This window comes from Pseudomonas sp. G5(2012) (assembly GCF_000408945.1).
In the GTDB taxonomy this organism is placed as follows: domain Bacteria; phylum Pseudomonadota; class Gammaproteobacteria; order Pseudomonadales; family Pseudomonadaceae; genus Aquipseudomonas; species Aquipseudomonas umsongensis.
Genome location: NZ_APIO01000075.1, coordinates 1 through 56457, shown reverse-complemented (window position 1 = coordinate 56457; position 56457 = coordinate 1). Strand labels below are relative to the sequence as shown.

Below are 56457 nucleotides of genomic sequence, written 5' to 3'. Positions count from 1 at the left end.
GATAATCGGCGTATGTCGTGAAGCCAAGGGCTTCAATCGTTTTACTAACGGCTCCGGCTTTCTTGCTTTGCAAGACGGTTTCAACGCCATTGATCATGACCTTGAACTTTGGAGCTTTCGCCCTTGTGGTCTTCACGCTCACGCTTTTAGGTGTTTTGGCGGGCTTATGGTCGCCGTGAAGGGAATGCACCACGCCGACAAAATCGGGCACCGTATAGCCGTATTTATTGCGAAGGGCTTCAAGCTCTTCGACAAATTTCATTACTTTTGCTTCTTGTTCATTCGATTGAAGGCTTTTGATCTGCTCTTCAAGCTGCTTTTGTTGTGCCAGTAGATCAAGCAATTTAGACATTTTCAACGATCCTTGATAGTGGTTTTCGGGATCATAATTTCCTTAATTAAAAATGTCAAAATAAAGGGCCTAAGCTCTAACCAGAAAGGTTTTTGATTTTAGATCCACCAGATGGTTTTGACGTTCTGCTCTCATATTTTATATATACATTTACGTAGTAAATATCTTTTACCTTCCTGAAAACATCAAAAAAGCCCGCAAGAATCAAGGAAATCAAAAATGGCCGGTTATAGTTAACTGTAACCGACACATCAAAAATTGTGGTTGTGGTTATAGTTAACTGTAAGATCGCAAACAAATCTACCGCATTTATTCATTAAACAAAGGGTAAAGCGGACAGCATTAAAATATGGTTTGATATTTATGTAAATTTTTTCTCGTCAGCTATTGATAAAGGCAAAAATTATGGTTTGATATATATATGAATTAAGGATTTTATAACCATGGAATACATTATCACGACAAAAAAAAGAAAAGTTGCAACACTAGAAAGCTATATTTCAGTGCCGAAACTGTTCCTTGCTTTGCCATTTTTTACGCCTAAAAACTCGACTTCAACTGAAAGCATTATCACAGTTGAAAAGTTCGGGGAGTTGAAAGATATAAAAATGAGATCTGTCAACCTCTCAGTTATTAGAGACTTTGAAGTTTTTCTTTTCTTGATGAAAAAAGCATATTTGAAGAAATCTAATACCTTTAAGTTCGATAATACTGAAATATACAAGCTTTTAAATATCGAGCCGAATCATCGCGACAGCTTCATTAAAGACGTGTTTATTAACATGATTGAAGAGAAATTAAGCTCAATTGACATTTCATATACAAAAAATGAAGACGGTATAAAAACAAGATCCGGATTTAAATTTATTGAATATCGACAAGTAGACAAAAAGACAACCTCAATAAGACTAAGTAAAGAATTTATTGAGTTCTTCAACGAGCTTGAATACCTATACGATATACCGCTAGAAATTTTAGCGTTATTAAAAAATGAATATCAACGAATTTTGTATATTCTCTATGTTTGTAATAGAAAGAACGCGACTAATTTTTTCACCGTTGAAGATTTAAGAAAGCGTTTTAATGTGTCAAATAAAATGCTAGATAAAACGTTCGTGATGAACATCAGAAAAGCAAATGACTCATTATCAGCTCTTGGATTAATAACGAAATACGAAGAAGACAAGGAAGGCGGAAAGAAGAACGGCAAAACAACGACATTTAAAGTCGATTACACATACAAGACCTTATACACGAATTTAAGCAATAAAAAGGCGGTTGCCGCTAAGAATTTAGATGCGTTCAAAAAACCAATAAAGGTCAAACAATCTAGGACTTTAGAAGAAACGGAACAACCAAAATTAACAGATGATGGAGATCAAGAATGGGTATAAAAAAAGAAGATCAAAAGCCGCTATCGCGTGGCTTCATAGTTGAATCACTCACGATGAGAATTGAAGCACTTGTTCACTTGATAAAAAGCGACGTGATAAGAGCGGCTATCTCATCAAAGTTGGGCGAAATAAAGGACATTAAAGCACTGTATCAATTGTTATCGCTAGCACAAGCATCTATTGAAAACAGTGAACTCATTGAAAATAAAATCAAAGGCGGTTTGACTTTTCACCCGATCACGGGTGAGTTATTAAGTGAACTTGATTACACAGAGATAGTAGATTATTTCATCGAAATGGGAAAAAACGAAATGAATACCGTTAAACCAAAAAACAACAATAAACCGAAAGCGGTTTAAGTTAACAATAGGGGAATTATGAAAAAAACGATGTTGCTTTTAACGCTTTTATACTCAGTGCATGATTTTGCTGCTAATGACTTTTGTGAAAACGGTTGCACACTTCAAGAGATCGAGGCGAAAAACAAAGCGAATTACAAAACCCATGAAGAATGGGTAATTCATAATGAAGCACTTGAAGCTGAGGAATATCGCCAGTGGGTTCAAGAGCATCGTGAAGCACAAGCCAGAGCAGATGCTTTGCCTAAGTCGGTTTACGTCCCCGGTACGCAATACAGGACGTGTGTGCAAGACGTTTATGAGCAAGCCGCTAGCTTCCTAGGTGAAGATGCAAATACTCAAATTTCAGTCAGTCAAGACATTGACGAAAAATGCACTTTCGACGTTACTCGATTTGATGATCTAAGTCATGCTTGCGAAAACCTTTCAGCGTTATCCGCAATTGCAAGAATGAAGAGTCATCAAGAAGAAACATGCAGATATGAGAAGGAAAAATGGAGGTTATACGAACAGTATAGAGATGTAGTTTATACGCCAGCATGGACGCATAGCGTTGAGCTTGAATATTTAAACAAATTGAAACCTATTGAACAAAAGCACTTTGATAACGTTATCAAGAGTAATGAGCAAGAAAAACAAACAAACAACAATAACGAGGTATCACAATGATCAAGCTTTCACTTTTAACAATCGCATTATTCGCTTCAATGTCAGCGAATGCGGCTTATGTCATAAAAATCCCGATGGAGCAAAATCTAGGCGGGCATATGCAAGACAATAGCATTGCTTTCGTTGGTAAAAACGGTGGGGGTTCTAATCCACCAGTAACGCCAGATCCAAAACCAGAAGAACCAGCACAGCCGGAAGAACCTACCAGAGAAAGCGTTTGTGCTTCTGCGAAGCAAAATGTTATCAGTATCGCAGCATCACAAAATCTAGGCGTAAACGTTAAATACATCTATCCACTTCCGGCTGATAAATGCGTTTTGATGGTTATGTCGATTGGAAAATTTACAGATAAAGCGTCGTTAATAAATTTTGGCAACTCAGTTGCAAGATTGAATATTGAAAATTATTCAATCGGAATTGAAAGATATAGCAGCACCACAGTTGATATGTTCATAAGCTCTGCAACGACTGACGTGGACGCACAAGCTGATAAAATTTGGTCACGATATCAAACAGACAAGAAATAAAAAGAACGCCTAAAAGGCGTTTTTTAATTGGGTCTTAACTGGTTTCGTCTTCTTCTTTCGTTTCGATGATGTACATCTTCCGCTTCATTTTTTTGAGTTTTGATTTCTGCATCAAGAGCACGCATTTCCGAAAGCTTTTCTTCCATGGTACCCGCTGAAAAACTGTTTGTCATATCACTCATTTTATCTACGGCACCGTCAAGCAAACTAGCAGCGATCTCTACGGCTTTACTACTGACAGCTTTTGCAGCACCCCCAATGTTTTCGATTTCTGGATCTTTTGTTTTTACAGCGGGTTTTTCGGTTGGTAAAGACTTAATATCATTTTGCTCAGATGGCTTCTTAAATGCTGGGTTTTCGAGCTTCATTTTTTCAAGTTGTGCTTTGTCTAACTGGGTCGGTTCATAGCCTTTAAGCGAATAACCTTTTTTATCAAGATTCATCATGTGAAATTGAAGCCATACGACACGCTTGAATGCTTCATCACCCCTAATGTGCAAAGCGTCTGTTTTGCCGCTTTCTGTGAGCTTTTGAAGTCCGGCTTTGATCACCATCGGGCTGATGCTATTGAACCTAGCAGTACCATTGGAATAGCTGAAGGCTTTTTTGGTCGAATCTTTGAAAAAGAAATCGTGACCGTCCGGTGTATCGAAGCGAGTATCTACAACGCGATTCTTGATCCTACGTTCAGTAATAGCTGATTGCTGATCGTGGAAATCACCGCTAATGCTTCCAAAATCACGCACAGGGGCCGTTTTCACTCCAAGACGTGCGAGAGTATCGGAGAACTCGGGATCGTCTCCTAAAGCGGCTTTTAAGGTCTTATAGGACACGGCAAGGTCGGAAGCCTTGAAGGTCTGACCGTCCTTCGTCATTGAATACGCATCTTTGCCGCTGTGGTGAATGTCGAAGCCCGCACCATTGGCAAGCATCAAGAATTCGGAAGCTGTCAAAGCATTATCCAGAATGGTTTTAAGCTCTTTCTTGAAAGTCTTCTTGTACTCATTTTCGTCTTTTGGTTTGCGATGTTCGTTGTACAAGCCATATTTCAATTCAAGCTTTTTAATGATTGGATTGTAATCAATCATCTTGTTATTGACCTTTTTCGTTTCGAGGTCTGTAAGGTGGATCATGGCGTGAACGTGGTGATGCTCGGTGTTTCTTTCGACAACAAACAAATAATGGCGATTTTCATTCAGGCTGTTTTTAACCCCATTCTTTAAATAGACTTCTTTCGCCATTTGGATCATTTGTGCATCTGTGAATTTGTGTCCCTCGCTCGGGTGAAGTGAAAGAGCATTGAATTGATATAAGTTTTTTTGATTGTGAACGCGGTCGCCTTCAAAAACCTTTTTTATTCTTGTGGCGTATTCCATATTTGATTCACCTTCCAAACGGGGGATGGTGCAATCTATTGCGTCACCTTCTGGGTTAAGTTTTAAAAGGTAGTTGGCTGATGATCTGGTTCTATTACCTCCACCTTTTCGCATTTTCATTTTATTGATCATGACTCAGGCCCCCTTTTTTTCTTGGCCTTAATTACTTCTTTTAGGGTTAAGCCCGTTATTCTTTTTACATTTTCTTCGTAGATGCAATATCCTTTAATTGCACGATCTAGATTTGCAGAAAACGAAACTATGGCGTTAAGATTTTTCCCATCATCTTTTTCTAGGTAATTGATAAAGTCTTTTGCTCTGTTTGGCTGGGTTTGAACAAGGTCTATGCCTTTCTTGATGTTGTTTCCAAGATCTTTGGCTTTTGATAAAACGGTACTGTATTTCTCGACCTCGCTCACTAAGACGATGCCGGAATTATTTATTGAATTAAGTACGAGTTCGGCAACTGATTTTGAGTTGGTCGCAGCCATTGCGGCTAGTAGAAAATCTTTTTCTTCTTGCGTAACGCGGAGGGTAAAACGTTTGTCTCTGTTTCTTACTCTTGGTTTTTTGTCATTGCTCATGTTTCTCCTGATCGATATTTTTTAATTTGCTGAACAAAGGCCGGGGCCTGTTGTTCGTTGGTTCAATCGTAGCGTCCGCATTTTTTGAAATGGTGGTAAAGTCTTTCTACTTCATCCGCTGTCGCCCATTTCAAAGGTGTAAATTTGTGATCCTCTCTTTCTAATCTGCATTTATGTAGTCTAGTATTTGATAAATCTCTAAAAAGGGTCGCGGTTTCCTTCTCGATCACGTATTTAACCATTTCAACGCTTTTGAGTTCAAAGGGGTTGAAAACGTATTTTTCAAGCCAATCTTTCAACACGCCTTGAAAGTCGCCGCAGTAGAAATCGTGCCCGTAGTAGCGTAAATCCATAAAAACAGCGGAAATCGAGCTTAATACACGTTCATCTAATTGCGGGTAATCTTTGTGGAAATCGGCATTAACGTAAAACCAATTTATTTCTTCAAACTGCCCATAATATCTAAGCCTTAAAGTTTTACCTCCCATGTTGTGGTCAATTTCTATATAAGTATCTTCTGCACTTACGCTCAATATCTCAGCGTCATTACCAAAATCAAAGTCACCAGAAAATAAATCATCTAGGTTATCGAAATCGTTATTGTCTTTTTTCTCTGTCATAATTCTCCTCATGTTTAAGGTTTGTTTTTTCAACAATGAGCATCAGCTAATTGTTCGGGTCTTGCTTTTGATTTTCTGTAATGGCCGCAGACATTGCAGCTACCGGCTTTTGATCTTGCTTTTGCTTTTGCTGTTGCTCTTGATTTTAGTTTTCAAACGAAGTGCGAAAACCAAGCGGCCCGTCCCGAAGGGTGGACAGACACGACGAAGTCCGTGGCAGTCCAAGGGCCTTGCTTGCAAAGTCTTGAAACCTTACTAATACAATTACCATATTATAATGTGCTGTCAAATTAGTGGACTGCCAACTGTATTAAACACTGGACTGCCAATTTTAGGACTGCCAAAAAAAATGGCCATCCAATTTGGACAGCCATCTTATAGGCAGAAATTTTAAAGCGATCAGTTTTTTTAAAAAACTGTTCCGTCATCTAGTGCGGATTTCAGCTCGCTTTTGTAATTGCTTTTATTGAACTGTTCAACATTTTTGTAGGTCATTAGTTTTTCAGGTGATTGATATTGGGTGTCACTTGAAAATGATTGAAATGTATCATCATCAATCATTCTTATGTGCATTTGAAGCTCTCTTGAATCGTAGCCATAAAACTCAACAAATCCGGGAATTTGACTTTGACGTGCTACCATCAAAGCTTCTTTGACTGGCTCGTCATAAAGATAGAATGTAGCCATAACCATAATGGCCCCGCCCGATTCAGTATCATTCTTGCCAAACTGTGTATTCACATATGGTTTGAATACTACACCACCATTCATATCTTTAGTTTGCCCCAACCACTTTCGCTCTTTAACAGCACTGATTGTCTTGTTGATAGGGCCTGAATATTCAACGCTTCTTCTATCTTTATCAAGCTCGACGTGTTTAAAGGTTTCTGCATGTGCAAATACGGATGAAGCCGACAACATGACGGCCAACAACAATCCGAGAGATTTTTTCATTTTTCTTCCCTGTCCTTGTAAGAAAATAAGTAAGCCAAATGGATTTTAACACAGAGTAATATTAAAATGCCATCCTTGGGTCGATCCGAATGGGTAGCTTTACCGTCTTTCTTGCCTCTTTAATGGTTAGGCTTTACTACTGTGTTCATATGTACGTTCAGATTATTAATGCCAAATTCTTTCAATGGATTGTGAAGCGAAAATTTTTTGCCAACCCGATAAATCTCAGAGTCTGCTTTATCCAAAACAGCCATGAATAGTGTTCGTGTTTTGGCTTCATAGTTAAAAACGAATTTGAAGCCGTTCGATTTAAAGAAGTGATTGAGCTTCAAACGGCCTTCGTCGGTACTATAAAGCTCAATAATGTCTTTATAAGAATAGATTTCAAGACTGCTTTCAGCGTTGTCTATCTGAGCACTTAACGCATCTATATCCGCCTTTGCATTCTCATATGCTAGTTCTGCATCTGCCATCTGTTGAATGAAGAATGAAGGGATGCGACCATCTTTATACTGTGAAAATGAGGCGGTCATGTTCTCATAAAGCGATTTAGCTTTCGCAAGCTCATTTTCTGCTTCGTAAAATTCTGCTTTTATCGCTTCTGTTGCTGTCGATTTGCTAAATAACGATAAAAATTGATTTCCGAAGTCTTCCATTTCAATTTCATCATTTGTCACGGTGCTGTTGTAATCGGCTGGCATTTCCCTTGCCCACGAATGAATATCATCAAATTCTAATTCATCGCCGGTCAGTTGTTTCACCATCTGCAACAAGGCACCAAATGCAAAGTCAAAACGAAAACGGGGAACGTCGCAATGGCTCAATGTTTCTTTTCGTGTATAGCAATGAAAATAGCCGTATTTGATGCCCTTCTGATTGATTGACTTTTCAAACATAAGACTTTGACCGCACACGGCACATTTCACGCAGTGCTTGAAAATGTTCAAATAACCTTCTGTATTTCGCCCATAGTCTTTGACCTTTCCGCGTAGCTTCATTGCTTGCAAAGCGTCTTGAAATTCTTTGTGCGTTAAGATTGCCGGATAATAGTTTTCAATATAACGCTCAAAAACCTTCTTTTTTCCGTCTCTTTTTTGTGACATTAGGGTGCCGATGGGATAACGGCTAGTAAGCATTAAATGTACGGTTTTACGTGACCATTTACGTTTTGATGTGAGATTTACTTTTTTAAGCGTGTTTGAAACACCTTCATATTTCAAGCCCTCGAAGATTTCCTTAATTTCAATGGCTTCATCTTCTACAATTTCAAAGCAATTTTCTTCGGGGTCATACCGTAAGCCATACGGAGGATTATGAGCATTGAAAGGCACACCATCTGTTGCCTTGGTCTTGGCTTTATTCCAAGCGGAACGCCGACGCTTTGACTTGATTTCGCTTTCTTCGTTGGCACGCTTCGCAATGAGACTGATCATTAAAAGATTTTCAAAATCTTTGTCAGGATCTTCATAGGAATAGATTTTGTTGTCTGTCGTGGTGTAGAGCTTCACACCTTTTTTCAAGATTCCGTCTTGGATCAGTGCAACACCATCAAGCACCCGCATGCGGGTAATCCGGTCGATGCTCTCAACGACCAGAAAATCACCTTTCCTGATTTCCCCGGATTCGATCCGATCAAGAATGCTTTTGAGCTTCCCTACCTTTGAGTTTTCTCCTGTGAACGCTGATCGACCGGGATCGATGATGGTTTCAACGACGGGGACACCTGTTGACGATGTGAAGAACTCTAAGGGGCTTGTCTGCCGGTCATAACTGTCTTTGTCGTCACCACCCTGCACGGTGCTAGACCAACGAACGTAGGCGATTGCCAAGGGCTTGGATCGGTCGATTTTCAGGGTTTCCATGTGTCCTAGTCCTGAAGGGGAGAAGTGCATAATACGTCCATCCGCTCTCCAATGGTTCTCTTAAAACTTCCAGCACCCGGCGTTCAAACTCTGGAAGTTCGTCCAGAAACAGGACGCCATGGTGGGCGAGGGTGATCTCGCCCGGCTGCGGTTTCGAGCCGCCACCCACTAGTGCGGGGCCTGAGGCAGAATGGTGGGGTTGGCGAAACGGCCGATGCGGCCAATGGCTCAGCGGTACGCAACTGGTAACGGATTGGATCGCCGCCACCTCCAGGGCTTCGCTTTCGGATAGCGGCGGCAGTAGCCCGGGCAGGCGACTCGCCAACAGCGTTTTTCCGGTTCCAGGCGGCCCGCTGAACAGCAGGTTGTGCTACATTACACCTACGTCAAATTTCGAGACTGCCATGTCGACCCCGCGCACAAAGGCATACAGCTACATCCGCTTTTCAACACCAGAGCAAGCAAAGGGTGATAGCTATCGCCGTCAGCGGGCCGCAGCTGAAACGTACTGCATGCAAAACGACCTTGAGCTAGTCAAAGACGAAGGCTATCTGTTTTTTGATCGGGGCAGGTCAGCATATAAAGGCAAGCATCTGGACGATACGAGCCAACTTGCGCGGTTCCTGAACTATGTCCAAGATGGCGTTATTGAGTCAGGGTCGATCTTGATTATCGAAAGTCTCGACAGGCTGAGTCGCGAGCATGTAAGAGCCGCACTGCCTAGGTTTTTGGATATTCTGGGTAGTGGTGTCCAGATATACTCGGTGTCTGATAATAAGTTGTATAGCAAAGACTGGGATGAACGGGATCTACTCATTGGTATTTTCCAGATGAGTCGTGCTCACAGCGAATCAAGTCTAAAAGGCGAGCGTGTAAGTAAGGCCTGGAAGCAAAAGCAGAAGGATGCACGTGAGACTAAAAAGCCTTTAGGGCAAGCATGTCCTTATTGGTTGAAGCTTGAAGGTGGCAAGTATGTCGAAATTTCGGAGCGGGTTGAGGTAATTAGGGAAATCTTCAAACTTGCGGTGTCCGGTCACGGTCATCGTGCAATCGCAAAGATACTCAACGCTGACAATGTGCCTATATTCGGGTCATCAAGCCGAAATGCATCAGGCGCCTGGGGTAGTAGCTCGACTGGTAAAATACTTTCCAATCGGGCCGTCTTGGGTGAGTACCAACCGACCGGCCTGATTGACGGTAAGCGCGGGGCGCTGGGTGAGCCCGTACTGGGTTTTTTTCCAGCAGTCATTAGCGAGGATTTATTTTTCGAGGCTCAATCTGCTCGTACAACGCGGAATGTCTCAAAGGCCACGAAGTCAGCCGCAAACTTCAATTTGTGGCAAGGACTCGCCAAGTGTTCGCTTTGCGGTGAATCCATGCATCTGGTAAACAAAGGTTCACCGCCTAAAGGGGGTAAATACTTGAGATGTTACGGAAGCGCTAAGGGCCGGTGCACAAACAAGATTGTGCAGCTTGTTGGTGCTGAACGTGCATACATGGAGATCTTAGCCAAGGTTGATAGCTTGAGTCTTGTTCAGGATTCACAAAATAAAATTCGAAAAGAAATTGCAAAGATTGATCTCCAGCTAGATTTGGTTAAAAAACGCCAAGCTGAGATCGAAAGCCAGATACAAGATGTAAGCGGAGAGCTTCCTGGTTTTGTAATTCAAGCGGCCTTGCGCGTTGACCAAGAGTTAAAAGAACTAAAGAATAAAAGAAATGAGCTAAAGCGTGATTCTCAGCGAGAAAAAATTATAAATAAGGCTGATTTTTTCTCGAAACTTGATCTCATAAGTTTTGAAGGGCGAGCTAGAGCAAACTATTTGCTAAAAGCGCTGAGGGTGCAAGTTCGGATCGAGCGCCAGGAAAACACCGTGTATTACGCGGTTGAAGCGGACAGTGTCCTGACTTTCGTGATGAAGCAGGTTTCCGAACTGATTGAATACTACCCGTACACCGGAGAACTGACTGAAATATTGCGCAGTCAAGGTGATGATGGCGCCTTTGCAACGATGCATTCAGGCATGGTTGCAAGGGCATTTGAGCTGTTTGAGCTTGTCCGAGAGCAAAGCCGAATAGAATCCATGCTTGCTAATAAAACAGTGCCGAAGAAGATATAGCTTGCAAATACGCTTCGCCGCTTTACAACTCGACAAGCAATTGCTTTACACCTGCCGCCGTGCAGAATCGCTCTACGGCGGTCAGAGAGCGCCATAGGCGCTTCTCTTCTCTCCTGCTGCGCACTGGTAACCAGATAGTGCCTATTCGCCCTTCTAGGGCCCAGGACGGGCCTTCACGAACGGCCCGTAACTCTTTTAGCGCGTTGTTTTCGACAAGCGTGCTCAAGATTTCTTGATCAATCGTCTTCTTCGTCATCTGGGTTAATCCAATCCTCGTAGGCGATATCGAGCGAGGTTCCGGCTTCTGAGCCAGTGTGTTTGGCGCTGGCTAATTGTAGCGACAGCCAGGTTTCTAAAACGTCGCGTTGGTAAGGGCAGGGAATATACGCTTCCAAATCATCCGCCAGATACTCTAAACGCTCCTGCGTGCTCATTTCCGCGTGACGCTTATTCATAACGATCTCGGTGTGCATCCTGAGGCCTCCGGCCATTGGTGAGGACGTGCATCGTATACCAGAATAGTGGGTTCTGGTAGTCCGGACACCCACATTCTGGATAAAGCTTTATTCTGAAAAAGGCTCTAGTACGAGGGTGGCAAGGAAGGCTGGCACTTTGCTATTCTCATTGCCTTTTTGACGCTCTTCCCTACGCATGGTCTCCCCACATAGCAAGGCAAGGTCGCCTGCCGGCAGCGGGCGCCTACCAGCCAGCGGGCGTTGCCCACTGACCGACAGCCACCTCACGACTACCCAGATACTCTATATGGGTATACATATTAATTATCAGAAAACTAAAATCGGTATACCGTGTCGGCATACCGATTGGTTTGATCTTGATACATGGTCGTATACCCATATATGATCAATCGGTATGTGGTGATACCATGATTGTATGTAGACAACCATGGGAGACTGCCAGCATGCAGATTCGCGAGCTTAAAACGGTGTATCAACTGATACGCACGACCTACGACGAGACGAAGAAACGCGGTGTTGAAAAAATGCTTGGTAGCTTCCCTAGAGATGCGCTCGTCATGCCTGAGCAAGTTAAATCGGCACTCAACGAGAAGGAGTTCAAGCAGCTTGAGGACTGGTTTCAAGCTCGTGAAGACAAGAGGAAGAAAGAGGTAGAGGACATGAAGTGGAGCCGTAAGCTATACCAGCTTCGTTGTGCTGCGCTGGTGCTTTCCGAGTTCCGTGATGCGCTTAAAGATCAGGAAGTAGTGAAGGAGTTTACTGCCAAGCATGCCAACGAGCTCTGGGCTGAACTTGACGCTACACGTAGTGACTTACGCAAAGCCGGGTACGCCAAACCAAAGGCTGAATTGCGGTCAAACCGAGCGTACACGAAGCCTTAGCTATCGAGCTCTAGAGATTTTTCGACCAGGTTGTATGATAAATTCAATATGATTGCATGAGTGTTTTTGATTAGTCGTGCGTGGCGCCGATTATTTATATCTTGGCACATACTCACTTTTAGTTAATCGATGCCTAGGCAATAAAAACCACAGCATGGCCGGGCGGGGCGAGTTCGCTGCTTCGCCGTTTCGGCGGCTAGCTGTCAGCGGCTCAAGCGCATCCGCTGCGCAGGTCACGCGTCACTGCGTCCATCCCTGACCTACCTCCAGCTTCTAGAACCGTGGCAATTCGTGTAACAGTTGCCATAGCAGCTATTGAGATTCGGGTTGTAGATGTTCAATGTTGTTGAGTCTGCACCTTCAAGCGCCGCTGCAAGCGTGCCTACGTCGATTTTCAGCGGTTTATCGTCGAGTTTCATTGCCGCCGCAAGGTCGTTGAGATTTGAATCGACCAGAAGCGAGAGGTCATGTTTTTCGAGCAAAGCCTTGGCAGAGTTTTTGGCCTTAAGTGAAGACTTCGACGAAATGACATTAACACTCGCATTTGCATGTGCCATGGTCGCGGCAGCGGCTATAACAGCTGAAGTGATTGCTGCATGGAATTTCATTGATGGGCTCCAGGTCGAGAGGAATAAGGGTTAGCGGACATAGCCGTCATCCGAGCGCTGCGGGTGCTTCTTGATCGACTTAGGGGTCTGCCCGTCCCCGTCTCCATCATCCCCTGACCCACCTGTTAGGGCGTTTGTCGCGGACTGGATCAGGCTGACAAGAAGTCTTAACAGCGCTTCCAGCACGTTTAAATCAACCTTTCTCGCTTTGTTGTATTCGGGATCTTCATCACCGTTATCGAAGTCTTGAATCTTGCCGACACCTGCTCGACCTAATGCAGTCCATACCTGCGGGTGAACTTCTGTTTTTGAAATCAAAACGTATTGCCCACTGGGTTCCATAGACAAAGAATCATATTCTTTTGAAATTGCAGCGTTAAGCCGTTCACTTTCGTTAAGCTCAAAGCTTTCGTGGTATTTCACATATATGTCGTTAAATTGCTTTTTCTGCGCTTGAGTTAATCTTACAAAGTCCGCCATGTTGAGCATCTCTCTTATTGTTGTTTTAGCTTATTGTCATTAAGTACATGGAGCAATGCACTGTTCAACAGTGCTTCACTTCTAAGATTAGATTTGTATTGATCTAGAGCCAGTGAAATCTCCACGGCCTTCATTTCAGCGCTTTGGCGCTGTGCCTCAGCCGGTGGTACATAACTGTCAGTACAACTATTTGTTATTGCACATATCCACTTTTTGCTACCGGAGTGCTTATCGTCGTACTGTTCATAAAGCTCCACCCGACCAGGTGCGCGCACACCGTTAATCAGCGTGCCATGTTGAGCGACCTGGATTGCATCAAGACTGCCTCTATTCTGTTCGCGTGAATTTTCCCTTCGCAAATCGTGCACAAGGGCTCTAGCATGCTCAGGCGAGCCGGGGACAAGTCCGGTGACTTGAGGTACTGCGATTTTTACATTAGCTGCAAGGTCGTTTTGCAGTTGCAGAGCCCTGTATTCATCAGCAGTTAGCGCTCCTGATAGCCATAGCTTGGAGTCACGGCACTTACCAGCGAGCTGGTCGCACTCATCCATAATTTCCGTTGCGGCTTTGTTGTTAGCATCGTTAACGTCCTGCACGTTCGTTTCGAGGGTAGTGTTCATGATGCCGCCGCCTGTAGCGACTGAATAACGCTTAGCGCGATTCTTGGACAGCTGCTCTATCTGATTGAGTTCAGCGCATGCAGCATCACCTAGGCCATCTGATAGCGTTAATGTGCCGCAAGCATCTCTTGCTGGTTGTGCACGTTCTAGCTGCTCGAGGTTCTGTCTTTCCTCTTTTCCCTTGTCCAGCCGCGCCGTGGTGTTTGCAAATCCATTATTTATTGCGTCAACACCCATCTCTGCTGTATTGCCAATAGCTTCCAACTGGGCAGCATTAAGAACAAAGTTTTTACCAGCTTCCACAGTTCTATTGAAGTTGTCGAAATATTTTTGCTTAAACGATGCTTCATCACTTACCAAAACTTCAGCAAGGGAGAACGGAGAAAGTACCAGTAAAATCAAGGAAACTGTGATTTTTGGTGTTCTCATATTTGCCCGTCCTTTCTTGTTATTTTGGCTAATATATATGAGAGGCAACAAAAAAACACTTGAATATGTGTTGTCGCGGGTGGTGGAATTAAAGCGAACAAGGCTCCTCGGCAGGTTGTCTACGACAACTTCCCGCCTTGTAAAGGGCTTTGCCCTTTAATCCCACTGGGGTTCCCCCAGACCCCTGGTCAACATCAAACACACGAAGAAGGTGTACATATGTCAGAAGCAGCAGAAAGGCCCTGGGTGCAGTTGCACACGCTTATCCCATCGTGGGTTGGGGCCAAGGCCAAGCGCGACGCCAAGGCCGCAGGAATGAGCCTCAGCGGCTATGTGGGTGCCCTGATCGAGCACGGCCAGGTCGTGACGGCAAAAGACGACTTGAGACCGGTGTTGCGCGAGCTTAATGCCTGGCTGGGCAGGTGGAACTCAAATATCAACATGCTTACCAGGCACGCAAACATACATCAGGAAGACACAGATGCGGATTTGTTGTTGATTCGATTAAATGATATTCGCGAAGAGGCGCGGCTTATATCACATAAGGTAAACAGCCTACAGCCGATGCCAGGTAGGAAGCGCGCACATGATTAATGGACTGGCAATGCAAACCACGGGCGCGCAGAAAGCTGTTGATTATCTGACTGGTGATGAGTATTACGACAAGGAGTCTCTAGAGTGGAAACAAAGAGACCCGGCGCCGGTTGTCCTGGAAGGCGACCCTAAATCATTTGTCCAAGCGTGCGACAGCCTGACTTTTAAAAACAAATACACGTCCGGCGTACTTAGTTTTAGCCCGGAAGAAACAGTATTAATAAATGCTAATCCGGGACTTAAAGACAAAATATTGCAAGACTTCAAAAGCTTTGCTTTTGCAGGCATTCCAGAAGATTGCAGGAATATGCTTGCAGTTGAACACACGCATACCGGGCGTTTAGAAATACATTACACAATTCCCAGGGTTCATCTTGGCAGCGGTAAATACTGGAATCCTTTTGAGCCAAATTATGTGGGCAAGCGTGGTAAGGGTAGTGACTACAAGTTTAGAGAGCAGAACGACGTTTATGTAGATTATGCGTGCAATAAGTTTGGCTTGCAAAACCCCAGGGATTTGTCAGTTGCGAGAGATATAAAGATAAATCCTTTTGATAAAAATGCACAAAGCAAAAGAGAGATACATAAGGCTGTCGCCGATTTAGTCAATAGCGGACATATTACCTGTAGGGAAGATATAGAGAAGTTTTTTGTACAGGCTGGCGGGGAAATAACAAGACATTCTGATGAATATATATCTGTAAAGTTTGGCGATCAAAAGTCCATGAGATTTAGAGGTGGGATTTATGACAAGAGTGAATTTAGCGGGGCTGCAATTAGCGAAAGAGAACTACAAGAAGCAAAAAGACCGACAGCGGAATCTATTGGACGAGAATTCAAGAGAGTCATGGAGGAAAGAACGGACAGAGTCGAAAAGCGTCATGGCGAAGCAGAAAAATATGTTGATTCAGACAAAACAGCAGATAACGAGTTTGAATCAGACATTAGCGCAGACGCAGACGCTATTAACGAAATCGACAAAGCGGCTGAAGATATTCCAGATCTTAAGTCTAGTGTTGGTGATTTTATTAGCAGTAATAGCGACGCTATAGAAGACTACAAGCAAGCAACTATCGGTTCGGGCGTTGAAGCGTCAGACGTTGCAATTGCGCAAACTGATGATCCAGTGGTCAGGTTTTTTCAGCAACAATTCAAGGCGCAGGCGCAGCGCCTGGAGCAACAAGCAATTACAGCAGCTAAGCAGCGCTGGGCAAATCATAAGTTACCGGCAGGACACGACAATTTACTAGCTGATAGCGTCGGATCTATCTTTAAAGCAATGCTTGGCACGCGTACTGGTGTTGATATTGATCGCCCTGGTCGTGCTTATACGCGCACGCAGTTGCACCAGGACGCAGCGAAAGTCTCTGAGTCAACGCAGGAACGGGCTGTACTTCTTGAAGTTGAACGTAAAAAGATGATTCAAGACGCCTTGACGAGTGCTCAACAGAGGCACCAGATCGAGCAGGACGATCAGGCGGCTCGACAAAAACAGGATGCCGGATATGTTCCGACATGGAAGCGCAACGGCCATGACCTTGATGATCAAAATAACGGCCCCAGGCCCGGTGGGCGCTAAAAAAACCGATTAACTCAGAAGTGACGAAAATATTTTTCTTTCTAAAACCCCAGTAAATTCAACTAAAAAAACAGGTCTGTTTAATTGACCTCGAAATACCATTTGCGTCACTACTGACTGAGTCGTAATCTGTCAGCAGTGACCAATTATTGGGTGTTTTATGAAAAAAATTGTTGTACACAAAGCGAGATCTGGAGCAACCAGACAAGCTGAATACGCCGTCCGCATGCGCGCGGAAGGATATAAGCAAAGAACACTTTGGCTTACAGCAGAGGAATCTCGCCAGGTTGACGATTTGCTGAATACCATTAGGCATGGTGATAGCCATGAGTGATGATAATTTCGTCCTCGACAGCCTGCAACGGAGCGCGCTTAAAACAACACGTGAAAAAATGTTGAAGAGCGACTTCGCTAAGATGCTTTTCGGCTTTCGTGAAGGGCATACAGCACAACTCGTAAAATGGTCAGAAGGTTATAGGTGCGTTCCAAATTCTATCTTGCGCAGTGCCCTGTTTGGAGCTATCGGTAGGGGGGAGCGTGATATCCACTTAGCCACACCTATAGCAACTCTCAAAGGTGTGAGCGTCATGCATGGCGGGCCGCAACTAGATCAGGCGGATCTCGATGTCTGGGAGCAGTGCTTACATCTTTCACGAAACTCAACACTTGGGCAAAGCTTTGAGGTCTCAGCTCATCCATTTCTTAAAGCAATTGGACGAGATACTGGAAAGTCTCAAAGAGAGTGGCTTAAGGGGTCTTTTAAGCGTCTGCTTGAGTCAACTATTGAGGTGAAGGATGGTAGTCTATTTTACGCCGGCCATCTTATCCATGACTACTTGCGTGATGAAGAGAAGGGTCTATATTACATTACAATGAATCCTAATATTATTAATTTATACGGTGATGGCGGATGGACGCTCTTGGAACTAAAAGATCGACTTGCTCTTAAGGGGCATCCGCTAGCTCAGTGGTTACATGGGTTTTATTCGACTCATGCTAGCCCCTTTCATTATAAGGTTGAAACTATTCATAGACTATGTGGGAGCAAGTCTAAAAATGTTACGGACTTTAGAAAGGACATTCGGAAAGCGTTTTCTTTTATGAATACCGCTATCGGATGGAAGGGTGAAATTAACGATAAAGGCCTTATTACGGTGATCCGGCCACTTACCGGTGCCCAGAAGCGTCATTTGCGTGGGAAAGTGCCCGAGTAACGTAACCGTCTGGCCAACTCACCTCTCAGCACACAGATCAGCTCAGACAAGAACCGGTCGCAGGTATACCCATTGAATAAGCCTGTATCTGACGTAGGTCATGCGGAGCTTGTCAGCGGGTCGCAATCGACGATGGCTTCATTGTATACTTCTGCTTCGCATACCCTTGAGCTACAGGAACATCAGCATGACTGTACTCCAAAAGATCTACTGGCAGCCTACGCCGCCTTAGCGCTACGCCCCCTCGCAACAACCTGCTTCCGCTAGCCTCGCTCGCGGGTGCGCACTGCTGTACGCGTGGTTTTACACCTTAAGCGCACAGCAAAAAAATCCTCAAAATTTGAATTTGTATCGATTCGCTCGCCATTCCCTTGGCGTGCGCGATGCTTTGCCTTGGATATTTCTATGCTGCAAAAACTTAGACAAACGTGGTTTTCCAACGTCCGTGCCGACGTGCTCGCGGGGCTGGTGGTCGCACTCGCGTTGATCCCGGAAGCCATCGCCTTTTCCATCATCGCCGGGGTAGATCCCAAAGTCGGTCTCTACGCCTCCTTCTGTATCTGTGCTGTCATCGCCTTTGTCGGCGGGCGCCCCGGAATGATCTCGGCGGCGACAGGCGCCATGGCACTGCTGATGGTTACGCTGGTAAAAGAGCATGGACTCCAGTACCTGCTGGCCGCGACTCTACTATGTGGCGTACTTCAAATCCTTGCCGGCTACCTGAAGCTTGGCTCGTTGATGCGCTTTGTTTCACGCTCGGTAGTCACCGGGTTCGTAAACGCATTGGCGATTCTGATTTTTATGGCGCAATTGCCTGAGCTGACCAATGTCACCTGGCATGTCTATGCCATGACCGCTGCGGGCCTGGGAATCATCTACCTGTTCCCGTATGTACCGAAAATCGGCAAGCTGATTCCCTCTCCATTGGTGTGCATTCTGACGCTGACTGCCATCGCCATTTACCTCGGTTTGGATATCCGCACCGTCGGTGACATGGGCCAACTGCCTGATACGCTCCCGATCTTCCTCTGGCCTGAAGTTCCGCTGAATTTTGAAACCCTGCGCATCATTTTCCCGTACTCGGCTGCGTTGGCAGTAGTGGGTCTACTCGAATCAATGATGACCGCGACCATCGTCGACGACCTTACCGATACCACCAGCAACAAAAACCGCGAGTGCAAGGGCCAGGGTGTGGCCAACATCGCTGCCGGCATGCTTGGCGGCATGGCAGGTTGCGCCATGATCGGCCAGTCGATCATCAACGTTAAATCTGGTGGCCGCACCCGTCTCTCGACATTGTGTGCCGGCGTTTTCCTGCTGCTGATGGTGGTATTTCTTGGCGAATGGCTCTCCAAAATCCCTATGGCGGCACTCGTGGCTGTGATGATCATGGTGTCCATCGGCACCTTTAGCTGGGATTCTTTGCGTAATCTGAAAGAGCATCCGCTGTCGACCAACCTCGTCATGGTGGCGACCGTCGTGGTCGTCGTGGCCACTCACAACCTAGCCTACGGCGTACTGGTAGGTGTGCTGCTGGCTTCGCTGTTCTTTGCCAATAAGGTTGGGCACTACCTGGATATCAAGAGCACTCTGGAAGAGACGGAATCGCATCGGACTTACCACGTCGTGGGCCAGGTGTTCTTTAGCTCTGCGGACAAGTTCACTGAAGTCTTTGACTTCAAGGAAGCGCTCAACAAAGTCACCATCGATCTCACACAGGCGCATTTCTGGGATATCACCGCCGTCGCAGCGCTGGATAAGGTCGTGATCAAGTTCCGCCGTGAAGGCGCTGAGGTTGAAGTGCTCGGTCTCAATGAGGCCAGCGCAACAATCGTTGATCGCTTCGGCGTGCATGACAAACCCGGTGCCATCGACAAGCTCATGAGCCACTAAGGAGAACGACAATGACCCACGTAATGGCCTGCATTGATAACTCACAATCCTCATTGGCGGTCTGCGATTACGCAGCATGGGCCTCGCAACGACTCAGCGCTCCCCTGACCTTGCTTCATGTGCTGGATAAGGAAAAATATCCTGCATCCGCTGACCTCAGCGGCAATATCGGTCTCGGTAGCAGAGAACATCTACTGGAAGAGTTGGCCACGCTGGATGCGCAGCGTGCAAAACTGGCCTTGGAGCATGGGCAGCACATGCTTGAAAAAGCTCGCGAGCGAACAACCCACTCTGGCGCCATGTCACCTGATATGAAGCAGCGCCATGGCCATCTCGTCGAGAGCCTGAGCGATCTCCAAGACGATATTCGATTACTGGTGATTGGAAGAGTCGGTGAGGACAGCACGCGCAGTGCCCAAAGCCTTGGCAGCCAGATTGAAGCGGTAGTCCGAACTATCCACCGCCCCATCCTGATTACAACTAGCCATTTCAGGAAACCTGAAACGGTCATGGTGGCATTTGACGGCAGCGCTACAGGCCACAAGACCGTACAGATGCTTGCTTCAAGCCCGCTGTGCGAAGGCCTGCCAATTCATATCGTCATGGTTGGTACGGACTCTGAAGAAAACCAGAACGAACTGGAGAAAGCACGAACCACACTTGCCTCTTCTGGCCCGCTAGTGCATGCCGAGATCCGCCCAGGCGAAGTAGAGTCGGTACTGCATGCGTATCAGGCAGAGCACAGCATTGACCTCTTGGTCATGGGGGCGTACGGGCACTCACGCATCAGGCAGTTTCTGGTAGGCAGCACGACCACGACGATGCTGCGAACATCCACTTTACCCGTATTGCTGCTTCGCTGAGCCAATTCCACTGGCCACAGTATTTCCAGAACTGCGGAAATGCCGTGGCCACCCTGGACGATGACTAACTGATCTTGCCGTAACGAGACCCCATGCAACTCATAACTGAAATTGTTCACCCCGAGCTGAAATCCAAGCAGGGCAGAGTATTCCGTCGACATGCAGCACGCGGCATCGTGATGCGGGGTGAGCAGATCCTGTTGCTGTTCACCGAGCGCTATAACGATTTCAGCTTCCCTGGAGGCGGCCTTGATGGTGACGAGGACATTGTCACAGGCCTGAAGCGTGAGCTTGAGGAAGAGACTGGTGCCCGTGAAATACAGGTGCTCCAGCACTACGGTTACATCGAGGAGTACCGGCCCTACTGGAAGCCACAGTACGATCTGATGCACATGACCTCGCATTTTTATCAATGCGAAGTAGCGCCCCAGCTAGAGCTCGTGAGAATGGAAAGCCACGAAATCGCTAATGGTATGCGGCCTGTCTGGATCAACCTGCATGAAGCCATCACGCACAATGAAGCCGTTATGCAGCGTCACGAGTCTTCGATGGGGCAATCAATTCTGCGCGAAACCTACATGCTGAGAAAAGTCGCTTCCGAATTGTTGATGCCAATCAGCCTTTGAGCTGACTATTTGGCGAAGTCCACTTAGCCTGCCTCAGGCAAGCATCCAATGCTGCGGGAATAATTTGCGTGATTTCGCTCGCCCGCTGTGTCGGAAGCCGCATCAGTACATCCTTGAGATAGGCATACGGATCGTGCCCATTCATACGCGCCGACTGGATCAGGCTCATGATTGCCGCCGCCCTTTTTCCACTGCGCAGCGACCCGGCAAATAACCAGTTCGAGCGCCCAAGCGCCGACGGCCCTTTAGCGTCGGGGTCAGGAAGGTGAGTTGGCCGGACGGTTACCGAGTAACAAGCGTTGCTACGGCATCAAATTTTGGACGTAGAATCCCTGTTAATGAGCTCTTTGCCACCTGCGCTTTCCTGGTGATTTATAGCGTGTTGCCTGCGACAAACTGGCTCAAATGAACCGAGCCGCAGGCCAGCTGCGTCTCGGCCCTTGCCGGTGTACATTCCTAATCCCTCCCCCTGCGCGCTTCGCTAGCGGGGACACGGACTAGGAAAGGCTGCCTCTACCAACCTGACCACCCGCAAGCTTACTTATGGAATTTGCTGAAGCGGCTGGAAAGCGTAGCGGGTTCAATTGCCACCCAGGATTCTGGTTTTGACGTCGCACCAATCATCACCCAAGCCCGCCACAAAATTACCGCAGCAACTAAACTAGCTTCTACTGTGGCAAATACGGTCGTGTTGTACATGTAGTTGGGGCTCTCGTTCCCAAAAATATAAAGCACTGGGAAAATTGAAGCAGCCCAGCCCACGACGAAGACCAAACAGAATAGAAGAGCGGCTGTGAGAACCAGCATCAAGGGTACTGAAAGCCTTAGATTAGTAGCGAAAAACTTCTGGCCATCCTGCTTTTCTACGCCGTAGAGTACCCCGTCATTTTTCTCCTTGTCTCGACTTTTTTTGAAGATACCGTACAGCGTGGCGTTTTCGCCGACTTCCAGTTCTTCGTAAAGTTTTTTCGTCATTTGCAATTTGGGGATGACCGCTCCGTCAATACTGACGGTAGCTGTGTATCCTCCACTCTTTGGTGTGACAGACCGGACATAATCGATCTTTCCGGTGACTTTCAGGCAATCAAACTTCATTAAAACCTTTCCTTTTGGACTTTAAGAGCCGGTAGGCCATGTGGTCGATACCCGACCTGAGCCTTGGCCGTTCTAGCTGACCACGGTGATTCCAGGATCATAGGTCGGGTGGAGTGGGGTATCGCTCGTCCTGCCCGCGATATCACCTCGCCATACCCGATCCAAAATATATTGTATGGAACGGGTTCTTGCAATGTGGCTTTATCCTTGGATTTGGGGAGCTATCCCGTGGATTCGAGGGATTCACTCGCTGCGGTTCTGCGCGTAGTCAGGCGTGCCCGGAAACTCAAGGCAGAGCAGTTATCGGAGGGTGTCACTGCGACTCATGTTGCTAATCTGGAGAACGGTAAAGTCAGCGTGACTTTGGAAACGCTTGAGGCGGTGGCGACAATGCTCAACGTCAAGCCGATCACGCTGCTCGCTCTCGCAACAGGGCTTCGTACTGAAACGCCTTATGAGGTCGTTCTTCGTGATATCGAATCCGAGATTGAACAGCTGACCGCCATGGGACTGCTAAAGGAGCTCCCACAAGAATTCGAAGGTGGGCGCCTAAAGTCTCGGCCCTCAGGGGCTCAGGTTTCGCAGAAGAGGTTGGCAGCGGTGCTGGAGTGCAAGGCCGGTGGGCTTACGCAAAAAGAGACCGCCCAAAAACTAGGAATACCCACTTCTACGGTGCAGAGACACTGGCAAAAGAGCTGACAGTGCCCCGTCCTTTTTTTGCTCCTTTTGATTCGATTCAATCACCCCTGCGAATAGGGGGCATAGAGCCCCTGAAAAAAGGGGGCACAGAACCCCTGCTATGGGGCATAGCGCCCCTGAAAGGGGGGCATTGAACCCCTGCGTATGGGGCACAGAGCCCCTGATTGGCCTTCCTTCAAGTTGGCTGAAGCCCGCGTTATACGGGTTTTCCAGCGATTTCACAGAAAGTCGCTAATCATCTTTTAATCGAGCAAATCAAAATCTGAGATAGGTTGCCGCAATATAAGCAGTCCCGTGTTAGAGCCAGTTTTGGGGGCACAGGCCAGAGCCCGGCTACCAAGCCCTTCGGGCTCGGGGCCTTGGCTCTTGCAATGCTGCTATTTTTTGAAGATCGAGAGCTAAGCAACCGCCTGCGGCGAATGCTCGCTCCGCTGCGCACGATCAAGGGACAAGGGCAGAGCAGAACACAGCAGACGCCAGGCTACGATGCCGCGCCCAGGTATTATCTCGACCTGTTTGCCAATCACGGGATCAGCGACTGGAGCACTTGCTGCGCCGTATTATCTGTGTTGCCAGGAAACCTAGTGATGTTTCCAGTAGTGAAACCACCAGCTATCACTGGCTGGAAGGGGTCGCTATTAATATTGATATTGTAGTACGACAGCTGGTTACCAAACTTGCCAAGCGCAACTCCGTGTACAGAGTTGGCACCAGCTTTACGCAGAAATGCAGCTGCTACCCCAAAGGACACCCCGTAGGTAGTGCAGTCATCAATGACGATCACGTTTCGCCCTGCAATCTTCCCTTTGTAAAAGGGGTTTAGGTGAAGCGTGGTTATCTGTCCGCTAGGATCGGTGCGGTCGCCGCCAGGATTAGCTGAGCGCTTCACTGAGGCTGTATGGCGGATAAAAAGGGGAACTCCTGCCTTGGCGAACTGAACCCTTGATGTCACGGTGCGTAGGCGGTGTGTGAATTCGGTCAAAACTTCGTCGGCGCCAGTGGTATTACCGGATGAAGGATAAACACCCCATAAAAGGTTGGCTGCCTGATCTATGTTGTTGATCAGCATCGACCGGGCTGTAACAGCCAGCAGAGCTGCAAGGCGTGCGCCGCCATTTTTCACTGTCAACTTTAGTTTTTGAGCGAACTGTTGCTGCGTTACTCCTTTGTGGAGAGTCGACAGATCTACCAGTGCGTGGATGGTGTAGTTATCGGCTCTTCCATCGAACCACCATTTGCCGTTCCAGCCGTTTGTAAGGACGGTCAGTTGCTCAAGCTCTTGTACGGAATCAATCTTTTGTCCAAACTTTACTATCTGTGGATCGGTTGACCAGCCAGCAGCTACAAGCACAGCCTTTCCATTTTTGGCCATTTGCAGATCGTCGGCGCTTGCGGCAAGAACCAAAATATCATGTGTTTTCACATTGAGATTTTTGGCAATATTTTTAATTATCTCGCCTTTTTGGCGAGCTTCAGCAGGGATAAAAATTACCTGGGAGCCAGCGAACTCCCGGTCAAACCATTCTGGCTTCTGATGGTTGGATATCACGCCGACCCGATTGCCATTTGCGGCAATTCGGATCAGTCCCTGAACGATATCAGGTGCTGGTAGCCCATTTATGGTTATAGCAGCCGGGGAAGTAGTTAGAATCAGCATCCTTTCTGGCTTCCTAGTCAAATGAGCGGGAGTTGGCTTGGTTGGTTTAAGCCATTGGCTTCGATAGTGTCATCTGACTCTTTCTCTGACTCTGGCTCTAAAGTGTCTATCGTTTTTTCTACAGGTAGATCTGCCGTGCTCGTCGGCATGCTTTCCGGAGCTTCCAGCAGCACAGACTTCAAAAATTGAATTAGACTTTCTGTTTTCGTTGGTACTTCGTACCACGATGCCCGGTACTCAGCAGCTGAGAATGGAATTTCCGGTCGGGAGTTTTGAGTGCCTGGAAGAAACACATTTACGATCCGTTTTTCATACCTGCTGGCGTATTTAACCGTATGAGCTGTTCCGCTCTTTATGCTCCACTCGGAGGGAATGAGCACATCACATAGAGCCGCTTGTATCCTATTGCGGCGTACGAAATTTTCGGCGCTGTAAGATTGATTAGGTAGGTATTCAGATACGATGCTACCGCCGGCTTTGAGAATTTCCTCTCTCAGCTCGTTGGAGCCTTTTGGATAGTTCTGAAGAATTCCTGTCCCGAGCACGGCCACTGTTGGAAGGGAATACCGGATAGACGATATGTGTGCTACTTGGTCGATCCCTAACGCTAGGCCACTCACAGTGACGCATCCGATGCGAGCCAAAACCCCGAGCACGTACTTCGTCAGGAACAGGCCATCGTCGGACGGTTTCCTGGTTCCTACAACTGCGACCGACGGCTTGCTCAGATTCTCGGGTATGCCTTGAATGAATATCCATTCTGGCGCATCAGGGATAGCTCTCAACTTTTCGGGAAACTCTGCCTCTGCCTTGAAGATCAGCCGAACCCCCAAGCTCGTAAGAGTTCGCGCAAGCGCGATTCCTTCCGACCATAGCGATTCCTGGCCAGGCTCTCCGTCGTAACCCGCAGCGGCCAGGGGTTTTTCCACTCCTGCTGGCCCTGGCGCCCTGAGCGCCTCCTTGAATCCATAATTCGCTTGAGCGATTTTATGAAGCGACCAAAAGCCAATGCCATTTACCGCTGTGAGCGCAAGGAATGCTATGCGCTCGTTTCTCCAAAAGTCCCTGTCTTCCATAGCTTGCCTTTGGCTGCCCTTGTGACCCGATCTGCCTGAAGGCAAATTTGCCGTGAGTGTGTATGCCATAAGGAAGAACCGATTTCCTTCCGCTGGATATCAGCTCAGGTGAATGCTGTCAGATGCTCATCTTACCCAGTCTGGCAGCTCCTGCCAGAGTCATCCATACCTATCTGATCAACATAACAAGCTGGACGCCAATACAGTTGAGGCGAGCTGTTATCGTCCTTCACGTTCAAGGGTGTATTGTTTTACAACATAAACAGGTTATGAGCGCCTGCGGCAGCAATCAACAGCGCCCGCTTGGCCGCCAGCTGTCCCTGCACTTCATTCAAGTCAGGATAAGGTTTGCTGGCGTAGAGCAAACCATTGGAGACGTAAGGCTCGATCGGTGTATGCCCATTGAAATGCGCGACAGCCTCCAGCAAATGATCCACCGCAATCACTTTCAATCCCGACGCCAGGCACGCTTCCTCGGCATTGGCCCGTGGTACCACCAACGATCGCCCGGCCTTGCGCGCCGCCAAAGCCGCCGGCAATACACCGCGCACAGCCCGGACCGCGCCAGACAATGCCAGCTCACCCAGGCACTCCACATCATCGAGCGTCAACGTCGGCACCTGCACGCTCGCCGAAAGAATCCCCAGCGCAATCGCCAGATCGAAGCGCCAGGACAACGGCTTGAAGGCGGGGCATGGACATTGTCATAAGCTATTGATAAATGGACGTTTGTGTGCCGAAATTCGGTGTCCATGAATATTTAAAAAAAATGCCGTGATCGCGACCGTCTTGTCCATGGTCACGGCATTTCTTCTGATGTCGATCCTCCCATAATCACTATATCTTTTACCTGAGCATGAGCATGAGCATGAGCATGAGCATGCAGGGTAGGGGCTATTTGAATGGGATTATGTTACTTATCGGCAGTTGCGCTTTAAGCCTTTCTATATCCATTGAGAGCTCTAAGATTTTAGCGTCTGCTTCAACTAAAAGTGACAGCGCTTGATCACGGGCAGATATTTGTACTGCCAAATTTTCTTTTATTGGTTTTGTCTTGGATCGTAGCTGCAGCGTCTTCTGTCGCGCAGAAACGGTACTGCTCTGTTTAGTATTTGACTCTCCCCAGTTCTGAATTTCTTGGATCAACGTAGGATAGCGCGACTTTCGAAGAGCAGAAGGATCGCAGCCAGCTTCCCTTGCTACATTGTTTTGTGAAACTTCTGCGCCTTTTCCAAGAACTATTGGGGTTCCCAATTTTAGTCGCTCGAAGGCTGCACGAAATGAATTTTCTGCACTCAATTTATCACCTCTGCACTATCAATCACATTCAGCGCCGTTAATACTGCTCGTTTCTGAGCTTCCAATGAATCTTTGTATGGGGTGAAGTCGGGTGCTTCAATTAATCTAGTCGAGATCACTTGAAGATACTGTTCAATTTTTGGCCTCTTTCGTTTATCAATAAGCAATTCAGAGCATGGCGGTTTACCATCTCCTCCCCCACATCGCGCAACGTTATCAACCCCCCCGTACTCGCAGTACCCTTTGTTGGTACATCCTCCCAAAAGCGTGGATCTCCAAGAAACGTGTCCCTTCCTAGCGGCTTCTTCAAGCTTCCGCATATCACCCGAGGAAACAAGCCTAAGAATCTCTGATTTATGTTGTTCGCCATACGGACTGACAAACCGTGGTGCTAATAGTGCTTCAACTTCTCTCGCAAGAACTTCGTACATAGCTCTCACGTATTCATCGCGAGCGCTTTGGTTGAGACGAAGACTGGAATAACCTCTTCCATAGTAGAGGGACATCGCTCGTGTTGCGTGCTTGAGTTGATACTGCATTGAAGCATCACTAACCAATCCTGAGGATTGCATGTTTACCGCTCCTGTTCTACGGAGCTGATGCCAAGCTAGTGGCCAGGTATTTCCAACGGCGAAAGGCTCGCTGTCTAACGTGGGAGTCAGAAGTCTCGCAATTTTCAGGTCATCGTCTGTAATTATTAGAGAGCTTGTATCTAAAAGCTTTGGGTATTGAGTAATAACTGCCTGATAGGATGGATATCTGACTCTGACTATGCTCGATTGACTGCATCCAACACCCCATGGTTCTTGTGCGCGAATGAATAAATATGGCGGTACGTTGCTAGTTTCGCAGCCTGCACGCTTTAAATTACTTTCTTCACATACAACCCGAAGGCTAGAGACTGTCTCGGCTGCCTCAACTGCAGAGCGAACCAATGGGGAGGTAACCCAGCGCGCATCGTCGTCATCGATTGTCTTTGTCGTTACCCCTTTAATGCAATAAAAACTTCCAAATGTGTCGTCTATCTCTTCTTCAAAACATCCTATTCTGAGATTCCATCCTTCTTCAACTCGCATCATGGAGTGGTTGAGTATAACTCCCAGAGCAACACAGTTTGTCATTGTAAAGTAAGCAGCAAGCGAGCTCACGCCCCTGGAACCATCAGATAAGTTATGGCCTTCGGGAATAATCCATTTTTTAAGTAGTTCCGTGATCCCATATTTTTCAGCAACGTTTAAAAACGTTTTTGGTTTATGATGCGGGATTAACTTGTTAGTTCCTTTTTTGAATGGACCCTCGGATCTTGTTTTTTTACGTGGGGCGCAAGCAACTTCAAGAGAGCCAAAATTTTCAATGTACGCGGCTATACAAAAATTAAAGCATTCCACTAGTTGCTGACGATGTCGATGAAAGTCGGCTATGAACTCATGCAGCCGATTCGCCTGGTAGGACCAAATACGAGGAGGGATGTAGGGCGTTTGCGCCTTTGTCGGCTTGTCCAACCCTATTGAAAATTGCTTAAGATGATTTGCATTAAGAATTGTGAAGCCTAAAGCTTCTTGATCATCTAGCAATTGATGCATAAGGCCAATTAAGGGGGCTCCAACTTGGTATGGTAAGGCTTGAATTATCGACTCGACGACTAGAGGGAATTTGCATAGGTCGGTCGCAGTAATTCCTGCATTTGACACAAGCTTGAAAAACGACTTAACGGTCTGAATTTTCCGAGCTAATGACCGTGCTGAAATCGCAGAATAAGGGCCGTAAATGAGCCAGGCTGCTATAAGTTTTAAAAGAGCACTATTCTCTGCAAGGAGCGTTCCCTTGTTACCGTTGTCGCGCGTGTCAACGAAGTTTAGTTTGAGTTTTTCCCCAGCCCACGGCCAAAGATCCCATACATCATCGGAGAACCGGCTGACAATATTTCCATTCGCGTCTATAACAATTGGAAAGTCGTCTTTCGGCGGCCAGCTACCAAGGATATAGTTTTTGCTCTCAGGTATGGCAAGGGGAGTCGCTATACCAATCACAGCTCGGGCTAATATGGACATATTTAATATGCTTCCAGCAATTTTATGAAAAATTCCCACTGGGGGTGGTATTCGCCTTCGGTCACTCGGGCTTCTGCTTCAGCAGCCCATCCTTCGTGTTCGATACCTTTTTGGCGAAGTGCTGAGATCTTTAACGTGAGCCTCGCAATTGCGATTTCAGCCGGAGTTCTTTCTCCAGGCTTCGTCAAGCCTCTATAGCCAGCTACGAGCAGCGACTGGTAAAACCTATAGGTCGTCAATGACCATGTGTAATCAAAAGTCTCAAGGTCACGCTGGAAGCCGCAAAATAAACAACCCGCAGGGCTCACGCAGTTGGCAGTTATGGATGAGCCGACCTCTTGGATGGGCTGCTTATTGGCAGGCTTGAGACATTCGCCAGGTCCTGGGGCTTTCAGGGCCGCATCCTGCTTCTGATGAAAACGAGACACTTCTACAGCCGCGGCTTGGTGATGTGGTCTCTCATACACCCTTATCAGGGTTTGCGGTGAATGCTGCGCCATTTCAGATACGAGTGTTGTGTCTTTCGACTTCCGTATCAACCAATTAACTCTGGTGTTACGTAGTTCGCGAGGTCCGACATAACGTATGCCAGACTTCACGCACCGCTTGATGATTCGCTTAAAGTCAGGTGCCACTTGAACTGACTGTACCTTTGGAGATTTTAGCGGGAACAAACGATCGTCTTCGTCAAGATCAAAAAACGCTCGCCTCCATTTTAGATATTGCGAAAAATGTTTTTGATACTCGCTGAAAATTTCAAAAGCTACCTCGCTGTCAGCTCTTGATTTGTGTACACGTCTAACAACGTAGCCATCTATATGACTGCTGTATTTAAAATTCGAGAGTTTCAGTGTGTGAGCTTGGGCGAGGTTCATACCTGTTTGTGCGATAAAAATCAAAAGCTCTGCTTCCAGGCGTAAGTTAATTATCTGGTGCCTGGTCGTCCAAGTGGTGTCAGCCATGCGGGCTTTTCTTTTTTCTATAACAGATCTGACCATGCTTGGCTTTTTTTTCGCCCACGCGCAATTCGCAGTGTTTTCAATAGAGACAAAGCCTGCCCATTCTTCCCAAACATGTCCGTTTGCGAACTTTATTAAAAAAGGTGGCAAGGCTTTAATAACGTCGATAGTTAGAGATTGGCAAATGTCGAGCAAGAAATGACCAAATTCAAAGGTCGCAGATAGTACTTGTTTGTCTGCCTTTATGCTGAGTGCATTTTTTCTTCTGGATTTGCGTTTTACACGTGACTTCTTGCTAAAATTTGGCAACTCGAGCACATTTTGGAATAATGCTCCGACACTATTAGCAATATCGAATGCGCTATTGGCTGTGATTTCCTTTAAAATTTGATGGCGTCTTAGAAGATACCCTGTCCATTCAATATATAGAGGTTCTACGTTGTTTTCAGTAATGCTATATCGGTTGTCGTTCGACCATGCATAAAATGCTTTGATTTTGTCTATTTTGCCTTTAACGGTGTAGCGGGATCCTCCGGATGTTAGGTGGGCTGACAAGACTTCATGAATCTTTCTCACTAATGGTATTCTTTCGGCCACAGCTTCGCCGAATTTGCCAGCCGCTATATCATTCTCTATGGTTTTAATATTTCCTTTTGCAGCTCCGTCATAGATTAAGGGCAATAAGCTCATTTGAGTTTCCGCCGAGCTGTATTTTGCAGATGGAAATGACAAATCTTCGCTAAGGTTGTTCATCTGAAGGCTCGCTTGAAATTAACCCAAGGAGGAGCCTGCTAAACTCGTTTGCATATGCAATCTTGGCAGGAAATTTTTCAACGAATTTAATGTACTTCAGCGATGTTGCCTCATCTTTGTGTAGCAACGCATCTTTGATTAGGGCGAGGGCATTTGTTGCTCCCCCTATAGGTATTAGAATTTTTGCCAGTTCAGTAGCGTAAGTACATCGAGTCTGGTGGAAATGGAATCCGTCCAATGCTTTTAGCCCGGCCGCTGCGGCTTTCCTTCTTAAAGTGAGCATTTCTACATTTATTGCACTGCTTCTGTTTGAATCTGTTCCATTGTATGGGTTACCGAATCTGGTCAGGAATATAATGTTTTTGTGTTCCGGAAGGCCTTTCGCTACCCTCAGCAGACGCCGTGAGCTGTAACAGTACTCAAGTAAATCTTCAAGATGAGGCTTGGTGATCCAGACTTGGCCTGTCACGCTATGTTTTGTATGCACACTTGGTTTAGCTCCAGGACCTACGTTCAACCGGAAGAGCGATGGAGTAGCAGGGTCAGGTGAGGCGTTCTGAAGTGTTTCAACTTTCAAGTTACACAGTGTGCCGATCCGCATGCCGGTGTAAATGCCAAGTAACAATAAAAGGTATAACTCCTGGCTAGAGTTCTCTTTTGCGAACTGCAAAATGTGATCTCTGTCGATAGAAGGAATCGGAAGTAGTCCGTCTTCTAGAAGACTAGATGACCTTTTCCTATTTTTGATCGCTAAATCAGTCGTATTGACAGATAACGTTCGTTCAAGCCCGAACTGATTGATTAGAAGGATTTTTGCTGTGTGCTCTTTCCACATTGGCCATTCAGGCCTTAGTAATCCAGACGCCTGCATCCAGCGGTAAAAAGAGATGACATCACGCATTCTTTGACTAACAGTCGAAGGTGCCAACGTTCCATTCTCTCTGGTGTCGATCAGAAAGCCGCGATATCTAATCAAGCAGCGATGATCCCGTCGTGCAGGAAAGTCCCACCACTGAACTGACTCTTGTTCGAGCCAATTCGCATAGAAAGCAATGGAGCCCATGTTTGATTGCACTGTTTTTATAGAGACGTCCCGGGTTTTTGCGCGCTGATATGCCCAGAGATTGGCTTCTCTCCAAGGGGTTCCATCACCCCATAACACTTGGGGTAGGCGCTTTATTTTTGATTCGGCAACTAAGTGCTCTCGTCGAATTTCGTCGGCCTCTACCACTATTCTGGTGGGTTTGAACCTGATGTGTACGAGTACTGCCATCGCTTACTCCTTAGATACAGAACCAGAATGGGGACACGCCCCTTTCTGAGAGCAAGCAATTCAACATAACCAGCGGGTTGGAATTTTCAAGGGTGCTTAGGAAATTGTTCCGTGCTGGATCAATGTCCATGGGTTTCACATGATTTGTGGCTCGTCCACACCATCACCAAACCCGTACCCGCCATCCTTGGGCAAATCCGCCGGTGCCAGGTTCAGCGTGATGCGCCGTGGCGGAAACTGCAGCCCCGAATTGATGATCGCACTGCGCACCCGGTCCTTGCTTTCCTTCACCGCCGCCTCGGGCAGGCCGACCATGGTCAGTGATGGCAAGCCATTGGCCAGGTGGACTTCAACAGTGACAGCGGGCGCATCCACGCCAATCTGGGCGCGGCTGTGGACGATGGAGAGGGACATGGTCGTTCCTTGAGGTGACGAGAGGCCGCTTCCTGCGGGTTTTTCAAGGGTAGACGGGGGAGAGGGGATTGGTGGAGTGGTTAGGCGGGCAAACTTTCACGGGATATTACGGTGACGCTCCGCGTCGCTTCAGAGGCGGAACGCGGAGCGTCCCTGGAAGCATTCCCACGCAGAGCATGGGAAGGATCAGTTACTTCAGTTATTCAGTTTCCGCTGGTGGGCTCAGCTTCGCTTCCAGCTCCGCCACTTTCGCCTCAAGAGCCTCCAACCGTGCCCGGGTGCGTGCCAACACGACCATCTGGCTATCGAACTCTTCGCGGCTGACCAGATCCAGCTTGCTGAATCCGCTCTGCAACAATGCCTTGAACTGGCTTTCGATTTCGCTTTTCGGCAGTGGAGTGTCGCCGCTGAAGAGGCGGGAGGCGGTGCCTGTCAGGGCGTCGAGGAAGTCTTTGGGCGCGAGCATGGGGGAATGTCCTGGTAGCAATGCCCGGCAGTGTACCACGCAGTGTCTATAGTCAAATTCGCGGGCAAGGGATGCACGCTTTTCGAGCATGGGGACGGACGGTATCGCACCGTTGTTGTGCGTAACGCGTTGGGTGTTGTCGTGAAGTGGTTGCGATCTGTTGGCAAAGGCTTGAAATCAAAGTGTTTTGTGGAGATGGCAAGCTTTCTGCTTAGATGCTGATGACCCATGCACTGATGCAGTCGCTGTGACGAATGCAGTGCGCCAGGCGAGACGCGGGGAGTGTTTCGCAAGGAGCGGTTAGCTGGCGTCGTACGGGCAGGTAAGGCCGACGATGCGTTACAAAGCCAGGCACTGCGCTTAGACTTGAGACGGGTTTGTTTTCCTGGGGCAAGTCCACCAAATTCGGGAGAGAGTTTTCATGAAGCTAGTCACTGCCATCATCAAGCCGTTCAAGTTGGACGACGTGCGCGAGTCGTTGTCCGAGATCGGCGTGCAGGGCATTACCGTTACTGAAGTCAAAGGCTTCGGTCGGCAGAAGGGTCACACCGAGCTGTATCGCGGCGCGGAGTATGTGGTCGATTTCCTGCCAAAGGTGAAGATTGATGTCGCCATTGACGACAAGGATCTCGACCGGGTTATCGAGGCGATAACCAAGGCGGCCAACACCGGCAAGATCGGTGACGGCAAGATCTTCGTGGTCAATCTGGAACAGGCGATTCGCATCCGTACCGGCGAAACCGATACCGACGCAATCTAAGCCGCCACAAACCCAACGCCCCAGGAGAAAACAAAATGACTCTGCGTAAATTCGCAGGGCTAGGAGCCCTGTTGTCCTTCGTAATGCCCAGCCTGGCCTTGGCGGCAGACGAAGTGGCGGCCCCAGTCCTCAACTCCGGCGACACCGCCTGGATGTTGACCTCGACAGCCCTCGTGCTGTTCATGACCATTCCCGGCCTCGCGCTGTTCTACGGCGGCATGGTGCGCTCCAAGAACATTCTGTCGGTGATGATGCAGTGCTTCGCCATTACCGGCCTGATCAGCGTCCTGTGGGTCATTTATGGCTACAGCATTGCGTTCGACACCACTGGCATGGAGCAGGGCGTCGTCAACTTCAACTCCTTCTTCGGTGGCATGGGCAAGGCTTTCCTCGCCGGTGTCACGCCATCCAGCCTGACCGGCCCTGCGGCGCTGTTCCCTGAGGCGGTGTTCATCACCTTCCAGATGACGTTCGCCATCATTACCCCGGCGCTGATCGTCGGTGCCTTCGCCGAGCGCATGAAGTTCTCCGCGATGCTGATCTTCATGGGCATCTGGTTCACCCTGGTGTATGCACCGATCGCGCACATGGTCTGGTCCGGCAACGGCGGCCTGATGTGGGACTGGGGCGTGCTGGACTTCGCTGGCGGCACCGTGGTGCACATCAACGCCGGTGTGGCCGGTCTGATTGCCTGCCTGGTGCTGGGCAAGCGCAAAGGTTTCCCGACCACGCCGATGGCCCCGCACAACCTGGGTTACACCTTGATGGGTGCGGCCATGCTGTGGGTCGGCTGGTTCGGTTTCAACGCCGGTTCCGCTGCGGCGGCCAATGGCACTGCCGGCATGGCGATGCTGGTCACTCAGATCGCGACCGCCGCCGCTGCGCTGGGCTGGATGTTTGCCGAGTGGGTCACCCACGGCAAGCCAAGCGCATTGGGTATCGCTTCGGGTGTCGTGGCCGGTCTGGTTGCGATCACTCCTGCTGCTGGCACCGTGGGCCCGATGGGTGCCCTGGTTATCGGCCTGGCAGCGGGCGTGGTGTGCTTCTTCTGCGCCACTACCCTGAAACGCAAGCTCGGCTATGACGACTCCCTGGACGCCTTTGGCGTGCACGGTATCGGCGGTATTCTCGGCGCGATCCTGACCGGTGTATTCGCTGCACCGTCCCTGGGCGGCTTCGGCACCGTGACCGACATCGCCGCACAAGTATGGATCCAGTGCAAAGGCGTGGGCTTCACGGTGATCTACACCGCCATCGTCACCTTCATCATCCTCAAGGTCCTGGACGCCGTGATGGGCCTGCGGATCACCGAGGAAGAAGAAGCGGTCGGCATCGATCTGGCGCTTCACAACGAACGCGGCTACAACTTGTAAGCACGCGCATGAAAAAATCTTGCCCGGCTTGCCGGGCATTTTTTCGTCTGGAGTTTGTCATTGAAGCAAAGGCTGAAAGGTTTTTTCTTACAGCTTTTACGACGTTTGCGATGCGAGTTTTTGTGCCGCCAATGGCTTACATGATTGAAGGATGATCAGGGCCTTTGTTTTTTCCCTGAGCGCGCTAGAATGCGCCCCGGACGTGCGGAGAACTGTATGTGGCAACAGACTCTGATAACCCTTCGGGCGAGGCCCCGGGGCTTTCATCTGGTAACGGACGAGTTACTCGCTGGCCTGCCTGAACTCAAGGCGTGCCGGGTCGGTCTGTTGCATTTGTGGATACAGCATACCTCGGCGTCGTTGACCATCAACGAGAACGCCGATCCGGCGGTACGTCGCGACTTCGAACGATTTTTCAATCGTCTGATCCCACAAGGAACAGACGGCTATGAGCATAACGACGAAGGCCTGGACGACCTCCCGGCGCATTTCAAGGCCAGTGTGCTTGGCTGTCAGCTCAGTTTGCCGATTTCGGCGGGTCGACTGGCGTTAGGGACCTGGCAAGGCGTTTACCTGGGCGAGCACCGTGATCATGGCGGTGCCCGTAAAGTCCTCGCCACCTTGCACGGTGAAGGGGCATAACCGCTGGTCAGCAGCGGCTGTTGATTTTTTTCCGGCAGCCTTCGACAGAGGGCAAAGCTGGGCTATAACTAATCTGCTTTTCGCAAGTCATGAGGTAGAACATGAGCGACGATGATCTGGAAAACGACGACCTCGAAGTAGGCGACGACGACGAAACCGAAGAAGGTCTGGAAGCAGCGGCGGAAGACGTCGCTGAAGACGACGGCGGTGATGCCCCCGTTCCGACCGCCAAAGGCAAAGCCAAGGCAGCGGTATCGGTCGATGAGCTGCCGAGTGTCGAAGCCAAGAACAAGGAACGTGACGCCCTGGCCAAGGCCATGGAGGAGTTCCTGGCTCGTGGTGGCAAGGTGCAGGAAGTGGAGGCCAATGTGGTCGCCGATCCTCCCAAGAAGCCAGACAACAAGTACGGCAGCCGGCCTATCTGAGCCTGCTACGCGCTTGCTGAAAAAGCCCGCCGTCGCTGCGGGCTTTTTCATGCCTGAAATAAAACTCTGGGCTCAACGAGACCCAATGTGGGAGCGGGCTTGCCCGCGAATGCGGTTTGTCAGTCGACACCTTAATTGACTGACACGACGCCTTCGCGGGCAAGCCCGCTCCCACAGGTTGCTATGTCAGGCTGAGGTCGCATTCCACCGCGCCAACAACGCTGGCAACTCGGTTAGGCTGCGAATCTCGGCATCCGGCAAACGCTCGGTTTCCCAGACCTTGCCCGCCGGGTTGAACCAGATCGCCCGCAACCCTGCCTGTTGCGCACCGGCGATGTCATCCCCTGGATGATCACCGATATGCACCGCCGTCTCTGCGGTTGCACCACCGCGCTGCAGCGCTTCATGGAACAGGCGCGCATCGGGTTTGGCGACGCCGATGTCTTCGGCACACAACGCAAACTTGAAGTAGTCCGCCAGCCCCAACCGGCGCACGTCGGCGTTGCCGTTGGTGACCACGCCAAGGGTGTAATGGTTGGCCAGTGCCTGGAGGGTGGGTTGCACCTCCGGGAAGATTTCCAGCTGATGCCGTGCATGCAAAAACACTTCGAAGCTCTGATCGGCCAGGTCCGACGCTTCAGCGTGAGCGTATCCGGCTTCTTCCAATGCGTGAAACAACACGCGCCGGCGCAGGGCGCTGATACGGTGCTTGAGGTTTGGCTCGATGCTCAGGATGCGTTCGCGAATGGCCCACAAATGCTCCACCGGTATCGCTCCAAGGTTGGGCGCATGTTCAGTCAGCCATTCGCGCAATACGGCTTCGGCGCTGACGATCACCGGGGCGGTGTCCCACAGGGTGTCATCGAGGTCGAAAGTGATCAGTTGGAGAGTCATGAATCGTCGCCTTTAATGCGTTTGGCCCGTGGGTGGGCGCTGTCGTAGACGGTTGCCAGGTGCTGGAAATCCAGATGGGTGTAGATCTGGGTGGTCTTGATATCCGAGTGGCCGAGCAGTTCCTGCACCGCCCGCAGGTCCTGGGAGGACTCCAGCAGGTGGCTGGCGAAGGAGTGTCGCAACATGTGTGGGTGCAGGTTTTGCCCCAGTTCGCGTTCGCCCGCCGCCTTGACCCGCAACTGGATCGCCCGCGGCCCCAGGCGCCGGCCTTGCTGGCTGACAAACACCGCATCGTCTGCCGGATTGGCCAAGGCTCGCAGTGGCAGCCACTGTTCCAGCGCCTCGCGAGCTTTTTTGCCCACAGGCAGCAGACGGGTCTTGCTGCCCTTGCCGTGCACCTGGACCATGCCGTCCGCCAAATCCAGCTGATCGAGATTGAGCCCGGTCAGCTCCGACAAGCGCAGTCCGGAGGAGTAGAACAGCTCAAGGATCGCCTGATCCCGGCGCGCCAGGAAGTCGTCTTCCACGCCGCCTTCCAGCAGTTGCAGCGCACGATCAGTATCGAGGGTCTTCGGCAAGCGGCGCTCGCCCTTGGGCGGTGCGAGGCCATTGGCCGGATCGTGGTCGCAGAGACCTTCGCGGTTCAGGTAGTGATAAAGCCCGCGTACTGCCGACAGAAGACGCGCCAGGCTGCGCGACGATTGGCCTTGTGAATGCAGGCGGGCGACCAGGCTACGCAGGCGCTGGATGTCCAGGGCCGCCCAACTGGCGATGTTCTGTTTGACGCACCAGTCCAGCACTTTGTCGAGGTCGCGGCGATAGGCCAATAGCGTGTGCGGCGACACCTGCCGCTCACTGCGCAGGTGTTCGCAGTAAGCGTCCAGTTGCCGTTCCATTTTCAGCGTACCGAGCGCAGGGAGCTGTTGAACCGTGGCAGCACGCGGCCCATGACTTCGGCGATGTAGCTCAGGAACAGCGTGCCCACCGAGCTCTTGTAGTGCTGCGGATCACGGCTGGCGATGGCCAGTATGCCGTGGATGCCTTGATGGCTGATGGCAACGACGGCGGTGGAGCCAATCTGCTTGCGCTGTTCTTCGCCGAACAGAAAGTCCAGTTCATGCTCGCGCAGGGTGCCGCTGACGCTCTTTTCTTCCTGCAGCAAACCACCGATGGCCACTTGTGCCTCGGCGTGGGTCACCCAGCGGCCCACCGGCATGGCGTTGTCGCCCAGCAGGATGAGGCTGACGAAGGGGACCTGGAAGTCCTGGCGCAGGCTGTCTTCGACGCAGATCACCACGTCTTCGAGGCTCGTCGCGTCGAGCAGGGCGAGAATCAGGCGGCGGGTCTTGTCGAACAGGCGGTCATTGTCGCGGGCCACATCCATCAGGTGCGAGAGGCGATGACGCAGTTCTATGTTGCGGTCGCGCAGGATGGTCATCTGCCGCTCCACCAGCGAAACGGTATCACCGCGCCGGTGGGGGATGCGCAAGGATGCAAGCAGGTCTTCGTGCTCGACGAAGAAGTCCGGATGAGCCTCCAGGTACGCGGCAATGGCCGCCGCCTCCAGGCTTTCGGACGGTGATTCGTCGGGCTGTCGGGCGGGTACCTGAGGCTTATCGGTCATGGTTGTGGCTCACTCAAAGACGCACTTGTCCTTCATAAACGCGCACTGCCGGGCCGGTCATCATGACCGGTTGGCCAGGGCCTGCCCATTCAATGGACAAGCGCCCGCCAGGCAGGTCGATCAGTAGTGGCGAATCCATCCACCCCTGGCTGATCGCAGCGACTGCGGCGGCGCACGCGCCGGTACCGCAGGCCTGGGTTTCACCAGCCCCGCGCTCCCAGACGCGCAACTGCGCGCGGCTCCGGTCGATAACCTGGAGAAAACCGACATTGACCCGTGCCGGAAAGCGCGGGTGATGCTCGATTTTCGGCCCCAGTTCATGCACCGGTGCGTTGTTGATATCGCTGACCCGCACCACGGCATGGGGGTTGCCCATGGACACGGCGGCCAATTCGACGGGCGTGCCATCGACGTCGACCTGATAGTTCAGGGCCTGTTCTTGCGCCTGGAACGGAATGTCGGCCGGCACCAGGCGTGGAGCGCCCATGTTGACACTGATCTGGCCATCGCTGCGAACATCGAGCTCGATAATGCCGCTTTTGGTTTCGACACGGATCTGCCGTTTTGCGGTCAGGCGCTTATCGAGCACAAAACGGGCGAAACAGCGTGCACCGTTGCCACACTGTTCCACTTCGGAGCCGTCGGAGTTGAAGATCCGATAGCGGAAGTCAACGTCCGGGTTGCTCGGAGCTTCGACGATCAGCAGTTGGTCGAAACCGATGCCGGTATGCCGGTCGCCCCATTGCTTGGCATGCTTGGGCAGTATATGCGCGTGCTGGCTGACCAGGTCGAGGACCATGAAGTCATTGCCCAGGCCGTGCATCTTGGTAAAACGCAGCAGCATGGTTTTACTCCGGCAGCAGGCTTTCGCCAGCGAACAACTCGGCTACCGTCTCACGGCGACGCACTTCAAATGCCTGATCACCGTCCACCAACACTTCGGCGGCGCGGCCGCGGGTGTTGTAGTTGGAACTCATGACAAACCCATAGGCGCCAGCCGAATGCACGGCCAGCAGGTCACCTTCTTCCAGGGCAAGCTCACGCTCCTTGGCCAGGAAATCGCCGGTCTCGCAGATCGGGCCGACGATGTCGTAGGGACGCGCAGCGGTATTGCGCGGGCGCACGGCGGTGACGTCCATCCAAGCCTGGTAAAGCGCCGGGCGGATCAGGTCGTTCATGGCTGCGTCGACAATGGCGAAATCCTTGTGCTCGGTGTGCTTGAGGTACTCGACCTGGGTCAGCAGCACGCCGGCATTGGCGACGATGAAGCGGCCCGGTTCGAAGACCAGCGGCAGGTCGCGACCGTCGAGACGTTCACGCACGGCCTTGATGTAGTCGCCAGCCAATGGCGGCTCTTCATCGCGATAACGCACACCCAGGCCACCACCGAGGTCGATGTGACGCAGGTAGATGCCGCAGTCACCGAGGCGGTCGACCAGGCCCAACAGGCGATCGAGGGCATCGATGAACGGTGGCAGGGTGGTCAGTTGCGAGCCGATATGGCAATCGACGCCTATCACTTCCAGGTTAGGCAGTTGGGCGGCCCGCACGTAGACGTCTTCGGCGTCGGCGATGGCGATGCCGAACTTGTTCTCTTTGAGACCGGTGGAAATGTACGGGTGGGTACCGGCATCGACGTCCGGGTTGACGCGCAGGGAGATCGGCGCACGAACACCGAGCTCGGCGGCCACCACTTGCAGGCGTTCCAGCTCGTCGGTGGATTCGACGTTGAAGCAATGCACGCCGACTTCCAGCGCACGACGCATGTCGTCGCGGGTCTTGCCGACGCCGGAGAACACGATCTTGTCGGCGCTGCCGCCAGCGGCCAGCACACGTTCCAGCTCGCCACGGGAAACGATGTCGAAACCGGCGCCAAGACGCGCCAGGACATTCAGCACACCCAGGTTGGAGTTGGCCTTGACCGCAAAGCAAACCAGGTGAGGCATACCGACCAGGGCATCGGCATAAGCCAGGTATTGGGCTTCGATGTGCGCACGCGAGTAAACGTAGGTCGGTGTACCAAAGCGTTCGGCAATAGCAGACAGTGCAACACCTTCCGCGAACAGTTCACCGTCACGGTAGTTAAAAGCGTCCATGATGTTCCCTTATTGGTAGACGTCGTGCTTGTGCGACTTGGAGGGCTGCTTTTGCGAGGACTTGGCTTGCTCTGCAGGGTCCTGATCTTCATCGGGAAGGTACAGCGGGCCTTTTTGACCGCAGGCCGACACAAGGCAGGCAACCGCGAGGAGCGCAGCAAGGGAAGAGATCAGGCGCTTCATGGCGAAATCCTTGAAAATGCATTAATTGCGCCGGAGTATACCGGCCACCCGGCAGCTTGCCTATGCGACGGGGCTCCCGTCCGGCGGGCCTTGCAAGATGCCAGTCGGTATCATGGAGTCCCTGTGGGAGCGAGCCTGCTCGCGAAAACGGTGGGTCCGGCAGCTATGATGTTGCATGTGCCGACCTCTTCGCGAGCAGGCTCGCTCCCACAATTAGTAATCCTTTGCATTCGGCAAGCAGCGTCCGTATCTTGCGGCGCTTGAGCCTGATCAGACATTTTTTGAGGTTGCCGCAATGAGTTTGTCCGAAGCCCGTTTCCACGATCTGGTCGATGCCACCCAGGAAAAACTGGAAGACATCTTTGACGAAAGCGACCTGGATATCGATCTGGAGAGTTCGGCCGGTGTACTGACCGTCAAATTTGAAAACGGAACCGCACTGATTTTCAGTCGCCAGGAGCCCCTGCGCCAGCTGTGGCTGGCAGCTGTGTCCGGCGGCTTCCACTTCGACTACGACGAAGAAAGCGAACGCTGGATGTGCGACAAGAGCGAAGAGCAGTTGGGCGAGATGCTTGAACGTATCGTCAAGCAGCAGGCTGACGTCGAGCTCGATTTCGAAGGCCTGTAATCTCGTGACCCAGTCCGCGCCTGCTCGCCCTCCCAAGCCGCTTTACAGCAACGTCAGCCCGGCGGTGCCTTCCCCGTGCAGCGGCGTGTGTCGGCTGGACGAGCAGAAGGTCTGTCTCGGGTGTTTCCGTCATGTGGAAGACATACGCGAATGGCGCTCGGCGGATGACGAACGCCGCCGGGTGATCTGCGCCCAGGCCTCGCAACGCAAAACCACCGACACTCCCCGGTAGGGACACACAGCCGTACGCCGGTGGCGGCTTGTATATTTTTTGAGCTGTGATAGTGTCCAGAAACGCCTCAACCCATCGAGGCTTGTGAAAACCCCGCCTTTTTCTGGCGGGGTTTTGCTTTTTTCGTGCAGAAGAAAGGAGTCTGCCCTGATCATGACCGCACCTTCCATCACCCTTACCCGTCTAGACGTTCAGCGTCTGGAGCGTCTGATCGACAGCCTGGATGAATCGCTGCCGGGCGTTATCGCGCTGCAAACCGAACTGGATCGCGCCGATACAGTGGTCGGCCACGATGAAGTGCCCGCCGATGTCGTGACCATGAATTCCCGCGTGCATTGCCGTGAAGAAGGCAGTGGCAAGGACTACCACCTGACGCTTGTGTATCCGAAGGATGCCAACGCCGATGAGGGCAAGATTTCCATTCTGGCGCCAGTCGGCAGCGCGTTGCTGGGCCTGAAAGTCGGCCAGCACATCGACTGGCCAGCACCGGGCGGCAAGACGTTGAAACTGACCCTGCTTGAAGTCGAATCGCAGCCAGCCAATGGCGGCTCCTTCCCCGAGTGACGCCCTTTCAGACCTGCCCGAGCGCCTCGTTCAATGCGCGCTCCAGGTCGGCCTTGTAGCGCAGATACAGATTGCTTGACCCCTGACCATCACCGAGCAGGCCTGACAGGTCCAGATCGGTGATGTAGCAGCGGTAGCGTTCGGTCTCGTGGCGCTGCTCGACGATTTCCCGGGCGACCACGCTGAACAGCTGGTCGCCATGTTCCAGCTCGCTAAACTCCCGCTGATTGCAATACAACGTGACCTGCAACTTGCCCGGAGCGGCTTTGCCGACGATCGCCTGTACGTCATAGAAGGGTTTGTTGACCGGGGTTTGCGGTGCCGACCGCGCATCCACCCGCCGCGCCCGGCCAGTACCCGAAGGCAGCAGTTGGTAATACCGGGTGTCCAGGTTCGCAGGCTGAGCCGTGTCCATTGGCAACGCGGCGTCGCGCCGGTACTGGATCGATTGCAGGAAACGCTGCAGCGGCGCCAGCAGGCTTTGCTCGTCATGCCACGGCAGGCGTTGCTGCCACAAGGCATTGAATTCATCGAGCACGTACAGGTCAGCCTGCGCTTCATTGACCCGGTAGAACACCTGGATGCAGCCGGGCCGACCCATCGGCAGCAGCAAGGACAGGTCGTGGTCGTCCAATGCCATCGGGTCCAGGTGCAGCGGGCTGTAGCTCGCCCGGTCTTCGCCGAGACAGTCCAGCAGTCCCGGCAGCGTGGCCTGCGTGATGTGATTGACCTGGCCGGGTATCAGCTCAAGTACGTGGTAATGCTGCTGGACCTGGATCAGATAGCGGTGATTGAGATTGCTCAGCAGCAGGTTCTGCGCGGTTTCGAGAATGTCTTCGACGCGCTGGGCAATGAATTGCGCACGGTTGTGACAGAAACAACGGACTCTCAACCTGGGTTGGCGTGGCCCACCAGGCAGAGCGTTGAGATAGTCGCGTAGGCAATCAAGCAGGGCGTGGGGACCGTCGTAGCGGCTGACCAGCACCTCGTTCCAGCTGTTGAGCGTGACCTGGTCCAGGGTCAGCACCAGGTTTTCCTTTACGCCTGCGTAGCTCAAGGAGTCGGTGCGCTCGGTGGTCATCAGGATGTTCAGTTCGCGGTGGTGCTTGAGTGGATCGATGCCAACGTTTACCAGAATAAGCACTTCGCTGGGCGCGCTGGCACGCAGCAGGGCTTTTTCGGCGACGGCCGGCAGTGGCAGGGGAATGCTTTGTTGCAGGCTGCCAAGCAGGTTGAACAGCTCGAATTCGCTGAGGTCGCTGCTGCCCGGGTGCAAGGCCAGGCGGGTGCTGCTGTCGATCACGCCGTTGCGGTGGCACCAGGCGAGTAGCTCGATTAAATGGCGACTGCGTTTGATCGGGGCGAAATGTTCCCACTCAAGGGCGGTGAGGCTGCCGTTGTACAAGCCCCACTGGCTTTGGTCCGGTTCTTTCCTGCTCGGCGCGTACACCAGCGTCAGGGTATCTTCGGCCAGGTCCGGGGCGATTCCGGGGTTGATGAACTCGACCTTGTTCGCCTTGCGTTCAAACGCTGCGTACAGTCGCCTGCCCAGTACGCTGAGGTCGCGCTTGTTGATCGGGCTGATGGTTTGTTCATGGCGGGCAAACTGGGTCAGGAAGCGATAGCTGAAATTCAGTTCGTTGACCAGGGCCCGGCGCTCCGAGATGACCTGGCGGACTTTCCACTGGCTGCGGCTATCCAGCAGGGCCAACTGGCGCTGATCCCATTGCCATTCGTGGGCCAGGCGCTCAAGTAATGAGCGTTGCCAGCCCTGGGTGCGCCCACCGGTGCCGGTGAGTTTGCGGTTGACCTTCAGGTACAGCGCCCGGCGCACCAACTCCAGCCGCTCCGGTTCGTTGCGGGCGATGAGGTACTGCGCGATGCGCCGATAGACCACGACGTACGGGTCCAGCTCATCGAGGTCGAGCCGATTGGCGAACACCTCCTGTTTGAAACGCAGGCTCAGGCATTGGACTCTGGGGTGTTCGCTGGCGTACACCTCGATCAGCAGGAGTTTGAGCACCGACTTGTACGGCGACTCGATGCCCTTGAACAGCTGCCAGAGCCCGGCACCAATGAACTCGCCGGGCGGAATGCGGGCCAGATGGCCCAGGTCCAGGGTTTCATCGGCGCGAATGAAGCGCTTGGACGTCAGGGTATGGGTGTACTGGGCATAGTTGGCTTCCTCATACACCGGCACCAGCCACCAGATCGGCGTGCGCCCCGCCAGCCAGATCGCAGTGCGATAGAACTCGTCCAGCAGCAGATAATGCTGGGTGGTACCGCAGTCTTCCGAACTCAACTGGCCGTCGCGCTCGCCTTTTACGAAACGGACCGGATCGATCAGGAAAAAGTGCGCTTCGGCGCCCTGGGTCGCAGCCCAGGCTTCGAGCAGATGGCATTTGCGGCGCAACTCGGTCAGTTCGTTTTCGCTCAGGTCCGGACTGTGGCAGACCCACACATCCATATCGCTCTGTTCGGCCTGGGCCAGGGTGCCGAGGCTACCCATCAGGAACAGGCCGTGAATCGGCCGTGGTGGATTGCTGCCGTGGCGCGGCTTATAGGAAAAGGAGCGGGTCAGGCGCTGGGCTTCGGCGAGGACGTTGGCATCCGGCTCGAAATTCGACAGCCCGGCCGGCGTGCCGCCCGAAACGTAACCCGGCAGCAATGGGTGATTGACATGGAAGAACAGCGGAAGGAGGTTCAATACCCCTTGCTGGCGCGTCGACAACCCTTCCATGGCACGGGCCATGCGCCCCTCGTTGAGCTTGAGGAAGCGTGCGCGCAGTTGGCTGAGCACCTTGCGGTCAATTCCCTGGTCCAGATCGGGGCGGATTTCATGGGTGCGGGTCATGTCAGCTCAAACCGGCTCGCAGGGCTCGGACGTGGAGGCTCTCGGGATGAGGGGCAGTTTAGCGCCTGGGCCCCGGGACTTTTAAGCTGATTTTTTATTTCTGGCGTCAGATTTGTATCGTGTTACGAAAGCGGGCTACAAAGTGCGCCCGCGGAAATCCTTGAGCAGGAGTTTCCGTGGGCGGTGCAGGGGAATTCAGGCTGTTTCTTCGGCTCTCAGAATGGTGAGCACGGTTTGCACGTTTTGCGCGGCATCACGACCCAGGCTGGTCAGGTAACCGCCATCAGGCTGGTCGATCAGTTCTTTTTCATGCAGGCGTTTGGCAGCGGCAATGTGTTTCGGGGCAGCGGTTTGATGAATTTTCAAACCTTCCTGGGAACTGTCCAGGTTGAAGAGTGCGAGGACTTCCAGTTCGGCAACCAACTCAGGGGTAAGCGACATAAGGACTCCAGACTTTCTAGGAATTTGGCGACAGCGTCCCTAAGGTGATCCCACTTGTGCGGCATGTCCAGTGTTCGTGACAGGGTTATTTCTTTTCCGGCGGCAACTCGGGCAGAGCCCGCAGCGCGGCTTCGTACCATTCGGTATTGAACGCGCGGTCTTCGTCGAGCATCGTGTCGATTTCTATGGCCAAAACGTGAGCCATCAGATTGAGGATGTCTTCGCGCTCGTAGCCCACCAGCGTCAGCTTGTTGAAGGTCGCTTTGGCAGCCGGCGGATTGTCGCTTTCGATCTGGTTCTCGATGGCTTCGGTCAGCGTGGTTTCGGCGAATTCTTCTTCGTCGTTATCGATATCGGTTGGCTCGGTCATGGCAGGCTCCTCTGGGAAAGTTCATCAGTTTAACTGCATTCAGCCGCGTGATGCTGCTGGAAAGAAAGCCCGGAGCATTCTATAAACAGGCACTGCCCACCCCCGCACAGCCTGGAGGCTATGTGATGCTCAAGCTTTATGGTTTTTCCGTCAGCAACTACTACAACATGGTCAAGCTGGCGCTGCTGGAGAAAGGATTGCCGTTCGAAGAAGTGCCGTTTTACGCGGGCACCAGCCCTGAGGCGTTGGCCATCAGCCCGCGCGGAAAAGTTCCGGTACTGCAGGCAGAGCAGGGATTCATCAATGAAACCAGTGTGATTCTCGAATACATCGAGCAAAGCCAGGGTGGCAAGTCATTGCTGCCAAGCGACCCCTTTGAGCGGGCGCAGGTGCTGGCGCTGGCCAAGGAGATCGAGCTGTATATCGAGCTACCGGCGCGTGCCTCTTATCCCGAAGCGTTTTTTGGCATGACGCTACCGGATGCGATCAAGGAAAAAACCAAGGCCGAACTATTGCAGGGTATTGCGGCGCTAGGCCGGCACGGAAAATTCAGCCCCTACGTGGCAGGCGAAAACCTGAGCGTGGCGGATCTTTATTTCCTGTACAGCGTGCCGCTGGCGTGCGGAGTAGCGAAGAAGCTGTTCGATATTGATCTGTTGGCTGAGCTGCCGGCAGCCAAGGCGCTGCTGGAGCGTCTGGGCGATAACCCGAATGTTCAGCGAATTGCGGCGGACAAGGAGGCGGCGATGCCAGCGTTCATGGCGATGATCGCGTCCAAGAAGTAGATTGTAGTGTTCTGAACTCAGTCATCGCGAGCAGGCTCGCTCCCACAGAATTTGATGTGTGAACACCATTCAATGTGGGAGCGAGCCTGCTCGCGAAGCTTTTAGCTTTTAGCGGCTGGCGAGCAGTGCCTGACCGCGTGCTACGGCGGCCTTGACCTGTGCTGGCGCTGTCCCGCCGATATGGTTACGGGCGTTGACCGAACCTTCCAGGGTCAGCACGGCAAACACGTCCTGATCGATCTGGTCGCTGAACTTGCGCAGTTCTTCCAGGCTCATTTCCGCCAGGTCCTTGCCGTTTTCCACGCCGTATTTCACGGCATGGCCAACGATTTCATGGCAGTCGCGGAAAGGCAGGCCGCGGCGTACCAGGTAGTCGGCCAAGTCGGTGGCAGTGGAGAAGCCGCGCAGGGCTGCTTCGCGCATCATCGCGTGCTTTGGCTTGATCGCCGGGATCATGTCGGCAAAGGCACGCAACGAGTCGCGCAGGGTGTCAGCGGCGTCGAACAGCGGTTCCTTGTCTTCCTGGTTATCCTTGTTGTAGGCCAGGGGCTGGCCTTTCATCAAGGTCAGCAGGCCCATCAGCGCGCCGAATACACGACCGCTCTTGCCACGTACCAGCTCCGGCACGTCAGGGTTTTTCTTTTGCGGCATGATCGAGCTGCCGGTGCAGAAACGGTCCGGCAGATCGATGAACTGGAACTGCGCGCTGGTCCATAGCACCAGCTCTTCGGAGAAGCGCGACAAGTGCATCATCGCGATGCTGGCCGCTGAGCAGAACTCGATGGCGAAGTCGCGATCGGACACGTTGTCCAGCGAGTTGCCGCCCACGGCGTCGAAGCCCAGAAGTTGGGCGGTGTATTCGCGGTCGATCGGGTAGGTAGTGCCGGCCAGCGCGGCGCTGCCCAGTGGCATGCGGTTGGTGCGCTTGCGGCAGTCGACCAGGCGCTCGTAGTCGCGGCTGAGCATTTCGAACCAGGCCAGCATGTGGTGCCCGAAGGTCACCGGCTGAGCCGTCTGCAGGTGAGTGAAGCCAGGCATGATGCTACCCGCTTCGCGCTCGGCCTGCTCCAGCAGGCCTTTTTGCAGGCGGGTGATTTCGCCGAGGATCAGGTCGATTTCGTCACGCAGCCACAGTCGAATGTCGGTGGCGACCTGGTCGTTACGGCTGCGGCCGGTGTGCAGTTTTTTACCGGTCACGCCAATGCGGTCGGTCAGGCGTGCCTCGATGTTCATGTGCACGTCTTCGAGGTCGACGCGCCAATCGAACTGGCCGGCCTCGATTTCACCCTGGATGGTCTTCAGGCCATCGATGATGCTGTCGCGCTCGGCATCGGTCAACACACCGACCTTGGCCAGCATGGTGGCATGGGCGATCGAGCCCATGATGTCGTGGCGATACAGGCGCTGGTCGAAGGTGACGGAGGCGGTGAAGCGGGCGACGAAGGCGTCGACGGGTTCACTGAAGCGGCCGCCCCAGGACTGATTGGTCTTGTCAGTGCTCATGAATTCGCTCGTATCGGCTGTAGAAAGATGGCGTTGAAAGCTGCCGCGGATAATAACAGGGTTGCCAATCCTGTCGCTGGCACTGGTCGACTGGTTTTCATTGCCCAGGGTGTCAGAGCCTGTGTGCGAACAATTTGCACAACGATATTTTTCAATTGAGCAATAACGTTCCGGCAACCGTCTACAGTTGGACAGTAGGATGAGCGCACTTCTCGGTGCGCAAGAGGACTATAAGAAGAGGGGGTGTTCATATTGCGTATCAGCAAACCCTGTGGCGATGTGTCGCCAAAGCGGGCCTGGGCCGCTAATCGCCCGGCAGATAAAAATTTAGCTGCCCGACCAGCGGCACTTTTTGACGCTCGCGCTAGTCTTAGCGTGGATCGCGGTGACGGACGTCACTTCACCTGTCTACGCTATCCTTGTGCGAGACTCACGCAGGAATCCAGCGCAATATGAATGTCCTGATCGTTGATGACGACCCCCTTGCCCGCGAGCGCCTGAGCCGAATGGTTGGCGAGCTCGAGGGATACAGTGTCCTGGAGCCCAGCGCTACGAACGGCGATGAAGCGTTGGCACTGATCGACAGCCACAAGCCGGATATCGTGCTTCTTGATATCCGCATGCCAGGCCTCGATGGCCTGCAAGTGGCCGCGCGATTGTGCGAACGTGAAACCCCGCCCGCCGTGGTGTTTTGCACGGGGCCCGATGAATTTGCCGTGGAAGCCTTACAGGCCAGCGCCGTAGGCTATCTGGTGAAACCTGTGCGAACTGAACAATTACATGACTCGTTGAAAAAAGCCGAACGGCCCAATCGTGGCCAACTCGCCGCCCTGACTCGCCCTGCCGCCGAAAGTGGCAACGGCCCGCGCAGCCATATCAGTGCTCGTACCCGCAAGGGGATCGAACTGATCCCGCTGGACCAGGTGGTCTATTTTATTGCCGACCACAAGTACGTGACCTTGCGTCACGAAAGCGGTGAGGTGCTGTTGGATGAGCCGCTCAAAGCCCTTGAAGATGAGTTCGGTGACCGTTTCGTGCGTATTCACCGCAACGCACTGGTCGCTCGCGAGCGCATCGAACGGTTGCAACGAACACCGCTGGGGCATTTCCAGCTGTTTCTAAAGGGCCTGAACGGCGATGCATTGATCGTCAGCCGACGCCACGTGGCCGGCGTGCGGAAAATGATGCAACAGCTTTGATTCGCTGGTTGCTGGCGGACTTCACACCCGATTGCCGGATATCCGGGGCCAGGGAGGCCGAGTAGTTTCTGATACAAGTCAAAGTGGATTTGGCTGAGCTGTTATTATCCGCCGTATCTATTCAGTACGGATTGATCCATGTCCTCTCGCCAGATCCGCATCGCCACCCGCAAAAGCGCTCTTGCCCTGTGGCAGGCCGAATATGTCAAAGCCCGTCTGGAACAGGCCCATCCGGGTCTGCTCGTGACCTTGGTACCCATGGTCAGTCGCGGCGACAAGCTGCTTGACTCACCCCTGTCGAAAATCGGCGGCAAGGGCCTGTTCGTCAAGGAACTGGAAACCGCGCTGTTGGAAAACGAAGCCGACATCGCCGTGCATTCCATGAAAGACGTGCCGATGGACTTCCCCGAAGGTCTCGGCCTGTTCTGTATTTGCGAGCGCGAAGACCCTCGCGATGCATTCGTGTCCAACACTTACGCCAGCCTCGATGCATTGCCTGCGGGCAGCATCGTTGGCACGTCGAGCCTGCGCCGCCAGGCCCAGTTGCTGAGCCGTCGTCCGGATTTGGAGATCCGCTTCCTGCGCGGCAACGTCAACACGCGCCTGGCCAAGCTCGACGCTGGCGAATACGACGCCATCATCCTTGCGTCCGCCGGCTTGATCCGGTTGGGCTTTGAAGATCGCATCACCTCGGCCATCAGTGTCGACGACAGCCTGCCGGCCGGTGGTCAGGGCGCAGTGGGCATCGAATGTCGCACCGCCGACAGCGAAATCCACGCACTGCTCGCACCGCTGCATCACCAGGACACCGCGACTCGCGTGAGCGCCGAACGTGCCCTCAATAAACACCTCAATGGCGGCTGCCAGGTGCCGATCGCCTGCTACGCCGTGCTTGAGGGTGAACAGGTCTGGTTGCGTGGCCTGGTGGGAGATCCGAGTGGCGGCCTGCTGCTCAGTGCCCAGGCCCGAGCGCCGCGTGGTGACGCCGAGGCGTTGGGGGTGCAAGTGGCCGAAGACCTTTTGAGCCAGGGCGCCGCCGAAATTCTGAAAGCGGTCTATGGCGAGGCAGGCCACGAGTGACGGGCTGGCGCCTGCTGCTGACGCGTCCGGCGGATGAGTCGGCGGCGTTGGCCAGTCTTTTGGCCGACCAGGGGATTTTCAGCAGTAGCTTGCCGCTTTTAGACATAGTGCCGATCCCTGTCTCTGACACAATCTGCGAAGTGATCCGCGAGCTCGATCGCTACAGTGCGGTGATTGTGGTCAGCAAGCCCGCTGCGCGAATCGGCGTCGAACTGCTCGAGCAATTTTGCTCTCAAGCACCGCGTGTGAAGTGGTTTAGCGTCGGCTGCGCGACGGCACGGATTCTTCAGGATCACGGCATGGACGTGAGCTTTCCGGAGGAGGGCGACGACAGCGAAGCCTTGCTCGAGCTTGCGAGTTTGCGCGAGGCTCTCGCCGGGCCTGATCCGCGTGTGCTGATTTTGCGCGGGGAGGGCGGGCGTGAACTGCTGGCTGAGCGTTTGCGCGAGGCAGGTGCTAGTGTCGAGTATCTGGAGTTGTACCGCCGCGAGCTGCCGCAATACCCCTCGGCAGCCTTGGAGCAGCGGATCGAAACGGAACGCCTGAATGCACTGGTGGTCAGCAGTGGACAAGGTTTTGAGCACCTGCATCAATTGGCTGGCGATGCCTGGCCGCAGTTGTCGCGGTTGCCGTTGTTTGTACCAAGCCCCAGGGTCGCCGAGCTGGCACGTGCCGCCGGAGCCCAAACAGTTGTGGATTGTCGTGGCGCCAGCGCCACGGCATTGCTGACGGCGTTGCGGGAGTATCCCGAACCCGTTCTCTAATGCAAAGGATGGATACGTGAGCGAAACAGCCTTGCCAAAAGATGACGTCCGGCCAGTGCTTGAAGCGCCGGTTGATGAAATGCAGCCGCCACCTGCTGCGGTGCAGCGCCGCGGCAATGGGCTGGCCATCGTCGCGCTGCTGCTGGGCGCCGCCGGTGTCGCGGTGGGTGGTTGGGGGGTCTGGCAGGTGCGTCACCTGCAAGCGATCAACCAACAGCAGTTGGGTCAGGTGCAGGCGTTGAGTGACGAGGCGCAGAGCCTGAAACTCAATGATCAACGCCTAAGCGCGCGTCTGGAGCAACTGCCCGGCGCCGATGTGCTGGAAGAGCGCAGTCGGCTGGTGATTCAGCTTCAGGGTGATCAGCAGCGACTCAATCAACGCCTGGAAACCGTCCTCGGCGCCAGCCGCAAGGATTGGCGACTGGCAGAGGCCGAGCACTTGCTGCGTCTGGCCAGCCTGCGTCTTTCGGCCCTGCAGGACATCAGCAGCGCCCAAGCCCTGGTGCAAGGCGCCGATGAAATTCTCCGTGAACAGAATGACCCTGGCTCCTTTGCCGCTCGCGAGCAAGTGGCCAAGACCCTGGTGGCCCTGCGCAGCACCGAACAGCCGGATCGCACCGGTTTGTTCCTGCGACTGGGGGCGTTGCGCGACCAGGTGATCAACCTGACCGAGCTCGCGCCCGAGTACAAGGATCGCGGCGAATCCTTGCTGGGACTGACCGCCGATGGCGACGGCGCCAGCCGCTGGGCGCAATGGTGGGATCAGATCTCGCGCTACATCCGTATCGATTTCAACGCCGACAAGAATGTTCGTCCTTTGCTGGCCGGGCAGAGCCTGAGTCAGGTTCGCCTCGCCCTGAGCCTGGCGCTGGAGCAGGCGCAATGGGCTGCGCTCAACGGTCAGGCAGCGGTGTATTCGCAAGCCTTGGCAGAGGCGCGGGATGTGCTCAAGGGCAACTTCAACCCGGACAATCCCCAGAGCAAAGTGATGCTCGAACAGGTAGCGGAACTGAGCAAGCAGCCGGTCTCCGTGGTCACCCCGGACCTGACTGGCACCCTGAGTGCGGTCCAGGGCTATCTGGAGCGGCGTAACGTCAACGCCGAGGACTCGATCAAGCCGCTGGCCAAACCTGCCGCGAATACCGCGCAGGAGGCCACCCCATGAAACGCCTCTATGTGATCGTGTTCCTGGCCATTGCGGCTGCGGCTGCGCTGGGCTTGGCCATCGCCGAGCATTCAGGCTACGTCCTGATCGCCTACAAGAGCTTTCGCTACGAATCGAGCCTGTGGGCAACCCTGGCCTTGATCGCCGTTCTCTGGCTGGTCTTCTGGGGCATCAAGGCGTTGATCGAACTGGTGACGACCTCCGGTGGCGTGGTCAACCCGTGGTCACGGCGCAATCGCAGTCGCCGGATCCAGGTGGCGATAGAGCATGGGCAACTGGACCTGGCCGAAGGTCGCTGGGCCAGCGCGCAGCGTCATTTGCATCGGGCCGCAGAAGCCGAGCGCCAGCCGCTGCTTTACTACCTCGGGGCTGCACGGGCCGCGAACGAACAAGGTCGATACGAAGAAAGTGACAACCTGCTGGAGCGTGCTCTGGAGCGTCAGCCCCAGGCCGAGTTGGCGATTGCCTTGAATCACGCGCAGTTGCAGACCGATCGTGGTGATACCGAGGGCGCCCTGGTGACCCTGCAGGCCATGCACGAGCGTCATCCGCATAACGCACAGACGCTGCGTCAGTTGCAGCGCCTGCATCAGCAGCGAGGTGATTGGTCGGCAGTGATTCGCTTGCTGCCTGAGCTGCGCAAGGACAAAGTCCTGCCAGCGGCTGAACTGGCCGAACTGGAGCGTCGAGCCTGGGGTGAGAACCTGTCCCTGGCGGCGCATAAGGACGTGGAAGGGGCGCTCGGTTTACAGGCGCTCGATCGCGCGTGGCAACAGCTGACCTCGGCTCAGCGCCAAGAGCCGCAATTGGTGCTCGCCTATGCCGAGCAGCTGCGGCAACTGGGGGCCCAGGTGCAGGCCGAAGAAGTCTTGCGCACGGCGCTGAAGCGTAACTATGACAGTCATCTGGCGCGCCTTTATGGATTGGTACGCGGCAGTGACCCGGCTCGCCAGCTGCAACTCGCCGAGGGCTGGCTCAAGGATCATCCGACAGATCCTGGCCTGTTGCTGACGCTGGGTCGCCTGTGTCTGCAAAGCAGCCTGTGGGGCAAGGCCCGGGATTATCTGGAAAGCAGTCTGCGGGTACAGCGCAATCCGGAAGCATGCGCCGAACTGGCCCGCCTGCTGGCACAGATGGGAGACACCGAACGCAGCAACCAGCTATTCCAGGAAGGCCTGGGCTTGCTCGATGAGCGCTTGCTGGCGGCACCGTTGCCGGTGTTGGCTCGCGTTTGACCACTGAGTGAAGGATCGCTCGAATGGGCGATCCGCTGCTCCAGAGTCTGTCGGAATTCTCCCTTCACAATCCCGCTTCAGCAAAGTCCTACAGACCATTGCATCTTATCCTCCGATGCCTGTCGGGATTTCCTAACGTATTTGCTGAAGTGTCTGCATCTGCCCGCCTTGTAAGGGTTGCGCAGTTTCCACTACCGTAGCTGTCGGACTCTTATTGTTACGGAAACGCCATGTCGTTGGCCTGCCCCCGCTCCCTGTTTTTCACTGTGTTCATCGCAGGCGCCCTGGCCTTGGGCGTTTCCTATTACCTGGAATATGCAGTCGGCCTCCAGCCATGTGGCTTGTGTCTGTTGCAGCGGGCTTGCCTGGCGCTGTTGACCGGTTTGAGCCTGATAGCTTCGGTGCACGGTCCCGGTCGCCTGGGGGCCTTTGTGTATTGGCTGCTCGGGCTGTTCTGCGGCCTGTTGGGCACATTCACGGCCTGGCGCCAGGTGTTGCTGCAAAGCGACCCAGTGCATCAACTTTCCGCCTGCTCGCCCGACCTTGCCGAGGTATTTACCAGCGCCCCGTGGTTACGGGTTGCGCAGCAGTTGTTCCAGAGTGCCGTCGACTGCCCGCGGATAGCCTGGACGTTGTTCGATTTGAGCATTCCGGAATGGAGCCTGCTGTTCTTCGTAGCGGTGATGATTCCGGGAATTTATCAGCTGATTGGCCTGGCCTTGAGCGCCAGCAGACGACCGCTCGGCGGCGAGTCGTCGCATCGGGTGCTTGCCAAAGATTAAACACTTGTATGAACTTTATCGTCTGAGTACCTTGAAGCCACCGTCGTGCGGGCATAATCTGGCCCGCACGTGTCATTGGATTTATGTTGCTCGATGACGCTCTGCCTGGTCGATCTTGATTCTCAAGTGTGTGACAGGTGTAGAGCAGCATGACCCACAAGGGAAGAGAGACCGCCATGCTCGAAAGTTGTCAGAATGCTCAGGAACGTTGGGGTGGAGTTCATCTGCTGATTGACCGCTGGTTGCTAGAGCGTAAAGAGCTGATCGATGCGTACGACAAGCTCGGAGCAAAACCTGAGGCACTGTCCGAGAACCGCAAGCCCTTGCAAGAGTTCTGCGGCGTCCTGGTCGATTACGTATCCGCCGGCCACTTCGAGATCTACGAACAATTGACGGGGGAGGCCAAGGCCTTCAACGACAAGCGTGGCCTGGAACTCGCCGAGACCATCTACCCACGCATCGACGTCATCACCGAGAAACTCCTCGCGTTCAACGACCTGTGCGATGCCGGGAAGTGTGTTGCTGATGAGTTCAAGACGCTGGGTGGCTTGCTGCATGAGCGCTTCGAACTGGAAGACTGCCTGATCGAAGTGCTGCATACCGCTCACAAGGAAGAAGATTCGGTTCAGGCCTGATCGTTCTCCCCGCAAAACATGAAAACGGTGCGCCATGGCGCACCGTTTTTCGTTTGTGCTTTCAGCTGGAGGCGTCGCGCAATTCGACTTCGAATACCAGGGGAGTGAAGGGGGCGATCAGGTCGCCGGCACCGTCGGCGCCATAAGCCTGCGATGATGGAATCACCAGGCGCCATTTGGCACCGACCGGCATGTTTTGCAGCGCGCTGCGCCAGCCGCTGATCACGCTATCGAGACTGAACCATTGCGGTTGATTGTTTTGGTCGAACACTGTGCCGTCAGGAAGTCTCCCGATGTAAAGCACCTGGACCTTTACGTTTGGTCCGGCCTTGGTGCCGTTACCCGGTGCCAACTCGGTCAGCAGGATTCCATCCGCCAATTCGCGAACGCCAGGTTTGGCTTTTTCCCTGGCGAGAAAGTTTTGCTCGTTTTCCAGCGCCAACGTGTTTTGCGGCGCAGGCGTCTGCATGCTCACCCGCGTTTCGTGCTCGCTCAGAATCTGTTCGATCTGCTCGTCCTTCAACGCCAGTGGCTTGCCTTGATAGGCCTGCTGCAATCCTTCGACCAATGCCTGAATCTGCAAGTCAGGAACCTCTTGGCGCAAGCGCTCGCCGAGACTTGCGCCCAGGCTGTAAGCGAGATCGTGAGCGTCTTTTTCCGGGTTTTTTTCGGCGGCTTGGGCCACGGAAAAAATCACGCAAAACGATAAAAACAGGTAGCGCGACATCGACACTCTCCAGCCTGGGATGCGGCCGATTATGCCAGTGCGAATGCATTCAAAGGTGAACTGCTTTTGCGCCAGCGCAGAACATTTTCAGTTCGTTGCAACGCAGCGCTTTGGATACTGTCAAGATGCCCTAGCGGCGGTAGCAGCAGAGGTCTAGTATGAGCCGCACTCACCCCAGCCAGGAGGTAAACCATGTCGGCCACCAAGAAGCCTGTAAGTACTCCGTTGCACCTGCTCCAACAACTCTCGGGCAGCCTGCTCGAGCATCTGGAAAACGCTTGTTCCGAAGCTTTGGCTGATGCTGAGAAATTGCTCGCCAAACTGGAAAAGCAGCGCGGAAAAGCGCAAGAGAAACTGCACAAATCCCGCACCAAATTGCAGGACGCAGCGGCGGCCGGAAAGGCCAAGGCACAAGCCAAGGCCAAGGGCGCGGTGAAAGAGCTCGAGGACCTGCTTGATGCACTCAAGGATCGTCAATCGGAAACTCGCGGCTACATCCTGCAACTCAAGCGCGACGCCCAGGAAAGCCTGAAACTGGCCCAGGGTGTTGGTCGCGTTCAAGAGGCTGTCGGCAAGGCGTTGTCCCTGCGTTCGGCCAAGCCAGCTGCGGCTCCTGCGAAGAAAGCTGCTGCCAAACCGGTTGCCGCAAAAGCACCGGCCAAGCCTGCCGCCAA

The 56457-nt window shown here is 52.4% G+C and carries 58 protein-coding genes and 4 pseudogenes (1 of these 62 only partly in view); 29 read left to right on the top strand and 33 right to left on the bottom strand.

Features of this window, described 5'->3' with window-relative positions; genetic code table 11:
• On the bottom strand, positions 1-352 hold the 5' portion of the coding sequence (locus PG5_RS22235) for a hypothetical protein (protein WP_020799378.1). The gene continues 83 nt to the left of window position 1, outside the view; the window shows 352 of its 435 coding nt (coding positions 1-352); the start codon lies at positions 350-352; the stop codon falls past the left edge of the window.
• A 443-nt stretch (positions 353-795) separates the two neighbouring features.
• On the opposite strand from PG5_RS22235, the gene PG5_RS22230 reads away from it, so the two are divergent.
• From PG5_RS22230 to PG5_RS34280, 4 genes are read left to right on the top strand one after another with little or no spacing between them, the layout of a single operon-like run.
• The gene (locus tag PG5_RS22230; protein WP_020799377.1) at positions 796-1746 is read left to right on the top strand and encodes a hypothetical protein; all 951 of its coding nucleotides are present in this window, start codon (positions 796-798) and stop codon (positions 1744-1746) included.
• On the top strand, positions 1737-2105 hold the full coding sequence (locus PG5_RS22225; protein ID WP_020799376.1) for a hypothetical protein: 369 nt from the start codon (positions 1737-1739) through the stop codon (positions 2103-2105). The genes PG5_RS22230 and PG5_RS22225 overlap by 10 nt, the downstream gene beginning before the upstream one ends.
• Before the next feature lie 18 nt (positions 2106-2123).
• Positions 2124-2774, top strand: coding sequence for a hypothetical protein (locus PG5_RS22220; protein ID WP_020799375.1), 651 nt, complete (start codon positions 2124-2126; stop codon positions 2772-2774).
• Positions 2771-3301 carry a hypothetical protein gene (locus tag PG5_RS34280; RefSeq protein WP_155943740.1) on the top strand — a complete coding sequence of 177 codons (531 nt, stop codon included), beginning with the start codon at positions 2771-2773 and terminating at the stop codon, positions 3299-3301. The genes PG5_RS22220 and PG5_RS34280 overlap by 4 nt, the downstream gene beginning before the upstream one ends.
• A gap of 23 nt (positions 3302-3324) precedes the next feature.
• Here the strand turns inward: PG5_RS34280 and PG5_RS22215 are convergent, their stop codons facing one another.
• From PG5_RS22215 to PG5_RS33830, 6 genes and pseudogenes are all read right to left on the bottom strand, one after another.
• Entirely contained in the window at positions 3325-4809 is a 1485-nt protein-coding gene (locus tag PG5_RS22215; RefSeq protein WP_256228627.1) for a relaxase/mobilization nuclease domain-containing protein, read from the bottom strand.
• The gene (locus PG5_RS22210) at positions 4806-5261 is read right to left on the bottom strand and encodes a hypothetical protein (protein WP_020799373.1); all 456 of its coding nucleotides are present in this window, start codon (positions 5259-5261) and stop codon (positions 4806-4808) included. The genes PG5_RS22215 and PG5_RS22210 overlap by 4 nt, the downstream gene beginning before the upstream one ends.
• Before the next feature lie 62 nt (positions 5262-5323).
• Complete coding sequence (locus PG5_RS22205; protein ID WP_020799372.1) at positions 5324-5881, bottom strand: hypothetical protein; 558 nt, start codon at positions 5879-5881, stop codon at positions 5324-5326.
• 408 nt (positions 5882-6289) lie between these two features.
• Complete coding sequence (locus tag PG5_RS22200) at positions 6290-6835, bottom strand: hypothetical protein (RefSeq protein ID WP_042955640.1); 546 nt, start codon at positions 6833-6835, stop codon at positions 6290-6292.
• A gap of 119 nt (positions 6836-6954) precedes the next feature.
• On the bottom strand, positions 6955-8697 hold the full coding sequence (locus PG5_RS22195; RefSeq protein ID WP_020799370.1) for a recombinase family protein: 1743 nt from the start codon (positions 8695-8697) through the stop codon (positions 6955-6957).
• A 40-nt stretch (positions 8698-8737) separates the two neighbouring features.
• Positions 8738-9067: pseudogene (locus PG5_RS33830) on the bottom strand (ATP-binding protein); the annotation flags it as partial.
• 34 nt (positions 9068-9101) lie between these two features.
• Here PG5_RS33830 and PG5_RS22190 point away from each other — a divergent pair.
• Entirely contained in the window at positions 9102-10817 is a 1716-nt protein-coding gene (locus tag PG5_RS22190) for a recombinase family protein (protein ID WP_042955639.1), read from the top strand.
• A gap of 236 nt (positions 10818-11053) precedes the next feature.
• Here the strand turns inward: PG5_RS22190 and PG5_RS22185 are convergent, their stop codons facing one another.
• Entirely contained in the window at positions 11054-11290 is a 237-nt protein-coding gene (locus tag PG5_RS22185) for a hypothetical protein (protein WP_020799368.1), read from the bottom strand.
• Positions 11291-11736: 446 nt separating this feature from the next.
• Between PG5_RS22185 and PG5_RS22180 the strand changes: the two genes are divergently transcribed.
• Positions 11737-12174, top strand: coding sequence for a hypothetical protein (locus PG5_RS22180; RefSeq protein WP_020799367.1), 438 nt, complete (start codon positions 11737-11739; stop codon positions 12172-12174).
• Between the two features lie 260 nt (positions 12175-12434).
• On the opposite strand, the gene PG5_RS22175 is transcribed toward PG5_RS22180, so the two are convergent.
• Genes PG5_RS22175 through PG5_RS22165 form a run of 3 tightly spaced genes read right to left on the bottom strand, consistent with a single transcriptional unit; the run spans position 12435 to position 14311 of the window.
• Positions 12435-12782: a hypothetical protein gene (locus PG5_RS22175; protein WP_020799366.1), complete on the bottom strand. Its 348-nt coding sequence runs from the start codon at positions 12780-12782 to the stop codon at positions 12435-12437.
• A 30-nt stretch (positions 12783-12812) separates the two neighbouring features.
• Positions 12813-13262, bottom strand: coding sequence for a hypothetical protein (locus tag PG5_RS22170; protein ID WP_155943739.1), 450 nt, complete (start codon positions 13260-13262; stop codon positions 12813-12815).
• 14 nt (positions 13263-13276) lie between these two features.
• On the bottom strand, positions 13277-14311 hold the full coding sequence (locus PG5_RS22165; protein ID WP_020799364.1) for a hypothetical protein: 1035 nt from the start codon (positions 14309-14311) through the stop codon (positions 13277-13279).
• 219 nt (positions 14312-14530) lie between these two features.
• Here PG5_RS22165 and PG5_RS22160 point away from each other — a divergent pair, with 219 nt between their 5' ends.
• The 6 genes from PG5_RS22160 (at position 14531) to PG5_RS22135 (ending at position 21080) form a co-directional block, all read left to right on the top strand.
• Positions 14531-14905 (top strand): hypothetical protein, encoded by a 375-nt coding sequence (locus PG5_RS22160; RefSeq protein WP_042955638.1) that lies wholly within the window; start codon positions 14531-14533, stop codon positions 14903-14905.
• Positions 14898-16484, top strand: a complete 1587-nt coding sequence (locus PG5_RS22155; protein WP_020799363.1) for a relaxase/mobilization nuclease domain-containing protein — start codon at positions 14898-14900, stop codon at positions 16482-16484. The genes PG5_RS22160 and PG5_RS22155 overlap by 8 nt, the downstream gene beginning before the upstream one ends.
• Positions 16485-16810: 326 nt before the next feature.
• A complete protein-coding gene (gene repC / locus PG5_RS22150; protein ID WP_052024721.1) occupies positions 16811-17698 on the top strand; it encodes a replication protein C, IncQ-type in 888 nt (295 codons plus the stop codon).
• A 405-nt stretch (positions 17699-18103) separates the two neighbouring features.
• Positions 18104-19591 (top strand): SulP family inorganic anion transporter, encoded by a 1488-nt coding sequence (locus PG5_RS22145; RefSeq protein WP_020799361.1) that lies wholly within the window; start codon positions 18104-18106, stop codon positions 19589-19591.
• A gap of 11 nt (positions 19592-19602) precedes the next feature.
• Complete coding sequence (locus PG5_RS22140; protein ID WP_020799360.1) at positions 19603-20454, top strand: universal stress protein; 852 nt, start codon at positions 19603-19605, stop codon at positions 20452-20454.
• A 92-nt stretch (positions 20455-20546) separates the two neighbouring features.
• A complete protein-coding gene (locus PG5_RS22135) occupies positions 20547-21080 on the top strand; it encodes an NUDIX hydrolase (protein ID WP_020799359.1) in 534 nt (177 codons plus the stop codon).
• Here the strand turns inward: PG5_RS22135 and PG5_RS33815 are convergent.
• Positions 21070-21321, bottom strand: a pseudogene (locus tag PG5_RS33815) (transposase domain-containing protein); the annotation flags it as partial. The gene PG5_RS22135 and the pseudogene PG5_RS33815 overlap by 11 nt on opposite strands.
• Before the next feature lie 296 nt (positions 21322-21617).
• Positions 21618-22175 (bottom strand): hypothetical protein, encoded by a 558-nt coding sequence (locus PG5_RS22130; protein ID WP_042955636.1) that lies wholly within the window; start codon positions 22173-22175, stop codon positions 21618-21620.
• 228 nt (positions 22176-22403) lie between these two features.
• On the opposite strand from PG5_RS22130, the gene PG5_RS22125 reads away from it, so the two are divergent.
• Entirely contained in the window at positions 22404-22874 is a 471-nt protein-coding gene (locus tag PG5_RS22125; RefSeq protein ID WP_177326148.1) for a helix-turn-helix domain-containing protein, read from the top strand.
• Positions 22875-23397: 523 nt separating this feature from the next.
• Here PG5_RS22125 and PG5_RS22120 read toward each other — a convergent pair.
• The 9 genes and pseudogenes from PG5_RS22120 to PG5_RS22090 form a co-directional block, all read right to left on the bottom strand.
• Complete coding sequence (locus tag PG5_RS22120) at positions 23398-24531, bottom strand: phosphoribosyltransferase (RefSeq protein WP_020799355.1); 1134 nt, start codon at positions 24529-24531, stop codon at positions 23398-23400.
• A 17-nt stretch (positions 24532-24548) separates the two neighbouring features.
• A complete protein-coding gene (locus PG5_RS22115) occupies positions 24549-25607 on the bottom strand; it encodes a DNA-processing protein DprA (protein WP_256228617.1) in 1059 nt (352 codons plus the stop codon).
• Positions 25608-25870: 263 nt separating this feature from the next.
• Positions 25871-26275: pseudogene (locus PG5_RS22110) on the bottom strand (magnesium chelatase domain-containing protein); the annotation flags it as partial.
• A 226-nt stretch (positions 26276-26501) separates the two neighbouring features.
• The gene (locus PG5_RS33810; protein WP_081648184.1) at positions 26502-26906 is read right to left on the bottom strand and encodes a hypothetical protein; all 405 of its coding nucleotides are present in this window, start codon (positions 26904-26906) and stop codon (positions 26502-26504) included.
• Positions 26903-28957: a hypothetical protein gene (locus PG5_RS35015; protein WP_020799352.1), complete on the bottom strand. Its 2055-nt coding sequence runs from the start codon at positions 28955-28957 to the stop codon at positions 26903-26905. The genes PG5_RS33810 and PG5_RS35015 overlap by 4 nt, the downstream gene beginning before the upstream one ends.
• A gap of 2 nt (positions 28958-28959) precedes the next feature.
• On the bottom strand, positions 28960-30669 hold the full coding sequence (locus PG5_RS22105; RefSeq protein WP_155943738.1) for a site-specific integrase: 1710 nt from the start codon (positions 30667-30669) through the stop codon (positions 28960-28962).
• Positions 30656-31942, bottom strand: coding sequence for a tyrosine-type recombinase/integrase (locus PG5_RS22100; RefSeq protein ID WP_020799350.1), 1287 nt, complete (start codon positions 31940-31942; stop codon positions 30656-30658). Before PG5_RS22100 ends, PG5_RS22105 begins: the two co-directional genes overlap by 14 nt.
• A gap of 177 nt (positions 31943-32119) precedes the next feature.
• Positions 32120-32356: pseudogene (locus PG5_RS22095) on the bottom strand (magnesium chelatase domain-containing protein); the annotation flags it as partial.
• A gap of 199 nt (positions 32357-32555) precedes the next feature.
• Positions 32556-32822 (bottom strand): accessory factor UbiK family protein, encoded by a 267-nt coding sequence (locus PG5_RS22090; protein WP_020799348.1) that lies wholly within the window; start codon positions 32820-32822, stop codon positions 32556-32558.
• 421 nt (positions 32823-33243) lie between these two features.
• On the opposite strand from PG5_RS22090, the gene glnK reads away from it, so the two are divergent.
• The 4 genes from glnK to sutA all read left to right on the top strand — a co-directional run bounded on the left by glnK (position 33244) and on the right by sutA (position 36022).
• Positions 33244-33582: a P-II family nitrogen regulator gene (glnK, locus tag PG5_RS22085; protein ID WP_002555808.1), complete on the top strand. Its 339-nt coding sequence runs from the start codon at positions 33244-33246 to the stop codon at positions 33580-33582.
• Positions 33583-33617: 35 nt separating this feature from the next.
• Positions 33618-34955 (top strand): ammonium transporter, encoded by a 1338-nt coding sequence (locus tag PG5_RS22080; protein ID WP_020799347.1) that lies wholly within the window; start codon positions 33618-33620, stop codon positions 34953-34955.
• A gap of 216 nt (positions 34956-35171) precedes the next feature.
• On the top strand, positions 35172-35597 hold the full coding sequence (locus tag PG5_RS22075; protein ID WP_033039357.1) for a secondary thiamine-phosphate synthase enzyme YjbQ: 426 nt from the start codon (positions 35172-35174) through the stop codon (positions 35595-35597).
• 101 nt (positions 35598-35698) lie between these two features.
• Positions 35699-36022: a transcriptional regulator SutA gene (gene sutA, locus PG5_RS22070; RefSeq protein ID WP_007980816.1), complete on the top strand. Its 324-nt coding sequence runs from the start codon at positions 35699-35701 to the stop codon at positions 36020-36022.
• A gap of 186 nt (positions 36023-36208) precedes the next feature.
• Here sutA and PG5_RS22065 read toward each other — a convergent pair whose 3' ends face one another.
• Genes PG5_RS22065 through PG5_RS33805 form a run of 6 tightly spaced genes read right to left on the bottom strand, consistent with a single transcriptional unit; the run spans position 36209 to position 40819 of the window.
• Positions 36209-36916: an HAD family hydrolase gene (locus PG5_RS22065; protein WP_020799345.1), complete on the bottom strand. Its 708-nt coding sequence runs from the start codon at positions 36914-36916 to the stop codon at positions 36209-36211.
• The gene (gene xerC / locus PG5_RS22060; RefSeq protein ID WP_020799344.1) at positions 36913-37812 is read right to left on the bottom strand and encodes a tyrosine recombinase XerC; all 900 of its coding nucleotides are present in this window, start codon (positions 37810-37812) and stop codon (positions 36913-36915) included. The genes PG5_RS22065 and xerC overlap by 4 nt, the downstream gene beginning before the upstream one ends.
• 2 nt (positions 37813-37814) lie before the next feature.
• On the bottom strand, positions 37815-38540 hold the full coding sequence (locus PG5_RS22055; protein WP_020799343.1) for a DUF484 family protein: 726 nt from the start codon (positions 38538-38540) through the stop codon (positions 37815-37817).
• A 13-nt stretch (positions 38541-38553) separates the two neighbouring features.
• Positions 38554-39384: a diaminopimelate epimerase gene (gene dapF, locus PG5_RS22050; protein WP_020799342.1), complete on the bottom strand. Its 831-nt coding sequence runs from the start codon at positions 39382-39384 to the stop codon at positions 38554-38556.
• A 4-nt stretch (positions 39385-39388) separates the two neighbouring features.
• On the bottom strand, positions 39389-40636 hold the full coding sequence (gene lysA / locus PG5_RS22045; protein WP_020799341.1) for a diaminopimelate decarboxylase: 1248 nt from the start codon (positions 40634-40636) through the stop codon (positions 39389-39391).
• A 9-nt stretch (positions 40637-40645) separates the two neighbouring features.
• The gene (locus tag PG5_RS33805; RefSeq protein ID WP_020799340.1) at positions 40646-40819 is read right to left on the bottom strand and encodes a lipoprotein; all 174 of its coding nucleotides are present in this window, start codon (positions 40817-40819) and stop codon (positions 40646-40648) included.
• A gap of 295 nt (positions 40820-41114) precedes the next feature.
• On the opposite strand from PG5_RS33805, the gene cyaY reads away from it, so the two are divergent.
• The 3 genes from cyaY (at position 41115) to rnk (ending at position 42243) form a co-directional block, all read left to right on the top strand.
• Positions 41115-41447 carry an iron donor protein CyaY gene (cyaY, locus tag PG5_RS22035; protein ID WP_020799338.1) on the top strand — a complete coding sequence of 111 codons (333 nt, stop codon included), beginning with the start codon at positions 41115-41117 and terminating at the stop codon, positions 41445-41447.
• A 4-nt stretch (positions 41448-41451) separates the two neighbouring features.
• Complete coding sequence (locus PG5_RS33800) at positions 41452-41679, top strand: DUF1289 domain-containing protein (RefSeq protein WP_081648183.1); 228 nt, start codon at positions 41452-41454, stop codon at positions 41677-41679.
• Between the two features lie 153 nt (positions 41680-41832).
• Positions 41833-42243 (top strand): nucleoside diphosphate kinase regulator, encoded by a 411-nt coding sequence (gene rnk / locus PG5_RS22030; RefSeq protein ID WP_020799336.1) that lies wholly within the window; start codon positions 41833-41835, stop codon positions 42241-42243.
• A gap of 7 nt (positions 42244-42250) precedes the next feature.
• Here the strand turns inward: rnk and PG5_RS22025 are convergent, their stop codons facing one another.
• The 3 genes from PG5_RS22025 to PG5_RS22015 form a co-directional block, all read right to left on the bottom strand.
• Positions 42251-45097, bottom strand: coding sequence for a class I adenylate cyclase (locus PG5_RS22025; protein WP_020799335.1), 2847 nt, complete (start codon positions 45095-45097; stop codon positions 42251-42253).
• 195 nt (positions 45098-45292) lie between these two features.
• The gene (locus PG5_RS22020) at positions 45293-45538 is read right to left on the bottom strand and encodes a TIGR02647 family protein (protein ID WP_008066390.1); all 246 of its coding nucleotides are present in this window, start codon (positions 45536-45538) and stop codon (positions 45293-45295) included.
• A gap of 85 nt (positions 45539-45623) precedes the next feature.
• Positions 45624-45908 carry a hypothetical protein gene (locus tag PG5_RS22015; RefSeq protein ID WP_020799334.1) on the bottom strand — a complete coding sequence of 95 codons (285 nt, stop codon included), beginning with the start codon at positions 45906-45908 and terminating at the stop codon, positions 45624-45626.
• A gap of 125 nt (positions 45909-46033) precedes the next feature.
• On the opposite strand from PG5_RS22015, the gene PG5_RS22010 reads away from it, so the two are divergent.
• Positions 46034-46693 (top strand): glutathione S-transferase family protein, encoded by a 660-nt coding sequence (locus PG5_RS22010; RefSeq protein ID WP_033039370.1) that lies wholly within the window; start codon positions 46034-46036, stop codon positions 46691-46693.
• Positions 46694-46801: 108 nt separating this feature from the next.
• On the opposite strand, the gene argH is transcribed toward PG5_RS22010, so the two are convergent.
• A complete protein-coding gene (gene argH / locus PG5_RS22005) occupies positions 46802-48196 on the bottom strand; it encodes an argininosuccinate lyase (RefSeq protein ID WP_033039373.1) in 1395 nt (464 codons plus the stop codon).
• A gap of 452 nt (positions 48197-48648) precedes the next feature.
• Here argH and PG5_RS22000 point away from each other — a divergent pair, with 452 nt between their 5' ends.
• From PG5_RS22000 to PG5_RS21970, 7 genes are all read left to right on the top strand, one after another.
• Positions 48649-49395, top strand: a complete 747-nt coding sequence (locus PG5_RS22000) for a LytTR family DNA-binding domain-containing protein (RefSeq protein WP_020799331.1) — start codon at positions 48649-48651, stop codon at positions 49393-49395.
• A 138-nt stretch (positions 49396-49533) separates the two neighbouring features.
• Complete coding sequence (gene hemC, locus PG5_RS21995) at positions 49534-50475, top strand: hydroxymethylbilane synthase (RefSeq protein ID WP_020799330.1); 942 nt, start codon at positions 49534-49536, stop codon at positions 50473-50475.
• Positions 50472-51239: a uroporphyrinogen-III synthase gene (locus PG5_RS21990; RefSeq protein ID WP_020799329.1), complete on the top strand. Its 768-nt coding sequence runs from the start codon at positions 50472-50474 to the stop codon at positions 51237-51239. Before hemC ends, PG5_RS21990 begins: the two co-directional genes overlap by 4 nt.
• A 16-nt stretch (positions 51240-51255) precedes the next feature.
• A complete protein-coding gene (locus PG5_RS21985) occupies positions 51256-52404 on the top strand; it encodes a uroporphyrinogen-III C-methyltransferase (protein WP_020799328.1) in 1149 nt (382 codons plus the stop codon).
• A complete protein-coding gene (locus PG5_RS21980) occupies positions 52401-53639 on the top strand; it encodes a heme biosynthesis protein HemY (protein ID WP_020799327.1) in 1239 nt (412 codons plus the stop codon). The genes PG5_RS21985 and PG5_RS21980 overlap by 4 nt, the downstream gene beginning before the upstream one ends.
• Positions 53640-53869: 230 nt before the next feature.
• On the top strand, positions 53870-54421 hold the full coding sequence (locus PG5_RS21975) for a disulfide bond formation protein B (protein ID WP_020799326.1): 552 nt from the start codon (positions 53870-53872) through the stop codon (positions 54419-54421).
• Between the two features lie 176 nt (positions 54422-54597).
• Positions 54598-55056: an Rsd/AlgQ family anti-sigma factor gene (locus PG5_RS21970; RefSeq protein WP_033039380.1), complete on the top strand. Its 459-nt coding sequence runs from the start codon at positions 54598-54600 to the stop codon at positions 55054-55056.
• A 61-nt stretch (positions 55057-55117) separates the two neighbouring features.
• Here PG5_RS21970 and PG5_RS21965 read toward each other — a convergent pair whose 3' ends face one another.
• Positions 55118-55783, bottom strand: a complete 666-nt coding sequence (locus PG5_RS21965) for an FKBP-type peptidyl-prolyl cis-trans isomerase (protein ID WP_020799324.1) — start codon at positions 55781-55783, stop codon at positions 55118-55120.
• Positions 55784-55975: 192 nt separating this feature from the next.
• Between PG5_RS21965 and PG5_RS21960 the strand changes: the two genes are divergently transcribed.
• Positions 55976-56457, top strand: a 482-nt coding sequence (locus PG5_RS21960; protein WP_042955644.1) for an AlgP family protein, incomplete at its 3' end; no start/stop codon positions are given.

Excerpts from the sequence above, each read along its gene's own strand:
- PG5_RS22230 (WP_020799377.1), top strand. The coding sequence starts at position 796 with ATGGAATACATTATCACGACAAAAAAAAGAAAAGTTGCAACACTAGAA.
- PG5_RS22225 (WP_020799376.1), top strand. The coding sequence starts at position 1,737 with ATGGGTATAAAAAAAGAAGATCAAAAGCCGCTATCGCGTGGCTTCATA.
- PG5_RS22220 (WP_020799375.1), top strand. The coding sequence starts at position 2,124 with ATGAAAAAAACGATGTTGCTTTTAACGCTTTTATACTCAGTGCATGAT.
- PG5_RS34280 (WP_155943740.1), top strand. The coding sequence starts at position 2,771 with ATGATCAAGCTTTCACTTTTAACAATCGCATTATTCGCTTCAATGTCA.
- PG5_RS22215 (WP_256228627.1), bottom strand. The coding sequence starts at position 4,809 with ATGATCAATAAAATGAAAATGCGAAAAGGTGGAGGTAATAGAACCAGA.
- PG5_RS22210 (WP_020799373.1), bottom strand. The coding sequence starts at position 5,261 with ATGAGCAATGACAAAAAACCAAGAGTAAGAAACAGAGACAAACGTTTT.
- PG5_RS22205 (WP_020799372.1), bottom strand. The coding sequence starts at position 5,881 with ATGACAGAGAAAAAAGACAATAACGATTTCGATAACCTAGATGATTTA.
- PG5_RS22200 (WP_042955640.1), bottom strand. The coding sequence starts at position 6,835 with ATGAAAAAATCTCTCGGATTGTTGTTGGCCGTCATGTTGTCGGCTTCA.
- PG5_RS22195 (WP_020799370.1), bottom strand. The coding sequence starts at position 8,697 with ATGGAAACCCTGAAAATCGACCGATCCAAGCCCTTGGCAATCGCCTAC.
- PG5_RS22190 (WP_042955639.1), top strand. The coding sequence starts at position 9,102 with ATGTCGACCCCGCGCACAAAGGCATACAGCTACATCCGCTTTTCAACA.
- PG5_RS22185 (WP_020799368.1), bottom strand. The coding sequence starts at position 11,290 with ATGCACACCGAGATCGTTATGAATAAGCGTCACGCGGAAATGAGCACG.
- PG5_RS22180 (WP_020799367.1), top strand. The coding sequence starts at position 11,737 with ATGCAGATTCGCGAGCTTAAAACGGTGTATCAACTGATACGCACGACC.
- PG5_RS22175 (WP_020799366.1), bottom strand. The coding sequence starts at position 12,782 with ATGAAATTCCATGCAGCAATCACTTCAGCTGTTATAGCCGCTGCCGCG.
- PG5_RS22170 (WP_155943739.1), bottom strand. The coding sequence starts at position 13,262 with ATGGCGGACTTTGTAAGATTAACTCAAGCGCAGAAAAAGCAATTTAAC.
- PG5_RS22165 (WP_020799364.1), bottom strand. The coding sequence starts at position 14,311 with ATGAGAACACCAAAAATCACAGTTTCCTTGATTTTACTGGTACTTTCT.
- PG5_RS22160 (WP_042955638.1), top strand. The coding sequence starts at position 14,531 with ATGTCAGAAGCAGCAGAAAGGCCCTGGGTGCAGTTGCACACGCTTATC.
- PG5_RS22155 (WP_020799363.1), top strand. The coding sequence starts at position 14,898 with ATGATTAATGGACTGGCAATGCAAACCACGGGCGCGCAGAAAGCTGTT.
- repC (WP_052024721.1), top strand. The coding sequence starts at position 16,811 with ATGAGTGATGATAATTTCGTCCTCGACAGCCTGCAACGGAGCGCGCTT.
- PG5_RS22145 (WP_020799361.1), top strand. The coding sequence starts at position 18,104 with ATGCTGCAAAAACTTAGACAAACGTGGTTTTCCAACGTCCGTGCCGAC.
- PG5_RS22140 (WP_020799360.1), top strand. The coding sequence starts at position 19,603 with ATGACCCACGTAATGGCCTGCATTGATAACTCACAATCCTCATTGGCG.
- PG5_RS22135 (WP_020799359.1), top strand. The coding sequence starts at position 20,547 with ATGCAACTCATAACTGAAATTGTTCACCCCGAGCTGAAATCCAAGCAG.
- PG5_RS22130 (WP_042955636.1), bottom strand. The coding sequence starts at position 22,175 with ATGAAGTTTGATTGCCTGAAAGTCACCGGAAAGATCGATTATGTCCGG.
- PG5_RS22120 (WP_020799355.1), bottom strand. The coding sequence starts at position 24,531 with ATGCTGATTCTAACTACTTCCCCGGCTGCTATAACCATAAATGGGCTA.
- PG5_RS22115 (WP_256228617.1), bottom strand. The coding sequence starts at position 25,607 with ATGGAAGACAGGGACTTTTGGAGAAACGAGCGCATAGCATTCCTTGCG.
- PG5_RS35015 (WP_020799352.1), bottom strand. The coding sequence starts at position 28,957 with ATGTCCATATTAGCCCGAGCTGTGATTGGTATAGCGACTCCCCTTGCC.
- PG5_RS22105 (WP_155943738.1), bottom strand. The coding sequence starts at position 30,669 with ATGAACAACCTTAGCGAAGATTTGTCATTTCCATCTGCAAAATACAGC.
- PG5_RS22100 (WP_020799350.1), bottom strand. The coding sequence starts at position 31,942 with ATGGCAGTACTCGTACACATCAGGTTCAAACCCACCAGAATAGTGGTA.
- PG5_RS22090 (WP_020799348.1), bottom strand. The coding sequence starts at position 32,822 with ATGCTCGCGCCCAAAGACTTCCTCGACGCCCTGACAGGCACCGCCTCC.
- glnK (WP_002555808.1), top strand. The coding sequence starts at position 33,244 with ATGAAGCTAGTCACTGCCATCATCAAGCCGTTCAAGTTGGACGACGTG.
- PG5_RS22080 (WP_020799347.1), top strand. The coding sequence starts at position 33,618 with ATGACTCTGCGTAAATTCGCAGGGCTAGGAGCCCTGTTGTCCTTCGTA.
- PG5_RS22075 (WP_033039357.1), top strand. The coding sequence starts at position 35,172 with ATGTGGCAACAGACTCTGATAACCCTTCGGGCGAGGCCCCGGGGCTTT.
- sutA (WP_007980816.1), top strand. The coding sequence starts at position 35,699 with ATGAGCGACGATGATCTGGAAAACGACGACCTCGAAGTAGGCGACGAC.
- PG5_RS22065 (WP_020799345.1), bottom strand. The coding sequence starts at position 36,916 with ATGACTCTCCAACTGATCACTTTCGACCTCGATGACACCCTGTGGGAC.
- xerC (WP_020799344.1), bottom strand. The coding sequence starts at position 37,812 with ATGGAACGGCAACTGGACGCTTACTGCGAACACCTGCGCAGTGAGCGG.
- PG5_RS22055 (WP_020799343.1), bottom strand. The coding sequence starts at position 38,540 with ATGACCGATAAGCCTCAGGTACCCGCCCGACAGCCCGACGAATCACCG.
- dapF (WP_020799342.1), bottom strand. The coding sequence starts at position 39,384 with ATGCTGCTGCGTTTTACCAAGATGCACGGCCTGGGCAATGACTTCATG.
- lysA (WP_020799341.1), bottom strand. The coding sequence starts at position 40,636 with ATGGACGCTTTTAACTACCGTGACGGTGAACTGTTCGCGGAAGGTGTT.
- PG5_RS33805 (WP_020799340.1), bottom strand. The coding sequence starts at position 40,819 with ATGAAGCGCCTGATCTCTTCCCTTGCTGCGCTCCTCGCGGTTGCCTGC.
- cyaY (WP_020799338.1), top strand. The coding sequence starts at position 41,115 with ATGAGTTTGTCCGAAGCCCGTTTCCACGATCTGGTCGATGCCACCCAG.
- rnk (WP_020799336.1), top strand. The coding sequence starts at position 41,833 with ATGACCGCACCTTCCATCACCCTTACCCGTCTAGACGTTCAGCGTCTG.
- PG5_RS22025 (WP_020799335.1), bottom strand. The coding sequence starts at position 45,097 with ATGACCCGCACCCATGAAATCCGCCCCGATCTGGACCAGGGAATTGAC.
- PG5_RS22020 (WP_008066390.1), bottom strand. The coding sequence starts at position 45,538 with ATGTCGCTTACCCCTGAGTTGGTTGCCGAACTGGAAGTCCTCGCACTC.
- PG5_RS22015 (WP_020799334.1), bottom strand. The coding sequence starts at position 45,908 with ATGACCGAGCCAACCGATATCGATAACGACGAAGAAGAATTCGCCGAA.
- PG5_RS22010 (WP_033039370.1), top strand. The coding sequence starts at position 46,034 with ATGCTCAAGCTTTATGGTTTTTCCGTCAGCAACTACTACAACATGGTC.
- argH (WP_033039373.1), bottom strand. The coding sequence starts at position 48,196 with ATGAGCACTGACAAGACCAATCAGTCCTGGGGCGGCCGCTTCAGTGAA.
- PG5_RS22000 (WP_020799331.1), top strand. The coding sequence starts at position 48,649 with ATGAATGTCCTGATCGTTGATGACGACCCCCTTGCCCGCGAGCGCCTG.
- hemC (WP_020799330.1), top strand. The coding sequence starts at position 49,534 with ATGTCCTCTCGCCAGATCCGCATCGCCACCCGCAAAAGCGCTCTTGCC.
- PG5_RS21980 (WP_020799327.1), top strand. The coding sequence starts at position 52,401 with ATGAAACGCCTCTATGTGATCGTGTTCCTGGCCATTGCGGCTGCGGCT.
- PG5_RS21975 (WP_020799326.1), top strand. The coding sequence starts at position 53,870 with ATGTCGTTGGCCTGCCCCCGCTCCCTGTTTTTCACTGTGTTCATCGCA.
- PG5_RS21970 (WP_033039380.1), top strand. The coding sequence starts at position 54,598 with ATGCTCGAAAGTTGTCAGAATGCTCAGGAACGTTGGGGTGGAGTTCAT.
- PG5_RS21965 (WP_020799324.1), bottom strand. The coding sequence starts at position 55,783 with ATGTCGCGCTACCTGTTTTTATCGTTTTGCGTGATTTTTTCCGTGGCC.